The sequence below is a fragment of the Kitasatospora sp. NPDC008115 genome, assembly GCF_042957205.1.
Taxonomy (GTDB): domain Bacteria; phylum Actinomycetota; class Actinomycetes; order Streptomycetales; family Streptomycetaceae; genus Kitasatospora.
In genome coordinates, this window is the sequence record NZ_JBIBHU010000009.1 from 169,056 (window position 1) to 225,978 (window position 56,923).

The 56,923-nt window shown below is 74.0% G+C and carries 47 protein-coding genes and 1 tRNA gene (2 of these 48 only partly in view); 29 read left to right on the plus strand and 19 right to left on the minus strand.

What is annotated here, in order from left to right; all coding sequences use genetic code 11:
• The 3 genes from ACFZBX_RS14360 to ACFZBX_RS14370 form a co-directional block, all read left to right on the plus strand.
• A protein-coding gene (locus ACFZBX_RS14360) for a hypothetical protein (protein WP_391533964.1) crosses the window boundary here: on the plus strand, positions 1-86 show its final stretch. Its footprint begins 373 nt before the window's first position; the window shows 86 of its 459 coding nt (coding positions 374-459); its start codon lies off the left edge, out of view; it ends in the stop codon at positions 84-86.
• A gap of 491 nt (positions 87-577) precedes the next feature.
• Positions 578-3,139 carry a SpoIIE family protein phosphatase gene (locus ACFZBX_RS14365; protein ID WP_391533966.1) on the plus strand — a complete coding sequence of 854 codons (2,562 nt, stop codon included), beginning with the start codon at positions 578-580 and terminating at the stop codon, positions 3,137-3,139.
• Between the two features lie 491 nt (positions 3,140-3,630).
• The gene (locus ACFZBX_RS14370) at positions 3,631-3,867 is read left to right on the plus strand and encodes a chaplin (RefSeq protein WP_391533968.1); all 237 of its coding nucleotides are present in this window, start codon (positions 3,631-3,633) and stop codon (positions 3,865-3,867) included.
• A gap of 105 nt (positions 3,868-3,972) precedes the next feature.
• Here the strand turns inward: ACFZBX_RS14370 and ACFZBX_RS14375 are convergent, their stop codons facing one another.
• A complete protein-coding gene (locus tag ACFZBX_RS14375; RefSeq protein ID WP_391533970.1) occupies positions 3,973-5,322 on the minus strand; it encodes a glycoside hydrolase family 18 protein in 1,350 nt (449 codons plus the stop codon).
• A gap of 280 nt (positions 5,323-5,602) precedes the next feature.
• On the opposite strand from ACFZBX_RS14375, the gene ACFZBX_RS14380 reads away from it, so the two are divergent.
• On the plus strand, positions 5,603-6,076 hold the full coding sequence (locus tag ACFZBX_RS14380) for a carboxymuconolactone decarboxylase family protein (RefSeq protein ID WP_391533972.1): 474 nt from the start codon (positions 5,603-5,605) through the stop codon (positions 6,074-6,076).
• Positions 6,077-6,134: 58 nt separating this feature from the next.
• Positions 6,135-7,058, plus strand: coding sequence for an RNA polymerase sigma-70 factor (locus ACFZBX_RS14385; protein WP_391533974.1), 924 nt, complete (start codon positions 6,135-6,137; stop codon positions 7,056-7,058).
• Between the two features lie 9 nt (positions 7,059-7,067).
• On the opposite strand, the gene ACFZBX_RS14390 is transcribed toward ACFZBX_RS14385, so the two are convergent.
• Positions 7,068-7,727: a TetR/AcrR family transcriptional regulator gene (locus ACFZBX_RS14390; protein ID WP_391533976.1), complete on the minus strand. Its 660-nt coding sequence runs from the start codon at positions 7,725-7,727 to the stop codon at positions 7,068-7,070.
• Between the two features lie 131 nt (positions 7,728-7,858).
• On the opposite strand from ACFZBX_RS14390, the gene ACFZBX_RS14395 reads away from it, so the two are divergent.
• The 3 genes from ACFZBX_RS14395 to ACFZBX_RS14405 all read left to right on the plus strand — a co-directional run bounded on the left by ACFZBX_RS14395 (position 7,859) and on the right by ACFZBX_RS14405 (position 12,769).
• Positions 7,859-9,124: an MFS transporter gene (locus ACFZBX_RS14395; RefSeq protein WP_391533978.1), complete on the plus strand. Its 1,266-nt coding sequence runs from the start codon at positions 7,859-7,861 to the stop codon at positions 9,122-9,124.
• 71 nt (positions 9,125-9,195) lie between these two features.
• Positions 9,196-10,434, plus strand: coding sequence for a glycoside hydrolase family 1 protein (locus ACFZBX_RS14400; protein WP_391533980.1), 1,239 nt, complete (start codon positions 9,196-9,198; stop codon positions 10,432-10,434).
• 43 nt (positions 10,435-10,477) lie between these two features.
• The gene (locus tag ACFZBX_RS14405; protein ID WP_391533982.1) at positions 10,478-12,769 is read left to right on the plus strand and encodes a glycoside hydrolase family 3 C-terminal domain-containing protein; all 2,292 of its coding nucleotides are present in this window, start codon (positions 10,478-10,480) and stop codon (positions 12,767-12,769) included.
• Between the two features lie 6 nt (positions 12,770-12,775).
• On the opposite strand, the gene ACFZBX_RS14410 is transcribed toward ACFZBX_RS14405, so the two are convergent.
• From ACFZBX_RS14410 to ACFZBX_RS14425, 4 genes are all read right to left on the minus strand, one after another.
• Entirely contained in the window at positions 12,776-13,648 is an 873-nt protein-coding gene (locus ACFZBX_RS14410) for an ABC transporter ATP-binding protein (protein ID WP_391534085.1), read from the minus strand.
• Between the two features lie 62 nt (positions 13,649-13,710).
• Complete coding sequence (locus ACFZBX_RS14415; protein ID WP_391533984.1) at positions 13,711-16,554, minus strand: hypothetical protein; 2,844 nt, start codon at positions 16,552-16,554, stop codon at positions 13,711-13,713.
• A gap of 40 nt (positions 16,555-16,594) precedes the next feature.
• Positions 16,595-19,948: an FtsX-like permease family protein gene (locus tag ACFZBX_RS14420; RefSeq protein ID WP_391533986.1), complete on the minus strand. Its 3,354-nt coding sequence runs from the start codon at positions 19,946-19,948 to the stop codon at positions 16,595-16,597.
• Positions 19,949-20,182: 234 nt separating this feature from the next.
• Complete coding sequence (locus ACFZBX_RS14425; protein WP_391533988.1) at positions 20,183-20,500, minus strand: hypothetical protein; 318 nt, start codon at positions 20,498-20,500, stop codon at positions 20,183-20,185.
• Between the two features lie 304 nt (positions 20,501-20,804).
• Between ACFZBX_RS14425 and ACFZBX_RS14430 the strand changes: the two genes are divergently transcribed.
• The 5 genes from ACFZBX_RS14430 (at position 20,805) to ACFZBX_RS14450 (ending at position 28,769) form a co-directional block, all read left to right on the plus strand.
• Positions 20,805-21,242: a peptidase inhibitor family I36 protein gene (locus tag ACFZBX_RS14430; RefSeq protein WP_391533990.1), complete on the plus strand. Its 438-nt coding sequence runs from the start codon at positions 20,805-20,807 to the stop codon at positions 21,240-21,242.
• A 123-nt stretch (positions 21,243-21,365) separates the two neighbouring features.
• Positions 21,366-25,133, plus strand: coding sequence for an endonuclease/exonuclease/phosphatase family protein (locus ACFZBX_RS14435; protein ID WP_391533992.1), 3,768 nt, complete (start codon positions 21,366-21,368; stop codon positions 25,131-25,133).
• Positions 25,134-25,301: 168 nt separating this feature from the next.
• Positions 25,302-26,642, plus strand: coding sequence for an NAD(P)/FAD-dependent oxidoreductase (locus tag ACFZBX_RS14440; RefSeq protein ID WP_391533994.1), 1,341 nt, complete (start codon positions 25,302-25,304; stop codon positions 26,640-26,642).
• 143 nt (positions 26,643-26,785) lie between these two features.
• Positions 26,786-27,871, plus strand: coding sequence for a hypothetical protein (locus ACFZBX_RS14445; RefSeq protein ID WP_391533996.1), 1,086 nt, complete (start codon positions 26,786-26,788; stop codon positions 27,869-27,871).
• Between the two features lie 28 nt (positions 27,872-27,899).
• Positions 27,900-28,769 (plus strand): DUF3592 domain-containing protein, encoded by an 870-nt coding sequence (locus ACFZBX_RS14450; RefSeq protein WP_391533998.1) that lies wholly within the window; start codon positions 27,900-27,902, stop codon positions 28,767-28,769.
• 48 nt (positions 28,770-28,817) lie between these two features.
• Here ACFZBX_RS14450 and ACFZBX_RS14455 read toward each other — a convergent pair.
• The 3 genes from ACFZBX_RS14455 to ACFZBX_RS14465 all read right to left on the minus strand — a co-directional run bounded on the left by ACFZBX_RS14455 (position 28,818) and on the right by ACFZBX_RS14465 (position 29,986).
• Positions 28,818-28,901 (minus strand) — tRNA-Leu (locus tag ACFZBX_RS14455).
• A 43-nt stretch (positions 28,902-28,944) separates the two neighbouring features.
• On the minus strand, positions 28,945-29,085 hold the full coding sequence (locus ACFZBX_RS14460) for a DUF397 domain-containing protein (RefSeq protein ID WP_391534000.1): 141 nt from the start codon (positions 29,083-29,085) through the stop codon (positions 28,945-28,947).
• Positions 29,042-29,986 carry a Scr1 family TA system antitoxin-like transcriptional regulator gene (locus ACFZBX_RS14465; protein WP_391534002.1) on the minus strand — a complete coding sequence of 315 codons (945 nt, stop codon included), beginning with the start codon at positions 29,984-29,986 and terminating at the stop codon, positions 29,042-29,044. Before ACFZBX_RS14465 ends, ACFZBX_RS14460 begins: the two co-directional genes overlap by 44 nt.
• Before the next feature lie 169 nt (positions 29,987-30,155).
• Between ACFZBX_RS14465 and ACFZBX_RS14470 the strand changes: the two genes are divergently transcribed.
• The 3 genes from ACFZBX_RS14470 to ACFZBX_RS14480 all read left to right on the plus strand — a co-directional run bounded on the left by ACFZBX_RS14470 (position 30,156) and on the right by ACFZBX_RS14480 (position 31,788).
• A complete protein-coding gene (locus ACFZBX_RS14470) occupies positions 30,156-30,677 on the plus strand; it encodes an ATP-binding protein (protein WP_391534004.1) in 522 nt (173 codons plus the stop codon).
• A 129-nt stretch (positions 30,678-30,806) separates the two neighbouring features.
• On the plus strand, positions 30,807-31,187 hold the full coding sequence (locus tag ACFZBX_RS14475) for a hypothetical protein (RefSeq protein WP_391534006.1): 381 nt from the start codon (positions 30,807-30,809) through the stop codon (positions 31,185-31,187).
• A 307-nt stretch (positions 31,188-31,494) separates the two neighbouring features.
• The gene (locus tag ACFZBX_RS14480; RefSeq protein ID WP_391534008.1) at positions 31,495-31,788 is read left to right on the plus strand and encodes a hypothetical protein; all 294 of its coding nucleotides are present in this window, start codon (positions 31,495-31,497) and stop codon (positions 31,786-31,788) included.
• A gap of 51 nt (positions 31,789-31,839) precedes the next feature.
• Here ACFZBX_RS14480 and ACFZBX_RS14485 read toward each other — a convergent pair whose 3' ends face one another.
• From ACFZBX_RS14485 to ACFZBX_RS14495, 3 genes are all read right to left on the minus strand, one after another.
• Entirely contained in the window at positions 31,840-32,343 is a 504-nt protein-coding gene (locus tag ACFZBX_RS14485; RefSeq protein WP_391534010.1) for a cupin domain-containing protein, read from the minus strand.
• A 188-nt stretch (positions 32,344-32,531) separates the two neighbouring features.
• A complete protein-coding gene (gene gltX / locus ACFZBX_RS14490) occupies positions 32,532-33,905 on the minus strand; it encodes a glutamate--tRNA ligase (protein WP_391534087.1) in 1,374 nt (457 codons plus the stop codon).
• A gap of 125 nt (positions 33,906-34,030) precedes the next feature.
• A complete protein-coding gene (locus tag ACFZBX_RS14495; RefSeq protein ID WP_391534012.1) occupies positions 34,031-35,146 on the minus strand; it encodes an FAD-dependent monooxygenase in 1,116 nt (371 codons plus the stop codon).
• A gap of 194 nt (positions 35,147-35,340) precedes the next feature.
• On the opposite strand from ACFZBX_RS14495, the gene ACFZBX_RS14500 reads away from it, so the two are divergent.
• Positions 35,341-36,270, plus strand: a complete 930-nt coding sequence (locus ACFZBX_RS14500; RefSeq protein WP_391534014.1) for a TetR/AcrR family transcriptional regulator C-terminal domain-containing protein — start codon at positions 35,341-35,343, stop codon at positions 36,268-36,270.
• Here ACFZBX_RS14500 and ACFZBX_RS14505 read toward each other — a convergent pair.
• Complete coding sequence (locus tag ACFZBX_RS14505; protein ID WP_391534016.1) at positions 36,267-37,235, minus strand: GlxA family transcriptional regulator; 969 nt, start codon at positions 37,233-37,235, stop codon at positions 36,267-36,269. The genes ACFZBX_RS14500 and ACFZBX_RS14505 overlap by 4 nt on opposite strands.
• Before the next feature lie 71 nt (positions 37,236-37,306).
• On the opposite strand from ACFZBX_RS14505, the gene ACFZBX_RS14510 reads away from it, so the two are divergent.
• The gene (locus ACFZBX_RS14510; RefSeq protein ID WP_391534018.1) at positions 37,307-37,930 is read left to right on the plus strand and encodes a cysteine hydrolase family protein; all 624 of its coding nucleotides are present in this window, start codon (positions 37,307-37,309) and stop codon (positions 37,928-37,930) included.
• Here the strand turns inward: ACFZBX_RS14510 and ACFZBX_RS14515 are convergent.
• Positions 37,917-38,741: an SDR family oxidoreductase gene (locus tag ACFZBX_RS14515; RefSeq protein ID WP_391534020.1), complete on the minus strand. Its 825-nt coding sequence runs from the start codon at positions 38,739-38,741 to the stop codon at positions 37,917-37,919. The two genes, ACFZBX_RS14510 and ACFZBX_RS14515, sit on opposite strands and share 14 nt — an antisense overlap.
• Before the next feature lie 102 nt (positions 38,742-38,843).
• Between ACFZBX_RS14515 and ACFZBX_RS14520 the strand changes: the two genes are divergently transcribed.
• Entirely contained in the window at positions 38,844-39,788 is a 945-nt protein-coding gene (locus tag ACFZBX_RS14520) for a sigma-70 family RNA polymerase sigma factor (protein WP_391534022.1), read from the plus strand.
• Positions 39,789-39,881: 93 nt separating this feature from the next.
• Here ACFZBX_RS14520 and ACFZBX_RS14525 read toward each other — a convergent pair whose 3' ends face one another.
• Together ACFZBX_RS14525 and ACFZBX_RS14530 are read right to left on the minus strand one after the other, a co-directional pair.
• Positions 39,882-40,403, minus strand: a complete 522-nt coding sequence (locus tag ACFZBX_RS14525) for a DinB family protein (protein ID WP_391534024.1) — start codon at positions 40,401-40,403, stop codon at positions 39,882-39,884.
• Between the two features lie 50 nt (positions 40,404-40,453).
• Positions 40,454-41,029 (minus strand): nucleosidase, encoded by a 576-nt coding sequence (locus tag ACFZBX_RS14530; RefSeq protein ID WP_391534026.1) that lies wholly within the window; start codon positions 41,027-41,029, stop codon positions 40,454-40,456.
• Between the two features lie 338 nt (positions 41,030-41,367).
• On the opposite strand from ACFZBX_RS14530, the gene ACFZBX_RS14535 reads away from it, so the two are divergent.
• The 10 genes from ACFZBX_RS14535 (at position 41,368) to ACFZBX_RS14580 (ending at position 54,643) form a co-directional block, all read left to right on the plus strand.
• Positions 41,368-42,747: a hypothetical protein gene (locus ACFZBX_RS14535; protein ID WP_391534028.1), complete on the plus strand. Its 1,380-nt coding sequence runs from the start codon at positions 41,368-41,370 to the stop codon at positions 42,745-42,747.
• A 16-nt stretch (positions 42,748-42,763) separates the two neighbouring features.
• Complete coding sequence (locus ACFZBX_RS14540; RefSeq protein ID WP_391534030.1) at positions 42,764-43,750, plus strand: glutamate ABC transporter substrate-binding protein; 987 nt, start codon at positions 42,764-42,766, stop codon at positions 43,748-43,750.
• Between the two features lie 130 nt (positions 43,751-43,880).
• Complete coding sequence (locus ACFZBX_RS14545) at positions 43,881-45,323, plus strand: hypothetical protein (RefSeq protein ID WP_391534032.1); 1,443 nt, start codon at positions 43,881-43,883, stop codon at positions 45,321-45,323.
• Entirely contained in the window at positions 45,323-47,908 is a 2,586-nt protein-coding gene (locus tag ACFZBX_RS14550; protein ID WP_391534034.1) for a tetratricopeptide repeat protein, read from the plus strand. Before ACFZBX_RS14545 ends, ACFZBX_RS14550 begins: the two co-directional genes overlap by 1 nt.
• A gap of 3 nt (positions 47,909-47,911) precedes the next feature.
• Positions 47,912-49,246 (plus strand): PP2C family protein-serine/threonine phosphatase, encoded by a 1,335-nt coding sequence (locus ACFZBX_RS14555; RefSeq protein WP_391534036.1) that lies wholly within the window; start codon positions 47,912-47,914, stop codon positions 49,244-49,246.
• 143 nt (positions 49,247-49,389) lie between these two features.
• A complete protein-coding gene (locus tag ACFZBX_RS14560; RefSeq protein WP_391534038.1) occupies positions 49,390-50,748 on the plus strand; it encodes a VWA domain-containing protein in 1,359 nt (452 codons plus the stop codon).
• A 139-nt stretch (positions 50,749-50,887) separates the two neighbouring features.
• Entirely contained in the window at positions 50,888-52,000 is a 1,113-nt protein-coding gene (locus ACFZBX_RS14565) for an FHA domain-containing protein (protein WP_391534040.1), read from the plus strand.
• 93 nt (positions 52,001-52,093) lie between these two features.
• A complete protein-coding gene (locus tag ACFZBX_RS14570) occupies positions 52,094-53,011 on the plus strand; it encodes an ATP-binding cassette domain-containing protein (RefSeq protein WP_391534041.1) in 918 nt (305 codons plus the stop codon).
• A complete protein-coding gene (locus ACFZBX_RS14575; protein WP_391534042.1) occupies positions 53,008-54,153 on the plus strand; it encodes an ABC transporter permease in 1,146 nt (381 codons plus the stop codon). Before ACFZBX_RS14570 ends, ACFZBX_RS14575 begins: the two co-directional genes overlap by 4 nt.
• A gap of 85 nt (positions 54,154-54,238) precedes the next feature.
• A complete protein-coding gene (locus ACFZBX_RS14580; RefSeq protein ID WP_380762219.1) occupies positions 54,239-54,643 on the plus strand; it encodes a globin in 405 nt (134 codons plus the stop codon).
• Positions 54,644-54,677: 34 nt separating this feature from the next.
• On the opposite strand, the gene ACFZBX_RS14585 is transcribed toward ACFZBX_RS14580, so the two are convergent.
• The 3 genes from ACFZBX_RS14585 to ettA form a co-directional block, all read right to left on the minus strand.
• The gene (locus ACFZBX_RS14585; protein WP_391534043.1) at positions 54,678-55,367 is read right to left on the minus strand and encodes a hypothetical protein; all 690 of its coding nucleotides are present in this window, start codon (positions 55,365-55,367) and stop codon (positions 54,678-54,680) included.
• Between the two features lie 81 nt (positions 55,368-55,448).
• Positions 55,449-55,886, minus strand: coding sequence for an acyl-CoA thioesterase (locus tag ACFZBX_RS14590; RefSeq protein WP_391534045.1), 438 nt, complete (start codon positions 55,884-55,886; stop codon positions 55,449-55,451).
• A 113-nt stretch (positions 55,887-55,999) separates the two neighbouring features.
• Positions 56,000-56,923, minus strand: the 3' portion of a protein-coding gene (gene ettA / locus ACFZBX_RS14595) for an energy-dependent translational throttle protein EttA (RefSeq protein ID WP_350567219.1). It continues 741 nt past the right edge of the window; 924 of the gene's 1,665 nt are visible here — the last part of the coding sequence; the start codon falls outside the window, past its right edge; it ends in the stop codon at positions 56,000-56,002.

The following is a 56,923-nucleotide window of genomic DNA, read 5'->3' on the forward strand; positions in this document are numbered from 1 at the left end:
GCCGCACCGCCCTCCTCCACGCCCACGACCCCGCCACCGATACCTTCCTCATCACCTCCCTCGACCTCGGCGCCCTCTTCAGCTGAGGCCTCGTTCGGCCGAGGCCTCGTTGGGCCGAGGCCTCGTTCAGCCGACGAGCGGACCATCCGGCTTACCTGGCTGATGGCGCCGAGATCGAGGACGTGCCCCTGGGAGCGGGGCGTCCCAGTCGATCTCGACGGCCGGTCGCGGGAGAGGACGGCGGCGGAGTCGAGGAGCCGCTCGGAGACGTCGTCGTCGGCCGGGGTGGGGGCCGGGGTGGGAACGCCCTCCGTCGAGTGGGCCATGACTGCCTCCGTCGGGTGCGTGGCCTGCGCGGGAACCCGCACGAACCCGCACGCCCCGCTTGTTGACGGAGATGACAATAAGAGCCGACGCCCGAGAGGCCCCTTCGCGGCGCCGCCTCACCGGGCGCGCGGCTCGTTACCGGGGCGCGCACCGTCCGTCCACGCGCCGTCCGGAACTGGCGGGCTCGCCGGGCCGGGGGATGATGGAGGGGTCGCGGCAGCGAACCCGCCGACGGAGAGGAGCGGACCGGATGGACACGGCGGACGCCCTGTACCGCGGCCGATCCCCCTTCGTCGTCAACGCCGTCGGAGCCCTGCTCGACGCGGACGGCCGCATCGTCCGCTGGACCCCGGAGGCGGAACGGCTGCTCGAACTCGGCGCCGCACAGGTCCACGGCCGCCCCGTGCACGACCTGCTCGCCGACCCCTCCGGCTGGCCGGCGATGTCCGCCCTCAGCGCCCGGCAGCGCGCCGAGGGCTGGTCCGGCGAGGCGGTGCTGCGCTCCGGCCGGGGCGAACGGCTCCCGCTGTCGTACCAGGTGCTGCCCCTGAACGCGCCCGACGGCGACTCCCCGGAACCGGAGGCCGGCGGCGCCCCCCGGTACTTCGTGCTCGCCGCCCCCACCCCGCAGATCGCCCGCTCGCGCCAGGACCAGGCCTTCACCCGCGAGCTGTTCCTCCAGGACCGGGTCGGCCTGGCCGTCTTCGACGAGCGGCTGCGCCTGGTGCGCACCAACACCCATCTGCTCCCCTACAGCGGCCTGCCACCGGACCTGCGCGGACGGCGGCTCGGCGACTTCCTCCAGGCGCAGGACGCCGCCGCCGTCGAACGCGGGCTGCGCGACGTGCTGCGCACCGGGCGGCCGCTGATCGGCGCGGAGGAGATCGTCCGCACCATCGAGGACCCGGCGGGCGGCGCGGTGATGGCGATCTCGGCGTTCCGGCTGCAGGCCCCGGACGGGCAGGTGATCGGGGTGACCGCGCTGTTCACCGACGTCACCGAGCTGCACCGGTCCGGCGAACGGCTCGCCCTGCTGCACCGGGCCACGGCGGCCGTCGGCGGCTCGCTGTCGGTCACCGGGACGGCGGAGGAACTGGCGGCCGTACTCGCCCCGCCGTCGTCCGGGGGCGGGGCGGCCGAGGCGGACGGCGGGGCGGCGCAGGGGCTCGCCGACCTCGCGGTGGTCGACGTCGCCGAGGCCGTGTTCACCGGCGGGGAGCCGGCCGCGGGGCGGGACGGCCGGGTGCTGCTGCGCCGCACCGCCGTCGCCGCCTCGCACGTGGGCGACCTGGCGGCGGCGCCGGAGCCCCCGCCCACCGGCGTGAGCGTGCACGCCGACCCCGGCGAGCAGACCGCGCACACCGACTTCCCGCCGTCGATGACGGTCCCGCTGCGGGCCGGCGGCAGCCTGCTCGGCCGGGTCACCGTCCACCGCGCGCCGCACCGGCCGCCGTACCTGCCGGCCGACCTGGAACTGCTGCGCGAGATCGCCGACCGCGCCGCCCTCGCCCTGGACAACGCCCGCCGCTACGCGCGCGAGCACCGCGCCGCGGTCGGGCTGCAGCGCAGCCTGCTGCCGCCCTCGCAGGCCGAGACCACCGCCGTCTCCACCGCGAGCGTCTACCTGCCCACCGACACGGCGAGCGGGATCGGCGGCGACTGGTTCGACGTCATCCCGCTCTCCTCCGCCCGGGTCGCGCTGGTCGCGGGGGACGTGGTCGGGCACGGGCTCGCCGCGAGCGCGACCATGGGGCGGCTGCGCACCGCCGTGCGGACGCTGGCCGACCTCGACCTGGAGCCGGACGAGCTGCTGGTCCACCTCGACGACCTGGTCGCCCAGCTGATGGTGGAGGCCGAACGGCCGGAGGAGGAGGACGGGGACGGGTACGAGGACGGGGACGCGGGCCTCGGCGGGGAACCCGGGGCGGGCGCGGCCACCCGGCCGCCGGTGAGCCACGGCGTGTGGAGCGACTCCGGCCACGACACCCCGGACGACCAGCAGACCGTGCCCTTCGGCGCCACCTGCGTCTACGCGGTGTACGACCCGGTGTCCCGGCGCTGCGCGATGGCCTCGGCCGGCCACCCGCCGCCCGCCGTCGCGGCCCCGGACGGCCGGGTGACGTATGTGCCCCTGCGGCCGGGGCCGCCGCTCGGCGTGAGCGGGCTGCCGTTCGAGGTGACCGAGGTCGAACTGGAACCCGGCAGCCTGCTCGCGCTGTACACCGACGGGCTGCTCCTCGGGTACGCGGACGACCTGGGGGAGGGCATGGACGAGCTGTCCCACCGGCTCTCCGCCGCGGCGGCCCCGCCGGAGGGCGCCGTCCCGCCGGCCGGCGCGGCACTGCGGGAACTCGGGCGGGACCTCGTCGCCGACCTCCCGGCGCACCGGCTCACCGACGACGTCACCCTGCTGCTGGCCCGCACCCGGGAGGTTCCGCCCGAGGCCACCGCGGGCTGGACGCTGGACGCCGACCCGGCGGCGGTCGCGCGGGTCCGGGAGGCGGCCACCGAGCAGCTGACGGCCTGGGGGCTGGAGGAGTTGGCGTTCACCACCGAGCTGGTGCTGAGCGAGCTGGTCACCAACGCGATCCGCTACGCCGGCGGCCCGGTCGGCGTCCGCCTCATCCGCGCCGAACGCCTCACCTGCGAGGTCTCCGACCCCAGCGCCACCCAGCCCCGCATGCGCCGCGCCCGCCTCACCGACGAGGGCGGCCGCGGCCTCTACCTGGTGGCCCAACTCACCACCCGCTGGGGCAGCCGCTACACCCGCCACGGCAAAACCATCTGGGCCGAACAGGACCTCCCCACCTAACCGGACCCAAAAGTCGGCCCACCCGACTTCCCACTCCACTCCCCCAAATATGCAGACCGGTCTACATATCGCCGGCTGGGGCCGGGCGGGAGCGACCGGAGTGGAAAGTCGGCCAGTCCGACTTCCTACTCCACGCACACGCGAGCCGGGGCACGAATATACAGACCGGTCTACATATCGGCGGGCCAGCGGGCACCGCCGAAATGGAAAGTCGACCTGGCCGACTTTCCACTCCACACACCGGGCGAGCCCAACAGCAAATATGCAGACCGGTCTACATACTGGTGAACCGGCGGGCACCGCCGGAGTGGGAAGTCGGGTGGGCCGACTTCCCACTCCGGTGGGTGGGCGTGGAATATGAAGACCGGTCAACATAGTGGGCGCGCAAGGCGGTTTGGACACGCCCTCGATTTGAGCAATGCGGGGGGATTGCGGCTTCTCGCCGGTGTGATTGGTGCTCTGATCTGCCAACTCATCTCTTAAGGAGAGACATGCGCACTCGCACCGCCCTCGCCGCCGGTGTCCTCGCGGCCGCCGCCCTGCTGGCTGGCGGCGGGACCGCCGTCGCCGACTCCGTCGCCTCGGGCGTGGCCGCCAACTCGCCCGGCGTCCTGTCCGGCAACCAGATCCAGGTCCCGATCCACATCCCGGTCAACGTCTGCGGCAACTCGATCAACATCATCGGGCTCCTCAACCCGGCCTTCGGCAACACCTGCATCAACAAGTAGTCCCGCCGGTAGGCCGGCAGGCCGACAGGCCGGCAGGCCCCACACAGCGACGCGGGCCCGTCCAGTTGGGCGGGCCCGCGTCCGTGTGCTTCAGGGGGGTGGGCGTCAGCGGCGGTTCAGGCCGCGGTCGAGCGCCGTGATCAGCTCGCCGTCCGGGGTGTCACCGTCGAGCGACCAGATCATCGCCCCGCCGAGGCCCTCGCGGCGCACGTACTCCGCCTTGGTCCGCACCACCGTCGGGTCGTCGTACGTCCACAGGGTGTTGCCGTCGAACAGCCAGGCGCTGCCGTTGCCCGGCCCGCGGTAAAGCTTGTACGTGCCGGACGCGGCGAGCTTCTTCAACTCCTCGTAGTCCTCGGAGCCGGCCACCCAGGTCGCCGGGGCGGGGCCGGCGGCGGGCTGCCCGAGACCGTCGCCTCCGCCCGTGACACCCGTCCAGCCCTGGCCGTAGAACGGCATGCCGGTGACCAGCTTGCGCGCCGGGGCGCCGCGCCGCAGCCAGGCGTTGACGGTCTGGTCGACGCTGAAGTCCTTCTTCGCGTACAGCGCGGACTGCTGCGCGGTGGTCGACTCGCCGGAGACGTGGAAGTCGTAGCCCTGGAGGTTCACGAAGTCGAAGTCCCGCATGATCTTGGAGACCTCGAAGCCCGCGTCGATCTTCGCGGGGGCGGTGGGCACGTACGCGCTGAGCTCGAAGTGCTTGCGACCCTTGAGCGTGCGGCCGTACGCGTCGACCTGGGTGCGGAACTCGTGGACGAGCTTGGTGAAGTTCTGCTTGTCCTCGGGGCGGATCACATTGCCCTCGGCGCCGTCCGAGCCCGGCCACTCCCAGTCGATGTCGATGCCGTCGAAGATCCCGGCCGCCGCGCCCGCGCCGCCCCGGCCCTCGTTCACGGGCAGGTTGCCCTTGAGGTAGAGGTCGATGCAGGAGGAGACCAGCGCCTTGCGCCCGGCGTCGGTGAGCACGGCGTCCGAGAAGTACTTCGAGCCGCTCCAACCGCCCAGCGAGATCATCACCTTGAGGCCCGGGTGCTTGGCCTTGAGCTTGCGCAGCTGGTTGAAGTTGCCGACCAGCGCCTGCCCGGCGGTGTCGCCGACGCCGTCCACCGACCCGGCCGCGTCGACCTGGCGGGTGTAGTCGGCGTACGGGTCGGAGCCGGGGCCGCCCATCTGGCAGGTGCCGGCCGGGCCGACGTTGCCGAAGGCGTAGTTGATGTGGGTCAGCTTGCCCGCGGTGCCGCTGGTCTCCAGGTCCTTGACGTGGAAGTTGCGGCCGTAGACGCCCCACTGGATGAAGTAGCCGACCCGCTTGTACGAGACGGCGCCGTGCCGGGAGGAGTCGGACTTCCCGTCGAAGCCGGCCGCCGAGGCGGCGGGCGCGAGCGGGACGACCAGGCCGAGAACGGCCGCGGTCGCGGCGCCGAAGGTCAAGCGGGCCGGGAATCTGTGACGCATGGACGAGATCACCCCTTGTGCGGTGGGGCCGCACGGTCGTGGGAAACGGTGGACGGCACAGGGAGTCCGCAGGGTGCGCCCGAGGTGGGCGGCGACGACTCAACACGCCACAGTCCGTGCGTGTCAACGGAGTTCGGCAAAGGTTTTGCAAAGCAGAACGCATAGTTGACGATCAGTCAGCTCACGAAGCCTTCCCCCCGCACCCGGCGCGTGTCACAGGACGGCGGGCCGGTCCGTCTCAGGGGATGAGGCACCGACCACCACGACGAAGGGCAACACCATGGACGCGCGACTCGACTTCTTCGCCACCGCGACCGGCAACCGGCTCGTCAAGAGCCTGATGACGCTCGGCCGGGAGCTCAAGGAGATGCCGCTGCCCGTCGGCACCCAGGAGCTGGTGTCGCTGCGGGTCAGCCAGATCAACGGCTGCGCCGTCTGCATCGACATGCACACCAAGGAAGCCGCCGCGGCGGGCGAGAGCGCGCTGCGGCTGAACCTGGTCGCGGCCTGGCGGGAGGCCACCGTCTACACCGAGGCCGAGCGCGCCGCGCTGGCGCTCGCCGAGGCGGGCACCCGGGTCGCGGACGGCGCCGGCGGGGTCCCTGACGAGGTGTGGGCGAAGGCCGCCGAGCACTACGACGCCGAGCAGCTGACCGCCCTGGTCACGCTGATCTCGTTCATGAACCTGGCCAACCGGGCGAACATCATCACCCGCCGGCCCGCGGGCGGCTACGTGGCCGGCCGGTTCCACTGACCTGCGCCGACCGCGATGATCACCCAGTAGCCGTCCGTTCGAAGGGGAAGGAAGCCGCGTGAGCAAGGTCGAGGAGTTCGAGGAGCTGCGGCCGCTGCTGTTCTCGATCGCCTACCGCATCCTGGGCAGCGTGGGCGAGGCCGAGGACGCCGTCCAGGAGACCTGGCTGCGCTACGACGCCTCGTCGACCCGGCCGACGTCGGTCAAGGCGTTCCTGTCCACCACGGTGACCAGGATCGCGATCGACGTACTGCGCCTGGCCCGGGTCCGCCGCGAGGAGTACGTGGGACCGTGGCTGCCCGAGCCGCTGCTCGCCGACCCCTACGCGGACCCCGCCCGGGCGGCCGAGCTGGCCGACTCGGTGTCGATGGCGGCCCTCCTGCTGCTGGAGCGGCTGAGTCCGCTGGAGCGGGCGGTGTTCGTGCTGCGCGAGGTGTTCGGCTTCGGCTTCGACGAGGTCGCCGCCGCGGTGGGCCGCTCCGAGGCGGCCTGCCGTCAGCTGGTGGTGCGGGCGCGCCGGCACATGCGGGACGGCCGTCCGCGCTTCGAGGCCGAGCGCAAGGAGCGGGACGAGCTGACCGCGCGCTTCTTCGAGGCGCTGAGCGAGGGCGACATGGCCGGCCTCCAGGAACTGCTGGCCGCCGACGTCACCATGGTCGGCGACGGCGGCGGCAAGACCCCGCAGCTGGCCAGGGCGGTCGCCGGCGCCGCGAACGTGGCCCGGCTGCTGGCGGCGGTCGTCCCGCTGATGGCCCGGATCGACGTGACCTTCGAGCCGCACGAAGTCAACGGCCAGCCCGGCGCCGTCTTCCGCGACCAGGCCGGACGGGTGCTGAACACGCTGGTCCTGGACGTCTCGGACGGTCGGATCCAGACCGTCCGCTCCGTCATCAACCCCGACAAGCTCGCCCACCTCGGGCCGGTCGCCGACGCCTGGGCCGTGCACCACGCCCTCAAGCGGGCCCGCCGCGCCGGGGACTGACCCGCTCGCTCAGGACGACGCCGGGCGCGCCCCCTCGGGAGCGTCCGGCGTCGGGCCTTCCCCGGCGGAGCCGGCGGAGCCGACGGAGCCGGCGGCCCAGTGCGGACCGACCAGGAGGCCGCCGAGGCGCTCGATGTCCGCGGCCATGTCGATGTCCGGGTCGAGCAGCCACTGGAGCTGGATGCCGTCGGCGGCGGCGATGAAGATCCGGGCCAGCCAGGCCGCATCCACCTCGGCGGGGTCGGCGACGCTCCGCTCGATGCGCTCCGCGAGCCGGCCGCGGAACCGCTCGTAGCGCTGCTCGAAGAAGTCGTGCGCGGGGTGGTCCGGCTCGGCCGCCGCCGCCACGAGGTCGACGAAGAGCTTGACCAGCCCGGGCGTGGAGGCGTTGTGCCGCAGCACCGCCGAGCTCAGCAGCTCGGTGGTCCCGGGTTCGGGGCCGAAGCGTTCCTCCGCCACCGCGTCCCGGGCCTCCAGAACGGCCGTGAGCAGGGCTTCCTTGCTGCCGAAGTGGTGCATCACGCCGGCGTAGGTCATTCCGACCCGCTGGGCGATGTCGCGCAGCGAGACGTTGCGGCTGCCGGCCTCCGCGTAGGCGGCGAGGGCGGCGTCGATGATCTGCTGCCGCTTCGCCGAGGTCTTGGCGTACGGCCCCCGAGGCTTGCTCATACAACGGATCCTACCGGGCACGACACGAAAACATATCGCTGCCAGGTTTTAGCCAGCGAAAGCATTGCCCTGTCATGTTTTCGTGCCTAGGGTGAGGCACTCCCCCTGCGCGAAGCGGCTAAGGAGCCGTCATGACACAGACCCCACCCGTCGCGACCGCCCCGGCCGACGGCCCGGCGGACGCCGGGACCGGTCCCGCGAGATCCCCCCGCCGGCTCGGCCCGGTGCTCGCGACCACCCATCTGAGCTGGATCCTGCCCGCCACCGGCGTCGCGACCCTGACCCAGGCGCGACTCGGCGAGCTCGGCGACGCCGAGAAGCTCACCCGGTTCACCGTGATCGCCGTGGCCGGCTCCAGTACCGCGCTGATCGCCAACATCGCCTTCGGGCTGATCTCCGACCGCACCCGCTCCCGCCACGGCCGGCGCAACCCGTGGATCCTGGCCGGCGCCGCGGCGTCCGCCACCGCGGTCAGCGCGATGTCCTTCACCGGCAGCTTCCCCGTGCTGCTGGCACTCGCCGTGGTCTACCAGGTCGCGCTCAACGCGATGCTCTCCCCGCTGTTCGCCGTCCTGCCGGACCGGGTCGCCCCGGAGCGGATGGGCCGGGCGTCCTCCTGGGTGGGGCTCGGGCAGTTGCTCGGCCAGAGCATCGGCGGCGCCAGCGCGGGCCTGCTGGTCACCGAACCCCAGCTCGGCATGCGCTGGCTGCCCTGGATCACCGTCCTCGGCGGGCTCCTGTTCTTCACCACGGCCCGGGACACCCCCAGCACCGCGCTTCCCAAGGAGCCGTTCTCCTGGCGCGCCATCGGCCGCAGCCTGCTGCCGCCGAAGGACGCCGACTACTTCTGGGCCCTGGGCGGCCGGATGGTCGCCCTGCTGGGCTTCTACCTGGTCCTCGTCTACCAGCTCTACGTACTCACCGACCACCTCGGCCTGTCCACCGACGAGTCAGGGCCGGTGATCGCGCTGGGCGGCGTCCTGATGGCCGTCTCCTCGGCCACCTCGATCGCCGTCTGCGGTCCGCTGTCCGACCGGACCGGCCGGCGCAAGCCGTTCATCATCGCCGCCACCGCGGTCTGCGCCGCCGCCGTCGTCCCGCTCGTCCTCACCACCTCCATCTGGGCGTTCTACACCTTCATCCTCGTGGGCGGCCTCGGCTACGGCTGCCTGATCGCCGTCGACCAGGCGGTGGTCTCCGAGGTCCTGCCCGACCAGGAGCACCGCGCCAAGGACCTCGGCTTCCTCAACATCGCCAACACCATGCCCGGCCTGATCGCCCCGCTGATCGCCGGCCTGATCGTCCCGGCCTTCGGCTACCCGGCGCTGTTCTGCGTCGCCATCGTCCTCACCCTGACCGGCGGACTGCTCATCCTGCCCATCCGCCGCGTCGCCTGAGCCCCCCGTCCGCCCCGATCCCCGCCGTACCTCCCCGGGCGGCGGAACGCACTACGGAAGAGAGACCCAGCATGACCAGCTCGCCGATCACCACCCTGCCCGAGGGCTTCCTCTGGGGCGCCTCCACCTCCGCCCACCAGACCGAGGGCGGGAACACCGCCAGCGACTGGTGGCCGATGGAGCGCAGCGCGGGCGAGGGCACCCACATCAAGGAGCCCAGCGGCGACGCCTGCGACAGCTACCACCGCTGGCGCGAGGACATGGACCTGCTCGCCGGACTCGGCTTCACCGACTACCGGTTCAGCATCGAGTGGGCCCGGATCGAGCCCGCGCCGGGCGAGTTCTCCCGCGCCGCCATCGCCCACTACCGGCGGATGGTGGAGGGCGCCCACGAGCGCGGCCTGCGGCCGATGGTGACCCTGCACCACTTCACCTCGCCGCAGTGGTTCGCCGAGCGCGGCGGCTGGACCGCCCCCGACGCGGGCGAGCTGTTCGCCCGCTACATCGAGGCCGCCGCCCCCGTCTACGCCGACGGCGTGGACCACGTCTGCACCATCAACGAGCCCAACATGCTCGCCATCATGGTGCCGCTGCTCGACCTGATGCTCGGCCGGACCGACCCCTCCGAGCTGTCGTTCCCGGCCGCCGGTCTGCCGATGCCGGGCGAGCAGGCCACCGAGGCCCTGGTCCGCGCCCACCGGCTGGCCGTCGAGGCGGTCAAGTCCCGTGCGCCGCACGTGCGCACCGGCTGGTCGGTGGCCAACCAGGTGAGCCACGCGCTGCCCGGCGTCGACGGCGCCGAGGAGGCCCGCGCCGCGTACCTGCGCCCGCGCGAGGACGTCTTCCTGGAGGCGGCGCGCGGCGACGACTGGCTCGGCGTGCAGTCCTACACCCGCACCCTGATCGGCGCGGACGGCCCGCTGCCGGTCCCGCAGGACGCCGAACGGACCATCACCGGCTGGGAGTTCTACCCCGGCGCGCTCGGCGACGCGCTGCGGCACACCGCCGCCACCGCGCCCGGCGTACCGCTGATCGTCACCGAGAACGGCATCGCCACCGCCGACGACACCCGCCGCGTCGCCTACACCGCGGGCGCCCTGGAGGGCATGGCCGCCGCCATGGCCGACGGCGTCGACGTGCGCGGCTACTTCCACTGGAGCGCCCTGGACAACTACGAGTGGGGCAGCTACGCCCCCACCTTCGGCCTGATCGCGGTGGACCGCGAGACCTTCGCCCGTACCCCCAAGCCGTCCGCCTCCTGGCTGGGCGCCGCCGGCCGCAGCCGGGTCCTGCCCGTCGCCGGAGCCTGACCCGAACCGCCACTCCAACGCCCCCGACCCGAAGGAGAACGACATGACCGACCAGAGCCACCACGCCGACACCCAGCACGACTTGACGGTCTCTCAGCAGGCCGCGCTGACCTCCGGCGGCGACTTCTGGCACACCCGCGCGCTGCCCGAGGCCGGCGTCGAGAGCATCATGCTCACCGACGGCCCGCACGGCCTGCGCAAGCAGCCCGAGGACGGCGACGCCCTCGGCATCGGCACCAGCGAGCCGTCCACCTGCTACCCGCCCGCCTGTGCCCTCGGCTCCTCCTGGGACCCGGCGCTCGCCGAGCGCGTCGGGCGGGCCATCGCCCTGGAGGCCGTCGCCAAGAACGTCTCGGTCGTCCTCGGCCCCGGCGTCAACATCAAGCGCTCCCCGCTCGGCGGGCGCAACTTCGAGTACCTCTCCGAGGACCCGCTGCTCACCGCCCGGATCGGCGCCGCGCTGGTGAACGGCGTGCAGTCCCGGGGCGTCGGCACCTCGCTGAAGCACTTCGCCGTCAACAACCAGGAGACCGACCGGTTCCGGGTGAGCGCCAACGTCGACGAGCGCACCCTGCGCGAGATCTACCTGCCCGCCTTCGAGCACATCGTCACCACCGCCCGGCCCACCACCGTGATGGCCGCCTACAACACCGTCAACGGCGTCCCGGCCGCGAGCAACCACTGGCTGCTGACCGAACTGCTGCGCGGCGAGTGGGGCTTCGACGGCCTGGTCGTCAGCGACTGGGGCGCGGTCGCCGACCGGGTCGCCTCGCTCGCCGCCGGCCTCGACCTGGAGATGCCGCCCTCCGGCCGGGAGGCGCAGGTCGTGGCGGCCGTCGAGGACGGCTCGCTCGACCCGGCCGCCCTGGACACCGCCGCCCGCCGGGTCCTGGACCTGCTGGCGCGCACCGCCGCCGCCCGGGTCCCCGGCGGGAGCTACGACGAGGAGGAGCACCACGCGCTGGCCCTCGCCGCCGCCGTGCAGAGCGCCGTCCTGCTCAAGAACGACGACGGCCAACTGCCGCTCGCCCCCGACGGCGCCGGAACCGTCGCCGTCATCGGCGAGTTCGCCCGCACCCCGCGCTTCCAGGGCGGCGGCAGCTCGCACGTCGTGCCCACCCGCCTGGACACCGCCCTGGACGCGATCCGCGCGACCGTCACCGACCCGGAGCGGATCCGCTTCGCCCCCGGCTTCACCCTGGACGGCGCGGCCGACCCGGCCCTCGTCGCCGAGGCCGTCGAGGCGGTGCGCGGCGCCCGGCACGCCGTGCTCTTCCTCGGCCTGCCCGAGCCGTACGAGTCCGAGGGCTACGACCGCACCGACATCGACCTGCCCGCCGACCAGCTCGCCCTGCTCGACGCCGTCACCACCACCGCCGAGGCCGCCGGCGCCGACGTCACCGTGGTGCTCTCCAACGGCGCGCCGGTGCGGCTCACCCCGTGGCAGGACCGGGTCGGGGCGGTCCTGGAGGGCTGGCTGCTCGGCCAGGCCGGCGGCACGGCGCTGGCCCGGCTGCTGTTCGGGCTCGACAACCCCTCGGGCCGGCTCGCCGAGACCGTCCCGCTGCGCCTTGAGGACAACCCCAGCCACCTCCACTTCCCCGGTGCGGACGGCCAGGTCCACTACGGCGAGGGCCTGTTCGTCGGCTACCGGTACTACGACACGCTCGGCGTGCCGGTCGCCCACCCGTTCGGCCACGGCCTGAGCTACACCAGCTTCGGCTACGACGGCCTGGAGGTGACGGCGACCGGGGACAACCGCTACGACGTCTCGTTCACGGTCACCAACACCGGCACCCGGGCCGGCGCCGAGGTCGCCCAGCTGTACGTGCACGAGCGCGCGCCGCGGGTGCGCCGTCCCGAGCACGAGCTTAAGGGCTTCGCCAAGGTCCACCTGGAGCCCGGCGAGAGCGCCCGGGTGACCATCGCGCTGGACGAGCGTTCCTTCGCCCACTGGTCGGTGCGCGACCACCGCTGGCGGGTGGAGGGCGGCAAGTTCGAGCTGCGGATCGGCGCGTCCTCCCGCGACCTGCGGCTGCGCACCACGGTGGACTGCGCCCCCGACGGCCACCGCCCGGTGCTCACCGCGGAGTCCACCGTCGGCGACTGGATGGCCGACCCGGTCGGCGCGCAGATCATCGGCGCGGCGATGGCGGCGATGGCGGAGTCGGTCGGCATCGCCACCGACGACCCGCTCACCGCCGCGATGGGCGCGAGCCTGCCGGTCGGCCGCATCCCGGCGTTCGTCGGCAGCGTGACGCCCGAGGACATCGACCGGCTGGTCGCCGCCCACCGCGAGCTGACCGCCGCGCAGGCCCCGGCCTCCCGGGCCTGATCCCGCTCACCGCCGCGGCTGGTCCCGGTCCGGCCACACCTCGATGTGGTCGGCCTCCAGGACCAGCCGCACCCGGTGCGCCAGTCCCAGCGACTCGGTGAACTCGCGCGGCAGTTGGAGCCGGCCCACCCGGTCCAGGACGGTGTACTCCTGCTCGCCGTCGATCCCGGCGGCGACCGGGCGGCGCAGCACCTCGGTAGAGGTGCGCCCGTCGCGGATCCGCACCGTGCGGCGGACCTGGTCGGCCACCAGCGCGTCATGGGTGACGATCAGCACGGTGGTGCCCAGCTCGTTGTTGGCGGTGCGCAGCGCGTCGAAGATCTCCGCCGAGGTGGCGGTGTCCAGCTCGCCGGTGGGCTCGTCGGCGAGCAGCAGCCGGGGTTCGTTGGCCAGCGCGACGGCGATCGCCACCCGCTGCTGCTCGCCGCCGGAGAGCGCGGCGGGGGTGCGGTCGGCGGCCTGCGCGATGCCCATCAGGTCGAGCAGTTCCCCGGCCCGGTCGGCGCGCCGGCGGCGCGGCACGCCCGCGTAGCCCATCGGCAGTTGCACGTTCTCCCTGGCCGTCAGGTAGGGCAGCAGGTTGGCGGCGGTCTGCTGCTGGATCGTTCCGACGGTGCGGCGCCGGTAGGCGGTCCGGGCCCGCCCCTTGAGGGTGCCCAGGTCGGTGCCGGCCACCACGGCGGTGCCGGCGCTGGGGCTGTCCAGGCCGGCCAGGATGCCGAGCAGGGTGGACTTGCCGGAGCCGGAGGCGCCGACCAGAGCCAGCAGTTCGCCCTCCCGCACGGTCAGGTCGAGCCCTTGCAGGGCCTGCACCTCGACGCCGTCGCGGCCCCGGGTGCCGGTGCGGAAGATCCGCACCAGGCTCTCGCACAGCACCATCGGCCGCTCGGCCGCGGTGGTGCGCCCTTCGGGCTCCCCAGGCTCTTCGGTCGGTCGGACGGTCACAACGCCTCCCCCAGTCGTAGCACGGCGCCGAGGCCCCGGCGACGGCTGATCGCCGCCTCCAGGACGGCGGCCGCCGTCATCAGGACGGTCAGCGCGAGGCCGAGCCCCGCGGTGACCGTCCAGTCGATGTGTGTGGCGGGCTCGAACGGCCCGCCGGTGACGGCCCCCAGCCGCAGGCCGGAGCCGAGCACCGGGGCCAGCAGCAGGCCGAACGTACCGCCGCCGAGCGCCGCCAGCACCAGCAGCGGCAGCAGTTGGAGCACCTGGAGGGCGAACACCGCGCGTCCGCCGGTCCCCAGGGTGCGCAGATAGGACGTGGTCCGGGCGCGTTCGGTGGCGCTCAGCAGCAGGTCCAGGGCGAAGGCGCCGAGCCCGAGCAGCAGGCCGAGCAGCGTGGTGACCCGGAAGGCCAGCCCGACCGAGCGGGCCAGCCCGTCCGAGCGCAGCGCGTCCAGTTCCCCGGCCCGGTCGCGGAGTTCGGACTGCGGCCCGGCCGCGGCGCTGGGGGCGAGCTGCGTGACGGCGGCGGCCCGCACCGCGGCCGGGTCCACGGCCGGTCCGCCGGCGGCCGGGTAGAACAGGACGGCGGACCGGCTCTTCTGGGCGGGAAGGCGCTGCGCCGACGGACCGGTGAACACCAGCAGCGGCCCGGTGCGCCGCGCGTCGCCGAGCACCGGGCCGAGCACCGGGTCGCGCAGCGCCTCCTCGGGCAGGGCGCCGATCACCCGGACCCGGCTCCGGGGCAGGCCCAGCGTGGAGAGCTCGAAGTCGCCGTCGGGGAACCGGGCGGTCAGGGCGGGGGTGGCGAGCGCGGTGAGCACGGGGGCCTGGTCGCTGCCGCCGACGGGCGCGTCGGCCCCGGGGGCGGCCGCCAGGGCGCGGGCCACCGGGGAGGACGGCCGGGCGGCGGCGAGCGCGGTGGCGTCCAGGCCGACGAGCGGGATGCGCTCGAAGGCGGTGCCGTCGGACTGCGCGACGATCTCGCCGGTCGCGCCGGTGACGGCGACCTGGTGGCCCACGGTGGGGACCTTCGACAGGTCGCCGGCCAGCCGCTCCTTCGTCCCGACGAGGGCGACGGGCGCCCCGCCGGTGCGCCAGTCGGCGAGCCGCACCTGGGCGTCCTCGACGGTGCGCGGGACCAGGCCGCCGTAGACCCCGTAGCCCATCGCCAGGACCAGGACCAGCAGGGCGAGCGCGGCCGCGCCGCTCTGCTGCCCGGCCCGGGCGAGCGCCATCAGCGGGACCAGGCCGCGCGAGCGGCGCGCCCCGCGGGTCGCCAGGCGCAGCAGCGGGGGCAGCAGGCGGAGCAGCACCCCCACCACGACCAGCGCCAGGAGCACCGGAGCGAGGGCGAGTTGGGGGTCGATGCCGGAGCTCGCGTAGGCGCCGCGGGTGCGCAGCGCGGCCAGTCCGCCGACGGCGAGCAGCAGGACCAGGGCCTCCAGGACGAGCCGGCGCGAGCGCGGCACCGGCCGGCTCCGCCCGGTCGAGGTGAGCAGCACCACGGCCGGCGCGCACCAGACCAGCAGGGCGGCGATGAGCACCGGCACCGGCGAGCCGAGGGCGGCGCCCGGCGGCGCGAGCGCGCGGCCGAGCGCCCAGCCCGCCGCGACCCCGGCGCCGACCGCCACCGCGGACTCGGCCAGCAGGCGGCCCGCGATCCCGGCCGTCCCGGCGCCCCGGGAGCGCTGGAGGGCGAAGGCCCCGGCCCGGCGGCGCGCCCCGAGCCGGGCGGCGGCGAAGGCGGTGGCCACCACGACGGCGAGCAGGCCGGCCAGCGCGAAGCCCTGGAGCTGCTCGGTGCGCAGCCGCTGGGCGGAGAAGGCGTCCAGCTCCGGGGTGAGCCGGTCGGAGACGGTGAGCGCGTGCACGTCCTGGCCGGCCACCAGGCAGGGGTCGCTCCGGAGGGCTTCGCACAGCCGGTCCTCGGGGGTGGCGCGCCATCCGGCCAGGGCGTCGCGCGCCGCGGCGATCCCCGCCGGGGTGGCGCCCGGCCCGGAGCGGTCGACGGCCACCGGCAGCTCCCAGGTGACGTCGAACCCGCTCGCTTCCCGCGCGAGGAGCTCGATCCCGCCGGCGCTGGTCAGCAGTTGGCCGTCCAGCTCCCACTTGGTGCCCCCCGTGGCACCCATCACCAGCACGGGCCAGGGCGCCACCAGGAACGGCGAGCGCTGCCAGAGCCGTTGCGCACCGTGGTCGGTGCGGAAGACCCCGACCAGGACCGCCTCGGCGGTCCACTCGTACCCGCCCAGGGAGACCTGCTGCCCCAGGGTCAGCTTGAACTTCTCGCGGGTCGCCTCGGAGGCCGCGACCTCGACCGGCGCCGGCTTCTCAGGCCGGACGCTCAGGTCCAGGTCGGCGGCGGGCTGTCGCGGTGCGCGGCCCTGGAGGTACTCGACCGGCCCGTCCGGACCGTCGTGCTGGGCGTAGACCAGATTGACCTTCGGCGGGTCGCCGCCGTAGAAGGTGGCCACCCCGGGCCCGCGCACGCTCGCCAGCCCGGTGGTCACCCGGGCCCACGGTGTGCCGAGGTCGGCGGCGAGCCGGGGGCCGGCGGCGGCGCGCAGCCCGTCGCCGATCCGGTCCAGGTCCCCGTCGAGCGTGCCGGGCGGCGGGGGCGGCAGCCACGGCATCGGTATGGTGGCGGCGCCGGCGGAGAGCGCCGGCCCGGCCGTCTGGGCGCGGTCCACCCGGTCCGCGAGCGTGTCGGCCGCCAGCCGGTCGAACCTCGGCGGCCAGCTCAGCGGGACGGCCGTGAGCAGGACGGCGAGCAGCGCGAGCACGGCCGCGACCGGCCAGGCGATCCGCGCCTCGCGCCGGATCAGGCGCAGTGTCAGCATGTGGGGCTCCCCTCGAAACGTCGCGCCGCGGCCGCCGGCCTCATCCGTCCTCCCCCGCGCGCAGGGCCCGGACCAGGTCGACCCGGGCCAGCAGCCGGGTGAGGACCACCACCGCGAGGGCGAGCAGCAGACCGGCGGCCAGCGCGGTGAGCACGGCGGCGGGCCGGCCGGGCGCGGTGGCCAGGACCGGGAAGACCGGGCCGGCGGTGTCGTCCAGCACGGTGGACGCCAGCAGCAGCGCCGCGAGCAGCAGGCCCAGCAGCCCGCCGAGCAGCACCGGCGGCACGGTCACCGCCACCTGTTCGGCGCGCAGCAGCGCGGCCAGCTCGCCGCGCCGCACACCCAGCGCGCGCAGCACCGCGAACTCCCGCTGGCGGGAGCGGACGGCGCTCACCGTGTGCAGGGTCAGGGCGGTCACCGCGAACAGCGGCGCGGTGACCAGGACCAGCAGCCAGGCGCAGCGCAGCCCGCTGCGGAACGGGTCGTCCGCCAGGCCGGCGGCCACCTCCGGGACGCTCTGCGGGCGGCCGTACCCGCCGTGGCCGCCGACGGCGGCCCGGGTGGCGGCAGGGTCGTCGCTGGTCAGCCACCAGCGGGTGGCGGTCGGCGGTGGCGCACCGGTGAGCGCCCGGTTGGCGGCGACGGAGCGCAGGTCCAGCAGCAGATGGCCGTGGGTCCGGTCATAGCCGGGCAGTCCGTCGACCACCCCGGTGATCAGGACCTTCTGAACGCCCTTACCGTCGCGCTCCCACTCCAGTTCGACGGTGTCGCCGGTCTTGGCACGGACGGCGTCGAGCAGCGCGCGGTCGGCGAGGGCGGGCAGCACCGGGAGGACGGGGGCGCCGGTGCCGGGGGCGGGGCGCACCGTCAGGAGCACACTGGATTCGCTGTTTCCGAACATCACGTCGTGGGAGCGCAGGACCACGTGCAGCAGGTCGGCGCCGCCGCCCTCCCAGTCGCAGGCGTCCGCGTTCTCGCTCCGGGCCCCCGGGATCGCGGGGGCCGTGCGGGAGGGCTGGGCGCCCGGGCAGCCGAGCGACACCGGGTCCACCGGGGTGGTGGCGGCTCGGGCCCAGCTCTGGCCCGGTGGCGGGGCCAGGTCGGTGCGCTGTCCGCCGCCGACGGCGCCGATGCCCGTCAGGCGCAGGTCCAGGGTGGTGCGGGCGCGCTGGCGGTCGGTGAAGTCGACGCCGATCCGGCTGAGCGTCAGCGGGTGGACGCGCCGTTCGCCGCCGGCCAGCGGGACGGTCACGGTGTGCCGCTGCCCGTCCGCCGGCAGCGGGACCCTCAGCTGATCGGTCAGGCCCTGGGCGTCCTGGATCCACAGCACCAGGTCGGGTCCCGGCGCCGGGAGCGGACGGTCGGCGCTCGCCGTCAGGGTCACCTCCAGCGCGGTCGGCTCGCCCGGCAGCGCGATCCCGTGGGCGGGTACGGCGGTCAGCGGGGCCAGCAGTTCGGGGGCCGGGCGCTCGGCGAGGTCGTGGCGCAGGAACGGCAGGCCCGCGGCGGAGGCGGCCGCGGTGTCGACGGCGACCGTCTGCACCACGGAGGAGCCCACGAAGACGGACTGCTCGGCGATCGGGGTCAGGCCCGTCACGCCCGGCAGGGCGGCCAGCACGCCGTGCTGGCGCGTGGGTGGGCCCGACACCCCGGACAGCCGCAGATCGGCGCCGACGGTGTGGGCCGCCCGGTCGCGGTCGCTGGTCGGCAGGGCGCCCAGCACCCCGGCGGCCAGGCCGGTGCAGGCCACCGCCAGCAGCGTCACCAGCACCGGCACCGCCTGGCGGCCGGTGTCGCGGCTCAGCCGCCAGGCCCCCAGCGGCAGGACCAGGCCGCGGGCCCGGCGGGCCGCCCGTTCCAGCAGCCGCCCGGCCGCCGGCAGCACCCGCAGCAGCAGGACGGCGCCGGCCACCGCCATCGCCACCGGGGCGAGCACCAGCGTCGGGTCGGCCCAGGAGTCGAACCCGGCGTCCGCGCCGCCGGCCACCACACCGTGGTAGCGGCGGAGTTGGACGAAGCCGAGGGCCGCGACGGCGAGCAGCGCCAGGTCGGCGCCGGCCCGCTGGAGTCCGAGCCGGCGCGGACCGCGCCGGCGCAGCGCCCGCAGCGCGCCCGGGTCCAGCGCCTGCCGGGCGAGCGGCAGCAGCAGCGCCGCGCCGTGCACCAGCAGCGCGAACGCCGCGGCCCACCAGACCGTCCCGCTGTCGTTCGCGGCCAGGCCGTGCGCCCCGGCGGCGCGCAGCACCCCGGCGAGCAGCGGCTCGGCCAGCAGCAGCCCGCAGAGCGCCGCCGGCACCACCGCCACCGCCCATTCGCCGGCCGCCGAGGCGAGCAGCCGGGCCACGCCCGCTCCCCGGGAGCGCCGCAGCGCCTGCTCGGCGGCGACCGTGTCGGCCAGCCGGCGGGCCGTCAGCACCAGGACCACCGCCGCGAGCAGGGCCAGCAGGGCGCCCGGTACGGCGATCCCGGAGCGGACCGTCAGCGCCGGCAGCACCTGGCCGTCGACCGCGGCGGGCAGGGGGCTGCGCACCGCGGTCCCGGCCAGCGCCGGTTCGGCGCCCCGGTAGACCGAGCGGGCGGTGTCCGAGCGGGCGAAGGCGGCCGCCCGTCCGCGCAGCGCGGAGAGCTCGGACAGGCTGGAGCGCGCGGTGTCGGGCAGCGCCAGCCAGACGGCGAGGGTGCGGTCGCCGTACACGGGCAGCGCGGTCAGCCCGGCGCCGTCGACCAGCATCAGGGGGCGGCCCGCGCCGTCGTCGCCCTCCAGGCCGGCCCAGAGGGCGGCGGCGTCCGGGTCGGGCCGGTAGACGCCGGTCACCGCGAGGGTGAGCGGGTCGCCGGTTCCGGGGTGGCGGACGACCACGGTGCCGCCGCTGTCGACGCCGAGCCGGTCGGCGGCGTCCGCGGGGAGGGCGACGCGCAGCGCGCCGTCGGCGACGGCAGGGGTGGCGGTCTCCGGGGCGTCGGGCCAGGCGCCACCGCGCAGGTGGGCGTAGCGGGCGGCGCCGGGCAGGGCCACCGGGACGGCGGCGAGCGTGGTGTCGGTGGCCCGCTGGCGCGCCGCGGGCGGCAGCGGCAGGTTGATCGCGGCGGCGCCGCGTACCGCGGTCTCGGTGTGGAACGGGGTGCCGGCCATCGTCCGCTCCAGCGCCGCGCGCACCGCCCGGTCGGCGGCGGGCAGCCCCTGCGCCGACCAGCGTCCGGTCACCGCGATCGACCGTCCGGCGTCCGCGGCGAGCCGCTCGCGCACTCCGGCGGTGGCGGCCGACCGGGCCAGCCCGGCCACCGCGGCCAGCACCGCCGTCGCCACCAGCACGCTCACGGCCACGGCCGCCAGTACCGACCCGCGCCGTCCGGCCCGCCGTCCGATCCGGCGCCCCGCTTCCGCCAGTGCCATCCACCGCTCCCCTCGCCGCCCTCCGCACCGGAGGGGCGGACCCGCCACGGGACCGGCCACGGCGCGGAGTCGCAGCTGTCCGCGCGTGGTCTGTACCAATCCGGTCAGGGCCCGAATCCTGCCTGACGGATCGACAGATCGCTTCACCCGCGGGCTGTTTGTGTCCGCCCGGGCGAAGTGTCTGCCCGGACGGACCAGCGGCCGGCGGGGTGCGGGTCCCGGCCGCCGCGGGGATCAGCCGCCGAAGACCAGCGGGCCGCCCTCGTCAGGGACCAGGACGGGCTCCTCGTCCCTGACGAGCGTCGGAGCGTTGATGCAGGCGTACCACTGGCCGGTGGCGAAGGCCGCGCCACCCGACCAGTAGTTGGCGTTCCACATCGTCCTGCACTGCTCGTAGCGGATCGGCGAGACCTCGGACGGGACCGGCGGAGGCAGCGGCGGCCCGTAGGCGGACTGCGTCGCGGCGTTCGCCTGGGCGCCGGCGGTCAGCATCAGCAGCGGGGTCAGCACGGCCGCGGTGGCCGCCGCACCGGCCAGTCGACGGATTCGCATGGGTGGGCCTCTCCTTCGAAAACGGCCGGGGGGTGGCCCGGCGGGTGAACGCCGTTGTCGGCGCGTGTGCCGAATCCTCGCGGCAACGGCCGCCGCGGCGACATCCCAGGTTTCTGGGCCCCTTCCCGATACGAAGCGTCACTCAGTCGGGGCCGCGGCCGTCCGCAGTCATATGACTGATGCCGCCGCATCCCGCCCTGGAGCACTCTCCTAGTGCGACGGACCCGGCCCGGGGCCCGTCGCGCACGAGCACTGTCCCCGCCTGTGCCACAGCCGCAGGCAGACCCGGAAAGCGAGTTCCACCGTGGCCCTCAAGTCCTTCAAGCTGGCGACCGCCGTAGCGAGTGCGGTCGCCGGGGCGGCGCTGCTCCTCTCGGCGACGCCGGCGTCCGCGGCGAACCCCCCGTACGACGGCTGCCCGGCCTGGGCGCTCTGCCTCTACCAGCACGGCGGCGGCACGGGTTCGAAGGCGATCGTCATCCCGCCGTCGGCCGGCGGCGGCACGGAGATCGTGCGCCTCACCAAGGTCCACTTCCTGAACGGGGACCTGGCCGACAACCAGGTGTCGTCCTGGATCAACAACTCGCAGTGCCAGATCGAGTTCTGGGACGACCCGTACGGCGAGCTCCACCCGTCCCAGGTCGATGTCGCCTCGTCCTGGGCCTGGGGCGCGAAGGGCGACTACGCCTCCGGCGGCTACCCCAACGACCGGATCTCCAGCCTCCGCTTCTACTGCCCGTAGCGGCCCGGTCCGGTCCGCCGGTGCCGTCCCCGGCGGACCGGACCGTTCACCTCCCCCGCCCCCGTCTCGCCAGGAGCCGGGGGCGCCTCCATGACGCCCGATGACCCTCCGGAACGAGGTCCCGTGAAACGTCTGCGACCAACGGCCGCACTGCTGTCCGGCCTACTGCTCTCCGTCACCCTGCCCACGCTCGTCTCCACGGCCCCGGCCTCCGCCGACCCGGTGACGGCCGGCGCCGTCACCGCCGGTCCCGGCGCCGAGGGCCCGGACCTGAGCCACGCCAACCGCACCGGCCCGCCCCCGGGCATGCCCGACTGGTCCCGGGTGGGCTTCCGCGGCGGCCAGCAACTGCCCGGCAACGGCGACCTGACCGGTGACGCCGGCTGCCGCATCACCCCGGACCGGCTCGCCTCCCAGTACTCCGTCCGGCCGGACGACGGCGTCGACGACACCACCGGCCTCCAGCGGGCGATCGACGACATCAAGGCCAACTGCTCGCCGAACGCCAACTTCAACAGCCTCTCGCTGATCTCCCTGCCGGCCGGCCGGATCGACCTCTCCCGGCAGATCTACGCGGACGCCGACTACCTCGTCCTGCGCGGCCAGGGCTCCGGCACCGGCGGCACCCGCCTGGTGTTCCGACCCGACGCCAACACCCGCTACGACACCCTGGTCAACGGCCGCTGGGACCAGGACAGCATGAAGGCCGGCAGCGGCAGCGACATCGGCACCGGCGGCTGGATCTGGCCCGGCCGCGGCCTGTTCCGCGTCCAGACCCGGGACATCGCCGAGCGCTACCAGGACGACTGGGCCGCCGCCCCGGCGAACCGCAAGGACATCTTCGAGGGCAGCGTCAACCAGCACTGGGCCTCCGGCATCAAGGTCGCCGCCAAGGCCTCCGACCCCGGCTGGGCGGGCCGCCAGGGCCAGAACGTCGTGCAGTTGGACTCCAAGGCCGACATGAACAAGTTCGCCCCGGGCGGCTACGTCTGGGTCGGCGCGGCCAACAGCGTCAAGTTCTACGAGCAGCAGGGCGTCTCCGACCGCGGCCAGATGGACAACCTCCACATGCGGCAGCAGATGTTCCGGGTCAGCGCGGTCGACGGCGCGGCGAAGACGGTCACCCTGGACCGCCCGCTGGAGTGGGACGTGCCGGTCGACTCCGTCTCGGACGGCTCCCCCGCGCTCAGCGACAAGCCGTACGCGAGCAAGGTCACCCCGCTGAAGGTCGTCCAGGGCGTCGGCTTCGAGGACTTCGCCTTCACCCAGGACATGACCGGCATGCCCAAGCTCGGCGGCGGCACCTACGACCTGACCCCCGCCCAGGCCGTGCACAACTACGGCAACATGGCGCCCGAGTACGCGATGCACGGCATCGTCTTCAAGTGGGCCGCCAACGACTGGGTGCGCGGGCTCAAGGCCGAGATGACCGGCTCGCACCCGATCGTCACCGAGGACGCCCGCAACATCCAGGTCGAGCGCAACAGCTTCGACGGCGCCTGGAACAAGGGCAAGGGCGGCAACGGCTACCTGCGCGGCAGCCGGGTCTGGGACTCGCTGTACGCCTACAACCTCAGCCGCAACCTGCGCCACTTCACCTTCCAGTGGTCGGCCAGCGGCAACGTCGCCTTCCGCAACGACCTCGACTCGGACCTCAACCTGCACGGCGGGTGGGAGCACAACAACCTGTTCGAGCAGAACACCCTGCGGGTCCCCTACGAGCACCGCTCCGGCAACTGCCAGACCAACTGCGGCGGCGAGGGCGGCGAGGTCGACGAGGGGACGTGGTACCCCGTCTGGTGGGCGGCCGGCCCCAAGGCGGTCAAGTGGTCCGGCTCCTCGGGCCCGCAGAACGTCTTCTACAACAACACCATGGTCAAGCAGGCGACACCGGGCGGCCCGTTCGAGCCGTACGCCCCGTACGGCAGCCAGTCCGGCACCGCCTTCCAGTTCGGCTCCGCCAACGGCAACCCGGCGAGGTTCCAGCCGCTGAGCCAGGGCGGCCAGGCGATCCCGGACTGGACCGGCCGGGAGACCCTCGACTTCGCCGGCAAGGGCGTCGTCCCCACCGACGTCGGCAAGCGGGCGTCGCTGTTCCTGCGGGACGCCGGCGGCGACCTCGACCCCCGCGCGAACAACCGCCGCACGATCGTCACCTGGAACATGCAGGGCGCGGGCACCACCGGCTTGCCGGGGGACGACGACGCCGCATACGAGAACAAGTACACGCTGGGAGTGAGCCAGCTGGCGCTGCAGAACCGGGCCGACATCGTCGCCCTCCAGGAGGCGGGCGCCCCGCCCCGGGGCGCCGTGCACCTCCAGGACATCCCGCAGAACCCGGTCGTGTACTCCGACTGGGCCGGCCGCGTCCCCCCGATCCGCGAGTACCGGTACGGGGGAACGGCCGCCAGGCCGCAGGGATACCTGTACTGGCTGCACACGGACACCAGCACCAACACCGACACGGGCCGGGTCAACCTGGCCATCCTGAGCCGCACACGCGTCCAGCCGCAGAACGTGTACGTCACCGGGGCGGGGCTGCACCAGGGCTTCACCGGTCGGCCCGCGCTCGGCATCAACGTCGACGGCGTCGTGTACTTCACGGTGCACGGCATGTCGGGGACCGGCAACGACGACGCCGGACTGCTGCAGAACATCCGGACCCGGATGGCTACCGCCGGCCCCAACGGGACCGCACTGCCCTGGGTCGCCGTCGGCGACTACAACCGGACCCCGCTGCCCCCGGACGACCCGAACGCGACGGACAACTCGCTGGCCACCACGATCGGCGGCCAGTACGCGGTGACCGCACCGGCGCTGCCGACCCATCCGACCCTCCGGGAGCTGGGGAGCGACACCCCGGACCGCATCCTCGACTACGCGGTCACCCCCGTCGGCGCCGCAAACCCCCGGGTCCTCGGCATCAACCGGGCCAACATGCTGCTGTCCGACCACTATCCCGTCGTGATGGAGGTCGGGAACCTGCCGAACCCGCCGGGCTCCGGCCTGGGGACGACGGTGCCGGTGGCGGGCCCCTCCGTGCTGCGCAACGCCGCCACCACCAACGTGGCCGCCCCCGGCAGCAGCACCCACGTGGTCAGTGACCAGCCGATCAACCGGGCCAACGTCCAGGGACAGGTGTTCAGCCTGTCGCCCGACCCGGAGTACAGCGGCTACTACCGCATCTTCCACGCCAACGCGCCCTACGCCGGCCGCTACCTCGGCCAGGAGGGCGGGGCCCGCGACGCCCGGACGGTGCTGTGGCCGAACCCGGCACTCGACCAGCTCTGGCAGCCGGTCCGGCACGGCGACGGCACCTGGACCCTGCAGAACTACGTCACCCGCCAGTTCCTGACGGACCTCGGTCCGGGCCTCGGCATCGTGGCCCGCGACCAGAACGGCACGACCAACCAGCGCTGGTTCCTCCAGGACCCCCAGGAGGCCACCGCCCTCACCGAGATCGTCGCGACGGACTCCACCGGCTCGACCCCGGCACTCTCGGTCGACGACCTGGAGACCGCGCCCCTCCCGGTCTACCTGGCCGCGGACACGCACGGGAACTACCAGCGGTTCAACACCATCTCGGCGGGGCCGAGCGACAACTGCTTCTACCTCGTCTACGGCCGCCAGTTCGTCAACTCCACGGCGGCCCACCCCGGGACCCCGGAGAACGGCGCCTTCGTCACCATGGGCGACTACCGGCCCAACGACGACGGCTACCTGTGGTGCAAGCTCAACGACGGCCCCAACGGAACGCTGCTGTCCAACTTCTCCAGCCCCGAGGACCACCTCGACATCACCCAGAGCACGACCGTCGACACGGTCACCATCACCCGCCCCGGACTCGCCACCGCCAGGCTCCACTGGCTCTTCCGCCCGGTCACCCAGTGACCGGAGCGGCACGGTGAACGGCCCGGCCCCCCGCGTCCTCGCGGGGGGCCGGGCCGTTTGCCGCGCCAGTTCGGCCCGGCCACGAAGGGCGTGGCACACAGTGAACGTATGCACACGCACCGTAGGCTTCGGGGCAGTCGGACCGCCCGCCGTCCGCAAGGAGGAGCAATGTCGAAGTTCACGGCCACGATCACGGCGAAAAGCAAGGACAAGAGGTTCGAGCAGATCAAGCGGTACCTCGGACTCAACAACTACGAAGTCACGCCGCACATCGACCCGAAGGCCACGGGCTACGTGGTGACGGGAGTCGGCCCGGCACCCCTCACGAACCCCACAATCGCCCAGCTCGCCGAGCAACTGGGCCTGCTGCTCCCCAAGACGAGTTCGACCTACGACCTCGTCGTGATCGGGGGCGGCCCCGCCGGCCTGGCCGCGGCCATCAACGCCCGGAGCCTCTACGGCCTCAGCACGCTCATCATCGAGCAGTACGCCCCGGGCGGGACGGCCGCCACGTCGATCAACGAGATCGACAACTACTTCGGGTTCGATGACGGGATCCAGTCCGAACTGCTCTGCCACAAGGCCGTCGTCCAGGCGAAGAAGTTCGGGGCCGAGTGGCTGCCCAGCTACGGCGTGACGGGGCTCAAGCTCAGCGACAATCCGAAGGCGACGAAACACAAGATCACCGCGACCAACTCCGAGGGCTCCCCGGACGTCACGGTGGAGGCCTCGCTGATCCTGCTCGCCACCGGCCTCGAACCGCGCAAGCTGGCACAGAAGACCGCCGCCGACTTCGAGGACCAGGGCATCTACTACTACGCCCTGCCCGGGGACGCGGAGGGTGTGACGAAGAAGGACACGATCATGGTCATCGGTGGCGGCGACTCCGCCGGACGGGCCGCGCTCATGTTCTCCGCCAAGGGGGCAAACGTCATCCTGCTGATCCGCGGGACCGCAGGCGCGGACATGCTCAAGGCGGTCTACGACATGGTCAAGGACGACACGAACATCAAGGTCGTGGACAAGACCGAGGCCATCGAGTTCAAGGCCTCCGTGACCCCGAACGCGAAGCTGACGGTGAGCGTCGGCGCTACCGGAAGCGTCATCGTCACCGCGTCGTACGACGTCACCGCCGTCTACGCCCTCATCAGTGCCGACCCCAAGACCAAGTGGATCGAGGACGCGGGCATCACCGTGATCCGCAAGGACCCGAAGGCCCCGTGCGGCTTCGTCGCCACCGATCTCGACATCTACTACGACGCCATGAAGGCCGGGACGTTCGACCCCAAGAAGTACGCGGAGGAACTCAAGGTCAGGACCGCCATGGCGACCAACAAGCCCGGCGTCTTCGCGGCCGGCGACGTCCGCTTCCGCAGCGAGCGCCGCATTCCCAGCGCCGTGGGCGAGGGCACCGCCGCCGCCCTGGCCATGAGCAACTATCTGCTGGGCAAGCCCCAGTTCCTCGACGCCGTGATCGGCCGGGCGGCCCCGGCCTACTACCTGGCCTGATCCCCATCCGGCCGGCAGGAAACGGATCGCCCCGCACCAGCCGTGCGGGGCGATCGCCGTACAGCAGCCGCACCCGCCCGGCGAGCCACCGAGATCGTCCACGGGCCTGTCGGACGTCACCCGTGCCGTGCACAATCAGCCGTATGACGATCACCGCGGTCGCGCCGCCCTCGCGCACCACGCCTACCCGTCTCGCCCTGGGGTTCCTGACGGGTGGCGTGATCGGGGTGTCGCTGACCGCCTTCATCAGCGGGTGTGCCGTCGGGAAGGCGCCGCTGATCGTCCTGGGGCTGGTTCTGCCCGCGGTCTACGGCCTGGTCCACTACCTCTGCACCCTGCCGCGCCGCTCCCGTGAAAGGGCCGTCGCGCCCCGCACGGCGCTCGCGATGATCGAGGGCCTGGAGGCCGTCGGGAGCGACAGCAGTGACGTGCCGGTGCGGTTCGAGCTGACCGTCGCGCCGGACGACGCTCCCGCGTACCGCGTCGAGATCCGGCAGGGCATCAACCTCGTCGAACTTCCCGACTACCGCCCGCGCGGGATCGTGGTGGTCGAGTACCCGCCGGACCGGCCGTGGAAGGTCCGGATCGTGAAACGGCCGACGCCGGCGTGGGAGGAGCGGGCGGCCGGCGCGTACCTGGACTCGGCGCCCGGGCCGGCCATCAAGAGCGACTCCCCGGAGGGCTGTGCCGGCGGGTTCCTCACGCTGCTCGGCCTGCTGCTCGGCGCGGCCGCCGTGCTCCTGCTGTTCCGCGCCGAGCTGTTCGGCCCCGACGCGAGCGGCACCGCCCCGCAACCGTCCGTCACCTCCTCGTCGTCCACGACCACGACCACCGTGACGTCGGCAACCGGCACGGTCGCCCTCGGCCCGGGACAGTCGATGCTCGACCAGGGTGAACTGCGCAAGGCCGTCGAATCGTTGACGCAGGACGGCGACACCCGCCAGGCACTCACCGTCGTCGTGCAGGAGCGTCTGCTGACGGTCGTCTTCTCCCCCACCGGTGTGCGGACCGCCGGGTTCGACCCGCGTTCGCTGCCCTTCGACCGCGTCGCCGTGCTGGTCGAGGAGGCCAGGACCACCCTCGACGTCGGCTCCCCGCGAAGCTGGCAGCTGACCGCCGACGGCGTCACCGGTTCGCTCACGCTCAGGGTCATGGTGACCGGTGACGGGGGCACCGGAAGCCTGGAGGCGGACGGACAGGGCAACGTACTCCGGCGCAACGGCAGTTGACCGGATCGGATCAGCCGGAGGAGAGCGCATGGGGTGGCACGAGTCACTGCTGCTGTGGTGTGCGGTGTGGGGCGCGGCGGCAGTGGTCGGGGTCGGCATGTCGCTGGCCGGCGTGACCAAGGCGCAGCGGACGGTCCGGCTCACGGGACGGATTCAGCAGGTGCGAGCGCCCCGGCACGGCGGCGGCCGGGAGGGCGGGATATCGGTGGTCGTCTCCTATCGCGACCCGGCCTCCGGGCAGGACGTCGTCGTGACGAACGACGGTGAGCGCGGCGAGATGATCACAGCGGCGTGGGAGGGCCGGGAGATCGGGGTCAGCCATCCACGGGGCAGGCCGCACGCCTACCGGTTCTCCAACGTCCCGGAGAAGCCCACGCGCGGGCTGGGCCTGCCGAGTTGCGCGGCCTTCCTGGTCTACGTCGGGCTGGTGGTCCTGGCGGCGGTCGACTGGGGGTGGCCGTGGGCGTTGATCGGTTCCGGCGGGCCGTTGGCGCTGCTCGGCGCCGTCCAACTGCCGGGGGCGGTGCGCGCCAGGAACGACCGCCTCGGCAGGCTGGCCGCGATGGAGACCGTGCGGGGGCGGATCGTCGCCGTCCTGAAGGACGTCAGCGTCGACGAGGACGACGGCCACACCAGGACCACGATCACCCCGGTCGTCTCGTTCACCACCCGCGAGGGCACCGCCGTCACGGCCCACTGCACATCGAGCCTCCCGGACCCCGCCGGCGCGTACGGCCGTGACGTCACGGTCCACTACCCGGCTGCCGACCCAGCCGGGTTCACGCTCGACCCGGCCGCAGAACACCGCTCGGAGAAGTGGGACGTGCGGATCCACGCCCTGGCGATCGTCGTGCTCGCGGTGGTGACCGTGGTGGGAGTCGTATTCCTCCGGGCCTGAGAAACAGAACGGCCGGTTGATCCGAGGATCAACCGGCCGTTTTCTGTGTGCGCGAGGGGGGAGTTGAACCCCCACGCCCTTTCGGGCACTGGAACCTGAATCCAGCGCGTCTGCCTATTCCGCCACCCGCGCAACTGGGTGATGGGTAAATAGTAGCCCATCCCCAGGGGTGTCCCTAACCAACGGGGAGGGAGCCGTCCCGGAGTGAGGCGAGGAAGGACTGCCAGGAGGCGGAGGGGAAGAGGAGGACCGGCCCGGAGGGGTCCTTGGAGTCACGCACCGGAACGACGCCCGGGGTGGACGACACGAGGGCCACCTCGACGCACTCGCCCCCGTTGTTTCCGCTGTAGCTGCTCTTGTGCCACGCCACCGCACTCTTCAAATCGGTACTCCTCCATCGCATCGGCGATCAGCGCCCGAGAGTCGCTCACCGAGAGTACGTCCCCGCGCAGCAGATCATAGTCACCCCGATGCTCCGCGACGACCGACGGAGCGTCGCTGAAGTGCCCGCGATAGAGACTCTCCGAGTAGAGCCATTCACTCCCATCCGGCATCTCCAGCAGGAACATTGAGGTTCCGGGGCGCCTCGTCGGCAGACAGCCGAAGGGCGCCACCTGGATACTGATGTTCGAGCGCTCGCCAGCCTCCAGCAAGTGCTTCATCTGCCGACTCATAACCCCCGGGCCACCGACAACAGTCCGAATCGCGCTCTCGTCCAACACGGCGATGTGCAGCGGACCGTCGGGCCCGAACAACCGCTTCTGCCGACTCATGCGCGCCGTCACGCGCTCTCGCAGCAACACCGGGTTGTCCCTGTCGGTCCCGGTCCGAAACATCTCGTAGGCGTAGTCCGCGCACTGCAACAGGCCGTTGACTCGTCCGCATTGGTACACCCGGATCGCCAGCGCCTCGTCCTCCAGGTCCACGTACTTCTGGAACCAGTCCGGGTGCTCCACATCCGCCTGCCAGTCCACCCTCTGCCAGAGCAGTTGGAGCATGCCGCCTGTCTCCAGGATCCTGTCGCAGGCCACCACCGAGTCCAGGGGCATCGCCCGATGGCCGCCCTCGTACCGCGTCACCACGGTCCGGTCACAGTGCAGGAGCTTCCCCAACGCCTCCTGGGTGAGACCCGCCCGCTCCCGGGCGAACCGCAACGCCTCGCCGAACAGCTTCGCCGGGCTCGCCGTCGGTCCCGCGTCCGCCTTCCGATGTGACACGTCCGTCACCCCTCTTGTGCGTTGGGCTGCTGCACCACGAATTCGGTCGTCACCGTACCCGGGATCCCCGATCATTGATGGCGGAACGGAGTTATTCGGCTGCGCAGCGTGAATTCCGCGCCCCATTCGCGTGCCTGTTCCACTCCCCCCTCTCCCCCGGAGGCTCCCCATGCCCTTCCACTGCACTGCCCGCCGGCCCCGCGAGTTCGCCACCCGGCTCGCCCCCAAGGTCGAGTCCACCCCGCTCGCCCGCACCATCCTCCGTGCCTATCTCGCCGGAATGCCGCAGGGCGAACGCTATTCCGACATCGGGGAGTTGCTGCTCGGCGAGCTGTTCGCCAACGCCGTCCAGCACGGCGACGCGCCGCCGGACCGCCTCATCGAGATCCGGTTCGCGATCACCATCGACCGCCTCCGCCTCGAAGTCCACGACGCCGGCACCGGCCGTCCCGCCCTCCGACCCGCCGCCACCCCGGACGACGAGCACGGCCGAGGCCTCTTCCTCGTCGACGAACTCGCCGAACGCTGGGGCTGCTGCCCCCGCGCCAGCGGCATCGGCAAGTTCGTCTGGGCCCTGATCGCCCCCGCCCCCGGCTCCACCGACCTCGCCTTCGGCCGTGCGGCGGGACAGACCGTCGTGGCGCCGGACATGCCCGTCGACCGGCCCCGGCCCTATGTTCGGCAACACTGACAAGCCGATTGTGGTCTGAATTCCCTACAACGGGGGGTTTGGCTCAACTCCCCACAGCCCCAAGGCCGATGACCCATCCGGAGCGGGACCGAACTCACGGATCCGCCGAATCCCCCGGAGAGGGAACACATGAAGCTGCGGAGCAAGCACGCGCTCGGGGCGGGTCTGCTGACGGTCGCCCTGGCCGCCGGAGCGGGCTGGGCCGTGCAGGCCAACGCGAACGACGTCACCTCGGACAATTCCCCGGCGCGCAGTACCGCCGTCCGGAGCATCGACGGCTACCAGATCGTCAAGCTGCCGAACGCCAACGTCGGCAACTTCCAGCGCCGCACGGTCTCCTGCCCGTCCGGCAAGCGGGCCATCGGCGGCGGCGGCGAGGCACAGGGCATCGACTCCATCCTGAACGGCACCTTCCCGACCGACGACGGCACCGGCTGGATCGCCCTCGGCCACCAGCCCGGCTACAACAGCGTGGGCATCAGCGTCTACGTCGTCTGTGCCAACGCCTGACCTCGGCGAGGCACTTGGACGGGCCCGGCCGCACGGCCGGGCCCGTCTCCCCCGACTCCCCCTACGAGACCGGCTGCATCGTTGTGACCGGGCCCTCGGCACGTCGGCCCACGCTCTCCGCCCTCGTCCGCCCTGCGCGAGCCCGCCGACTTCCCTGACACCCACTTCCGCAACCGGTAGCCGCCCGCACCCATTCGAACGTATACGCATCGCCCGCTCGGCGCGCGCGGATTGCGTCCGCTCCCATCGGCGGAGAGGTTGTGTTCGGGGCGACCACGCCCCGACATCCCACTCCCCAGGAGTCAGCATGCGACGTCTCGCGACCGTCCTCGGCACTCTCGCCGCCGCCGGAACCATGGCCCTCGCCCTGCCCGGCACGGCCTCCGCCGCCAACGGAGAGCTCCTCATCTCCCCCAACGTGGTCATCGACAACCCGAGCGGTTGTTACAACGCGCCGATCTTCCCGCTCATCGTGCGGAACAACACGGACGAGTACGCCCTCGTGTACAACGGCCCGAACTGCACCGGCCACGTGATCGCGGTGGTTCCCCCCGGCGGCCAGACGACCCAGGAGTTCGGCTCCTCCGTCTTCGTCGACTGACCCCCGCTGCGCAGGAAGTCGGCCCGCCCGACTTCCTGCGCGACCGCGTTCTCACGCGCCGACTGCGGCGGCCTCCAGGGTGGCGCGCCACAGGGGGCTGTCGACGTAGTGGTTGTCGTACAGCTCGGAGGAGTCCTTGATCTCCTGCGGGCTCGCCTCGCCGCGCATCACGCGGCCGAGGAGGCGCAGGTAGTCGAAGCGGGGCATGCCCGGGGTGAAGACGAATAGGACGTCGGCCTCGGAGCCGGGGGCGGCGGCGAAGGCGTGCGGGGTGTGCGGGGGGACGAGCAGGAGGTCGCCGGCGGTGAGGAGTTCGACCTTGTCGTCCAGGAGGACCCGGAGCGAGCCGCCGATCACGAAGAACAGTTCGGAGGCGCGGGTGTGGAAGTGGGCCGGAGCGCCGACCGCGCCCTCGGCGAAGGTGGAGCGGTAGCTGGTGACCGGGCTGCCGTCGGTGCCGCAGTCGGCGAGCAGGGTCATCACGCTGCTCGGGTCGCTGGTGGTCTCGGCAGTGGCGGCGCGGGTCAGCAGCGGCTTCAGCGGGCCGGCGTTCATGGTGGTTCTCCCCGTCTCGGGCGATCCCGGCTCCCCTGCCGTGACCTTGTGATGATCACTTTAGGGAGGAAAGAGACCCGGAGTGAGGGGCATTTCAGGAGCAGAATCATGGGTCAATTCCGACCCCGGAAACGCCCGAGGGCCGTACCCCGCAGCAGCGGGGTACGGCCCTCGGAACAGCGTTGCCGTCAGGCGGCGAGGCGCTCCGCCGCCGCGTCCAGGCGGGCCAGGGTCCGCTCGCGGCCCAGCACCTCCAGGGACTCGAACAGCGGCAGGCCCACCGTGCGGCCGGTGACCGCGACCCGGATCGGCGCCTGCGCCTTGCCCAGCTTCAGCCCGTGCTCGGCGGCCACGGCCTCCAGTTCGGCCTTCAGCTCGGCGGCCTCGAAGGCCTCCACCGCGGCGAGCTTCTCGCGGGCGGTGCGCAGCAGGGCCAGCGCGACGTCGGCGTTCTTCATCGCCTTCGACCACGACTGCTCGTCCCGGACCGGCTCGGCCAGGAACAGGAAGTCGACCTGCTCGACGATCTCGCCCAGCACCGCGATCCGGGACTGCGCGAGCGGGGCCAGCTCGGCGAAGGCCGCGGCGTCGAAGGCCTCGGCCGCCCACGGCGCCCGGTCGGCGGCCAGGTACGGGGCGCAGGCGGCGATGAACGCGTCCACCGACAGGGCGCGGATGTACTCGCCGTTGAACGAGCGCAGCTTCTGCACGTCGAAGAAGGCGGAGGCGGCGTTCACCTCCGAGATCCGGAACAGCTGCTCCAGCTCGGCGTACGGGCGGATCTCGACGTCGTCCTTCGGGCCCCAGCCCAGCAGCATCAGGTAGTTGACCATCGCCTCGGGCAGGTAGCCCTCGGCCAGGTAGTCCTCCAGCGCCACCTTGTCGCGGCGCTTGGACAGCTTCTGCCGCTTCTCGTTGACGATCACCGGCAGGTGCGCCCAGACCGGCGGGGTGGCGCCGAGCGCCTCCCACAGGAGCTGCTGCTTGGGGGTGTTCGACAGGTGCTCCTCGCCGCGGATGACCTCCGTGACGCCCTGCTCCAGGTCGTCGACCACGTTGGCCAGCAGGAACACCGGGCTGCCGTCGCCGCGGGCGATCACGAAGTCCTCGATCGCGGAGTTCGGGAAGGCCGGCTCGCCGCGGATGAGGTCGACCACGACGGTGGTGCCCTCGTCCGGGGTGCGGAAGCGCAGCGCGCGGCCCTCGGCGTACTCCAGGCCGCGGTCGCGGCAGAAGCCGTCGTAGCCGGTCTGGGCGGAGCCGGAGCGCTCGGCGGCCTGCTCGCGGGTGCAGTCGCAGTAGTAGGCCCGGCCGGCCGCGTACAGCTTCTCGGCGGCGGCGCGGTGGCTGTCGGCGTTGGCGGACTGGAAGTACGGGCCCTCGAAGCCCGGGTCCCCCTCGTGGATGCCGATCGCGGCGAGGGCGCTGATGATGCCGTCGGTCCACTCGGGCTTGTTGCGGGCTGCGTCGGTGTCCTCGATCCGCAGGACGAAGACACCGCCCTGCTGTCGTGCCGTCGCCCAGTTGTACAGCGCCGAGCGGGCACCGCCGACGTGGAACATGCCGGTGGGGCTCGGAGCGAAACGGACGCGGACGGGACGGGAAACCTCGGTCATGAAACCCAAGGGTATCGGCCCGGGGCGGGGTGCCCGGCACGCGCACCCCGCCCCGCCCCCGGTCCGGGGGCCTACGCGGCGTCCAGGGAGATCGCGTTCTTCGCCCGCTCGACGGACTCCTCGGCGGCCGGGCCGCCGGGGTTCTCGGTGGCGAGGGCCTGGTTGAGGGCAACGAACGGGCGCATCCGGTCCTCGTACCGCTCGAAGGCGGCGCGGTGGCCGTCGCCGCGACCGGCCGCACGGGCCAGCTCGTCGGCGAGGACGTGGGCGCCGACCAGGGCGAGGCTGGTGCCCTGGCCGGAGAGCGGGGAGGCGCAGTAGCCGGCGTCGCCGAGCAGGACGGTGCGGCCGGCCGACCAGGTGTCCAGGTGGACCTGGGCCATCACGTCGGCGTAGAAGTCGGTCGAGCGGTGCAGCGCGTCCAGCAGGCGGGGCGTCTCCCAGCGCAGCGCGCCCATCCGCTCGGCGACCAGCTCGCGCGCCGCCCGCGGGTCGCGCTCGGCGGGCGCGTCGTCCGCCCAGCCGAAGCAGACCCGCAGCTCGCGGTTGCCGCGCACCGGGTAGATGCCGTAGCCGGCGTCGCCGTCGCGCTGCCAGACCTGCCAGTCCTCCAGGCCGAGGAAGTTGTCGGCGGAGAAGATCGCGACATGGGTGCCGAGCGGGCGCAGGAACTCCTCCTCGGGGCCGAACACCAGCCTGCGGACCCGGGAGTGCAGACCGTCGGCGCCGACCACCAGGTCGAAGGTGCGGGGCTGCCCGTGGGCGAAGGAGGCGTGCACGCCGCGCTCGTCCTCGTGCAGGGCGGTGACGCTGTCGCCGTGGATGAACTCCACTCCCTCCAGGGCGTGTTGGTGCAGGATGCCGATCAGGTCGCTGCGCAGCAGCTCGACGTCCCCGCTGTCCAGCCGGCCGCCGCTGTACGTCGCCTCGGTCGAGCGGTGCACCTCGGTGCCGTCGGCGTCGAGCACGGTCATGCCGCGCATCCGGGTGCGGACGGCGCGGACCTGCCCGGTGAGGCCCATCCGGGCGATCACGTCGAGGGCGGTGCCCCGGATGTCGATCGCCTGGCCGCCGGAGCGCGGGGCGGGGGCGAGTTCGACGACCGTCGGGGCGAAGCCGCGGCGGGCGAGCCAGTGGGCGAGGACGGTGCCGGCGATGCCGCCGCCGGAGACGAGGACGTTCTGCATGAGGGCTCCCCCTGGGTCTGTTCGGCGTTCCCGTACGCCGTAAGCGCTCTGAATGTACGGCGTACATGCAGTGCCGCGCAAGCTATGAATCCGCAGGTCAGAGGCGATGTGAACTAGTACAGCAGCCTGATCGCGGCCCTTCGCGCTGGTAGGGTCTGCGCTAGTACAGCCGCCGAGGGCAGGAAGAAGGACGGATGGCACCCGGGACCGACCCGCCGTTCCAGCGCATCGCCGCCGACCTCCGGCGCCGGATCGCCGCCGGTGAACTCGCCCCGGGCGAGCGCGTCCCCTCCACCCGGCGGCTCGCCCAGGACTGGGGCGTCGCCCTCGCCACCGCCACCAAGGCGCTCACCGTGCTCCGCCTGGAGGGGCTGGTCGAGGCCCGGCCCCGGGTCGGCACCGTGGTCGCCGCTGCCCCGGCCACCGGACCCCGGCCCGTCGAGCCGCCGGGCGACCTGAGCCGTGAGCGGCTGATCCGGGCGGCCCTCGAACTCGCCGACGCCGAAGGGCTGGCCGCCCTGTCGATGCGCGCCGTCGCGAGCCGGCTCGGGGTCTCCGCGATGTCCGCGTACCGGCACGTCACCAGCAAGGACGAACTCGTCCTGCTGACCGCCGACGCCGCCTTCGGCGAGGCCCGCTACCCGGCCGAGCCGCCCGCCGGCTGGCGCCCCCGCCTGGAACTCGGCGCCCGCACCCTCTGGGCCCTCTTCCGCCGCCACCCCTGGCTCGCCCATCTCAGCCCGGTCACCCGCCCACTGCTGCTGCCCAACCTGCTCACCCACGCCGAGTGGGCCCTCGCCGCCCTCGACGGCCACGGCCTCTCCCCCACGGCCGCCCTCGACATCCACGTCCTGCTGTACAGCTACATCGAGGGCATCGCCGTCAACCTCGAACGCGAGACCCAGGCCCAGGCCACCACCGGCCTCACCGGCGACGAGTGGACCGACACCCGCCTGGCCGCCTTCGACCCCCGGACCGCCGCCTCCCGCCTCCCGGTCTTCACCCGCATGATGTCCGACCTCGCCGACGGCTACGACCTCGACCTCGACGCCCTCTTCGAACTCGGTCTCGCCACCCTCCTCGACGGCCTCACCCCCCGCATCGAGGCCGCCTCGCCCCGCTAGGAAGCTCCCGGTTCGCGGCCCCGGAAGGTGCGGCGGTACTCGCGGGGCGGGACGCCGAGGCGGGTGGTGAAGGGCGGGCGGAGGGAGACGGCGGAGGAGAAGCCGCAGCGGGTGGCGACGGTGTCGACGGGCAGGTCGGTCTCCTCCAGGAGGCGCTGGGCGGTAAGGACGCGCTGGTCGAGGAGCCAGCGCAGCGGGGTGGTGCCGGTGGTGGCGGCGAAGCGGCGGGCGAAGGTGCGTTCGGACATCACGGCCAGGGCGGCCATCCGGCGGACGGTCCAGGGGGTGTCGAGGGCGGCGAGGACCTCGGTGCGGACGCGGGCCAACGGGTCGTCGGAGGCGGTGGGCTCGGGGACCGGGGAGGGGATGAACTGGGCCTGGCCGCCGGAGCGGAACGGGGCGGTGACCATGGCGCGGGCGATCGACGCGGCCGCGCGTTCGCCGTGGGCGGCACGGACCAGGTGCAGGCAGAGGTCGATGCCCGCCGCCACGCCCGCCGAGGTCCACAGGCCGCCCTCGCCGGTGAACAGCACCTCGGGCCGGACGTCCACCGCCGGGAAGCGTCGGGCGAGTTGCTCTGTGAAGGCCCAGTGGGTGGTGGCGGAGCGGCCGTCGAGCAGGCCGGCCTCGGCGAGCAGGAAGGCGCCCGCGCAGAGCGAGGCGAGGGTGACGCCCCGCTCGTGGGCGGCGCGCAGGGCGGCGAGGACGGCGGGGTCGGCCGGCTCGTCGGGCCGCTGCATGCCGGGCACCACGACCAGGTCGCAGTCGGCGAGCGCGTCCAGCCCGTGGTCCGGGACGCGTTCGAGTCCGCCGTCGAAGCGCACCCGGGCGCCCGCCGGCCCGCAGATCCGCAGGTCGAACCCGGGCAGGCCGGGGCGGCTCGCCCGGTTCGCCCAGACCTCCCCGATCACCGCGTAGTCGAAAGGACGGACGCCGTCGAAGATCACACACCCCACCACCCGCATGGCAGGATCGTATCGATGGGTGGCTCCACCGCCGCTCACGGCGCCGCCCCGGCCCGCCGCAGGATGGACGCATGACGAACACCAGCGCCTTCGACGCCCCGCTCACCATCGACTCCGACGCCGTCCTGGTCGTCATCGACGTCCAGAAGGGCTTCGAGGACTCCGCGTTCTGGGGCGAGCGCGACAACCCCGAGGCCGAGCGGCGGATCGGCGAACTGATCGACGTGTGGCAGGCCACCGGACGGCCGGTGGTGACCGTCCAGCACGAGTCCGCGGCCGGCCCGCTCGCGAAGGGCACGCCCGGCTACGGGCTGAAGGACTTCGTGGCGGCGGTCACCCCTGATCTGCACGTCACCAAGACGGTGAACAGCGCCTTCTACGGCACCCCGGACCTGCACGCCTGGCTCCAGGAGCGGGGCGCCCGGCAGGTGGTGATCACCGGGATCATCACCAATGTGTGCGCCGAGACCACCGCCCGGATGGCGGGCAACCTCGGCTACGACACGGTCTTCCCGGCCGACGCCATGCACGCCTTCGACCAGACCGGCCCGGACGGCGTGACCGTCCCCGCCGCCGAACTCGCCCGCGCCACCCGCACGGTGCTGCATGCGATGCGGTTCGCCAAGGTGGTGACCACCGAGGCCGTGGTGACGGCGGCGAAGACCGGCGAGCCGACCGCCGTCAGCTGGTCCTGACCCGGCCGGTTGCGGCCGCCTGCGCGCCCGCCGGAAAGGTCTCGGCGAGGAACGCCTCCCAGCTGCGGGCGCCCCGGTCGGCCCCCGGCCCGGCCAGGTTGACGCCCTCCCGGTAGCAGCGGCCCACCTTGCCGGGGGCGCGCAGCGGCAGCATCGGGCGGCGCTTTCCGGCCGCCGCCAGGTAGTCGCGGGTCAGGTCGCCGAGGGTGCGCACGGCCGGGCCGGCCAGGTCCGTCACCGGCCCGGCGGGCGCGTCCAGGGCCAGCTCGACCAGGCGCTCGGCGACGTCCCGCGAGTCCACCGGCTCCCAGCGGATGCCGTTGACCGCCGGGACGACGGGCAGCTTGGCCATCGCGGCCGCCGTCTTCAGCGTCAGGTCGTGGAACTGGGCGGCGCGCAGCGTGGTGAACGGGACGCCCGATCCGGCGACGATCCGCTCGGCGGCGTGCTTGGCCCGGAAGTAGCCGAGCGGGACCCGGTCGGCGGCGACCACCGAGATGTAGACCAGGTGCCGCACCCCGGCCCGGCGGGCGGCGTCGACCAGGGTGCGGGTGGTGGCCTCGTCGTGCTTGGCGTCGCCGGCCAGGTGCAGCACCACCTCGGCGCCGGCCACGGCCGCGTCCACCCCGGCCCCGGTCAGCAGGTCGCCGGCCACGTGGCCGACGCCGTCGGCGGCCGGGCGGGGGTTGCGGGTGAGCACCCGGACCTCCCGGCCCGCCGCGCGCAGCAGCGGCACCACGTGCCGGCCGAGGGTGCCGGTGCCGCCGGTCACCAGGACGGGAGCGCTGCTCGGGCTGGTCGGGTTCGTCATGATCGTCTCTCCTTCGCCGGCCGGAGGCCGGGCCTCCGGTGGAGCCGTTAGGTTTCGTGGTTCCGGAGCTTTGACTGACGGCGACGAAGGAATGTGACACGGGTGGACGAAAAGATTCTGGCCGCCGGATCCGCCGGATCCTCCCAGGCCGCGGAGCTGTTCGAGGCGCACCGCCCGCACCTGCGGGCCGTCGCCTACCGGATGCTCGGCTCGCTCGCCGAGGCGGAGGACGCCGTCCAGGACACCTGGCTGCGCTACGACCGCTCCGACACCTCGCAGGTGGAGAACCTCGGGGGCTGGCTGACCACGGTGATCGGGCGGCTCTGCCTCACCCAGCTGCGCGCGCGGGCGCAGCGCCGCGAGGAGTCCCTGGAGCCGGGGCCCGAGGGGGTCGGCCACGAGGTGCCGCGGATTCCGGACCCGCTGATCGGGCGGGCGGACGCGCCGGACCCGGAGCAGGAGGTGCTGCTCGCCGACTCGGTCGGGCTGGCGCTGATGGTGGTGCTGGAGTCGCTCTCCCCCGCCGAGCGGGTCTCCTTCGTGCTGCACGACATGTTCGCCGTGCCGTTCGAGGAGATCGCCCCGCTGATCGAGCGGACGGCGGCCACCACCCGCCAGCTGGCCAGCCGGGCCCGCCGCAAGGTGCAGGGCCGGGCGCCCGCACCGGACCGGGACCTCGCCCGGCAGCGGGTGGCCGTCGACGCCTTCTTCGCCGCCACCCGGGACGGGGGCCTGGACGCGCTGCTGGCCGTCCTCGATCCGGAGGTGGTGCTGCGGGCGGACGGCAACGTCGGCCGGGACCGGCGTCCGGTGGTGCTCCGGGGGGCCCGGACGGTCGCGGGACAGGCGGTCATGTTCCACAGCCTGTCCCCGTACGCCCGCCCGGCGCTGGTCAACGGCGCGGCGGGCGTGGTGGTGATCGGCGCCAACGGCCGGGCGGTGTCGGTCATGGCGTTCACCGTGGTGGACGGCGTGATCGTGGCGATCGACGTGCTCAGCGCCCCGGAGCGGCTGGCCGCGCTCGACCTGGCGGCGTTCGCGGACTGAGCCGTGGGGGCCGCGGGGCCGCGGGCGCCGGACGGCCCGCCGCCCCCGCGCACCGGAAGGGTGTGCGGGGGCGGCGGAGCGCTCCGCGGTCCGTCAGCGGCCGGTCGAACCGTCCAGCCGCTCGCGGAGGATGTCGGCGTGGCCGGCGTGCCGGGCGGTCTCCTCGATCATGTGCACCAGCAGCCAGCGCATCGACGGCGCTTCGGCGTTGGGGCGCAGCGAGCGCACGCCGGGGCGGTCGAGGACCTCGGCCGCCCCGGCGATCACCTCGTTGGCGCGGGCGACCGCCGCCCGGTACCCGGCGACCGCCCCCGCCACCGTCTCGTCGCCCGCCGAGGGCGCGTCGTCGTCCCACCGCTCGACGCCGTCGCCCCGGTAGGCCCAGAGGAACCAGTTGAGTTCGACGGCGGTGAGGTGGCGCACCAGCCAGAGCAGGCTGGTCCCGGAGTCGACGCCGGGGCGGCGGGCGTCCTCGTCGGAGAGCCCCTCGGTCTTGGCGATCACGCAGTCGCGCAGGTAGTCGAGGAAGGCGAGCAGCGTGGTGTGCTCGTCGGCGTTGATCCCCGGCGGGCGCAGGTCGGTCCGCTTGCGGGCGGTCGTGGCGTCATCGGTCATGCCGCCACCCTAGCCAGCCGCCCCGACCGGCGCCCCGGCCCGACGGGCCGTCACCAGCCCTGGGCGTGCAGCCAGTCCGCGAGGTGGCGGGCGCAGTCGTCGACGGTCTCCCGCCAGGTGTGGCCGGCGCCGTCGCCCGCCTCGTCGCTGACGTGCTTGACCAGGCGGACCGGCAGTCCGGCCCGGTGGGCGACGGTGGCGACGGCGTAGCCCTCCATGTCGACCAGGTCGGCGTGCTCGGCGAGCCGGTCGCGGGCGGCCGGGTCGGAGACGAAGAGGTCGCCGGTGGCCAGCACGGGGCCCTCGCCCTTGCCGACGACCAGCGGGGCGCCGTAGGTGCGGCCGGTCAGGGCGTAGAGGGTCGGGGTGTCGAGGTCGTGCTGGATCACCTGGGTGACGGTGTGGGTGCCCTCCCAGCCGGGGCGCAGGGCCCCGGCGGTCCCGAGGTTGACCACCTCGGAGGGGTGCGGGCCCTCGGCGAGGAGGGTGGCCAGCGCGGCGGCGGCGTTGACCTTGCCGATGCCGGTGAGCAGCACCGGCAGGTGGTCGCCGAGGTGGGCGGCCTCCTCCCGGACGGCGACGACGAGCAGCGGTCGGTCGGCGGAGATCGTTCCCAGAAGACGCATGCCGCCATCGTACGGAGGGCCCGGCCGTCGCACCGGCGCACGAACCGCCGGGCCGGGGAGCGCCGGGGACCGCACCCGCACAACCGGACCCCGGCCCTCCGCAACGCCCGGGAACCGCGTAGGGTGCGTGCCGCGTCGACCCGTTCGCCGCCCGCCCCGCGACCCGGGGCGGCCCGGGCAGGGGGAGCCCGGGAGCCGCGGAGCACGGTGGGCGCACGGCTCAAGATCCGCGCAACTCGGGTGTGGCCGCCGGGAGTGACGGCCATACTGCTGGCAACGGCCGGGCCCCGGAGACGGAGGGCGGGCCACTGGGGAGGGGGAGGCTGGTGGCGACACCGGTGCGTATCGAGAGGCCGGGACCGCCCGCGACGCGGTCCGGCGGCACGGAGGCGGCGGTCGTACGGCGCGGGCCGGTGGCCCGGCTGGGGCGGGCCGCCCGGACGGCACCGGGACGGCTGCGGCTCGCCGGGGCGCTGCTCGCGGCGCTGACCCTCGTGTTCGGCGCGCTGACCGCCGTCCAGCTGGATTCCCGCGCCGCGGCGGCCGGCCGGGTGGTCGACTCCAGCCAGCCGCTCAGCCAGGCCGCCGCCGAGATCAACCGCTCGCTGGCCGACGCCGACGCCACCGCGGCGAGCGGCTTCCTGCTGGCGGGCGCCGAACCCCGGGCCGTCCGGGAGCGCTACGAGCAGGACCTCAGGACGGCCTCCCAGCTGATCTCCGAGGCGGCCGCCCGCACCACCTCCTCCTCGGACCTCCAGGAACTGCTCTCCACCCTCAACCAGAAGGTCCCGGTGTACGCGGGGCTGGTGGAGACCGCCCGGGCCAACAACCGGCAGGGCTTCCCGCTCGGCGGCGCCTACCAGCGGTACGCCTCCGAGCAGATGCGCAGCGAACTGCTGCCGGCCGCCGCCCGGCTGTCGGCCGCCCAGGACGAGGTGCTGGCCGACGACCTGGCGCAGGCCCGGGCCACCCCGTGGGCGGGGTACGCGCTGGGGCTGGTGGCCCTGCTGGCGCTGGCCTGGGTGCAGCTGGCGCTGTTCCGGCGGACCAACCGGGTCTTCAACATCGGCCTGCTGGCCGCAAGCGCGTCCGTCCTGGCGGCGGTGCTCTGGCTGACCGTCAGCGCGACCGGCGCCGGCGCGGCGCTCGGGCGGGGCGAGCGCGAGGGCGCCGCGCCGCTGCGGGCGCTCAACGCGGCCCGGGTGGACGTGCTGACCGCCCGGCTGGCGGAGAACCTGCACTACGTCTCGCGCGGCTCCAGCTCCACCTACTCGAACCTCTGGACGACGACCACCGGCCGGCTGTACGCCCGCGCCCCCGAACGCGGCGAGCCCGCGGGCACCCTGGCGCAGGCCCGGGCGCTGGCGCCGGCCGACGCCCGGGCCACCGTCGACCAGGCGCTGCGCGACTACGAGCAGTGGAACGAGCGGCACACCGCGGCCACCGCGCTGGAGAACCAGGGCGACTACCAGGCCGCGCTGGACGCCACCGTGACGGCCAGGGAGGCCGACGCGCCGAGGACGGCCGACGCCGCGTTCGCCGCCGCCGACCGGCAGTTGGCGCACGCCGCCCTGCTGGAGGAGGGCCGGTTCCGGGACGAGGCCCTGGGCGTCGACGAGGACCTGCGCACCGCCGCCGTGGGGATCGCGGCACTCGGCCTGGTGGCCGCCGCCGCGGCGCTGGGCGGCCTCGGCCGCCGACTGGCCGAGTACCGGTAGAGGGGGTACGGACGAGATGGGCACGATCACGGACCGGGGACGGGGCCGGGCCACCGCGCTGCGGGCGGCCCGCACGGCGGCGGCGCTGGCGCTGCTGGCCACCGGCGCGCTGACGCTCGGCGCGGGCGGGCCGCGCGGCGGCCAGGAGGCCGGCGCACCGGCGCAGGTGCCGCTGGCCGCCGAGCAGGACCAGGCGGAGCAGAGCGGCCAGGCGGAGCCCTGCGACCTGTACCGGAGCGTTCCGCCGAGCACGGTGGACGGCGCGGCGGTGCAGGCCATCAAGGCCCGCCGCAGCCTGGTCGTCGGCATCGACCTGAACAGCTACCGGTGGGGCTCGCGCAACCCCAACACCGGTCAGCTGGAGGGCTTCGACATCGACCTCGCCCGGGCGATCGGCACCGCCGTCATGGGCGACCCGGAGAAGGTGGTGTTCAAGGCGGTGCCGACCGCCGACCGGATCAAGTACATCAAGGAGGGCCGGGTCGACATCATCGTCCGCACCATGTCGATCACCTGCGAACGGCTGGAGGAGATCGCCTTCTCCCGGCCCTACTTCACCACCAGCCAGCGGGTCCTGGTGCCCAGGACCTCGCCGGCCAGGAGCCTCGACGAGGCGCTGAACGGCACCACCGCGTGCGCGGCGACCGGCTCCACCGCCCTGGTGGAGCTGAAGACCCGTCCGCTCAAGCAGGTCGTCCCGGTGGAGAACAACCTGGACTGCCTGGTGCTGATGCAGCTGGGCAAGGTCGACGCGACGATGACCGACGACGGCCTGGCGGCCGGGCAGGCGGCGCAGGACCAGACCGTCAAGGTGCTGGACGGCGAGGTGCGGCCGGGTGTGATGGGCGTCGCGATGCTGAAGAACAGCACCGACCTGACCGCCCGGGTGAACCAGGTGCTCAACGACTACTACGCCAACGGCGGCTGGCGCCGGGCGTACGACAGCTGGCTCAAGCCGTACCTGCTGGACGACGCCGACCGGCACTGGCCGACACCGCGGTGACGGGCGGACAGACAGGCCCCGGGCCACGCGTTAGGGTCTGTCCGGCGGCTCCCGGCGCCGGTGGCGGCCCCCGGGGAGACGGAACGGAGCAGGTGGCACGAGCGGAACAGCCGGAGGAGGGGAGAGGACGATGGCGGCTTCGGCCGGCCCGGTGCTGAGCCGGGAGGAGGTGGACCGCGCGCTGGCGCGCCTCGGCGCGGAACGCGACGCGGTCGAGTCGGCGCTGCTCTCCCTCCAGGACCACCCGGGCCTTCGGCTGCTCGACGGCGCCGGGCTGACCGGGCGCACCCAGGAGCGCTGGGCCGTCGTCGGACAGGGCCTGCCGCTGCTCTGGGCGCTGTTCGACCGCTACTCCGAGGCGCTCGCCTCGGCCCGCGCGGTGCGGGCCCGCAAGGCCCGGCCGGGCGGGCCCGAACTCACCGAGCTGAGCGAGCTGCTGACGGGCGACGCGGTCACCGTGCCCGGCGGCGCGCCGGACGGCCCGCAGCGCCTCGGCGCCCCGGCCCGGCTGGTCGAGCGGATCAGCCTGGACGGGCTGATGGACCGGATGAACGCCTGGTACGCCACCGTCCTGGAGGTGGTCTCGGCGGCCGACGCGGTCTGGACGGCGCTGCCCGCCCGGATCGACCTGCTGATCGCCGAACTGCGCCGGGTGCAGACCCTGGCGGCCTCGCTCGGCGTGCGCGCCGGCGGCCATCCGCTGGGCGACGACCTGGAGGCGCTGGAGGCCGACCTGGACGGGCTGCGGACCGAGGTGCGCGGCGACCCGCTGGCGCTCTGGCGGCCCGCGCGCGTCCCCGCGCAGCGCGGCACGGTGCCCGACGGCGGCGCGCTCGCCACGCCCGCCGGGGTGGTGGACACCGAGCGCTTCGACCTGGCCGGGCGGGCGCTGGACGGCGTCCGGCTGGAGCTGGAGAACCTGCTGCGGCTGCGCGACGACGCCGAGGAGCGTCTGCAGGGCGTCGGCGACCTGCTGCAACGGGCCGACGCCACGCTGGCCGAGGCCCGCCGGGCGCGCGGCGAGGTGCTGGCGAAGATCGCCGCCACCGAGGTGCCGGCCGTCCCGGGACCGGCCTCGGCGCTGCGCGAACGGATCGTGGTGGCCCTGGAGTTGCGCCAGAGCGGGCAGTGGTACCGGCTGGCGCCACTGCTGGACGCGCTGGAGGACGCGGCGGCCAAGGAGCTGGCCAGGGCCCGGCAGTCGCTGACCGAGGTGACCCAGCCGCTGGCCGTCCGGGCCGAGCTGCGCGGACGCCTGGACGCGTACAAGGCGATGGCGGCCCGGCTGCGGATGGCCGAGGACCCGGAAGTGGTGGAGCGGTACGAGAAGGCGCGCTGGCTGCTGTGGAGCGCGCCGTGCGACCTGCGGGCGGCGGCCGGCGCGGTGGCCCGGTTCCAGCAGGCGCTGCGCCCGGCACCGGAGGGCCCGGAGGCGGACGCTCAGGACGCGCACGGGGACGGGGGCGAGGACGCGGACGGACGGGACGGATCGGGGCTGGGCGGGGTGTGGGCCGGCGGGGAGCCGGCCGACGGACAGGCTGTCGACGGACGGGTACAGGGGGGCCGAGGGTGATGGGCGAGACGTGCGTGCGGCCCGAGTGCGGGGGCACCGGGACGATCGACGCGGACGGCTACTGCGACACGTGCGGGCTCGCCCCGGAGGGCGCCGCCTCGGTGAGGACCGCCACCGGAGCGGCGGCGCCCGCCCCGGCCGGGGCGGGCGGCCCCTGCCCGCGCGACTGCGCCGGGACCGTCGACACCGACGGCTACTGCGACGAGTGCGGCCTCACCCCGCCCGGGGTGCCGGCCCCGCGCTCCGGGACGTCCGGCTCCGCGGCGTACACCTCCACCGTGGAGATCGTGTTCGACCCCGACACCGGCTCCGCCCGCACCTCGGCCCGCAGCGGCTCGGCCCGCTCGCTGTCCGGCCGCTCCCGCTCGCACCGCTCGACCCGCACCGGCAGCGGCCGCTCGGTCTCGGTGCGCAGCAGCCGAGGCAGCGCCACCGCCAACCGGCACCGCCTGGGCGCCGGCCTGGTGACGGTCCCCACCGTCCCGGCCGCCGACCCGGCGCAGGCGGTGCTGGAGAACCCCGAGGTGCCGGAGCGCAAGCGGTACTGCTCCAAGTGCGACGCCCCGGTGGGCCGGGAGCGGGGCGGCACGCCGGGCCGCCCGGAGGGCTTCTGCACCAAGTGCGGCACCCCGTACTCGTTCACCCCCAAGCTGCGCCGGGGCGACCTCGTCGGCGGGCAGTACGAGGTGGTGGGCTGCCTGGCGCACGGCGGCCTCGGCTGGATCTACCTGGCGGTGGACCGGCGGGTCAACGACAAGTGGGTGGTGCTCAAGGGCCTGCTGGACACCGGGGACGAGGACGCGCTGGCGGTGGCCGTCGCCGAGCGCCGGTTCCTGGCCGAGGTGGACCACCCGGGCATCGTGCGCATCATCAACTTCGCCGAGCACCCGGACCTGCGGACCGGCGCCACCGACGGCTACATCGTGATGGAGTACGTCGGCGGCAAGTCGCTCAAGGACATCGCCAACGGGCGCCGCACTCCGGACGGACGGCGCGACCCGCTGCCGGTCGAGCAGGCGATCGCGTACGCGCTGGAGGCGCTGCCCGCGCTGGGCTACCTGCACCAGCGCGGCCTGGTCTACTGCGACTTCAAGATCGACAACGTCATCCAGAGCGGCGACACCCTCAAGATCATCGACATGGGCGCCGTCCGCCGCTTCGACGACGACGGCCCGATCTACGGCACCATCGGCTACCAGGCGCCGGAGATCGCCACCGACGGCCCCTCCCCCGCCTCCGACCTCTACACGGTGGCCCGCACCCTCGCCGTCCTCAGCTTCGACTTCCAGGGCTACTCCACCACCTACCGGGACACCCTGCCCGGCCCGGAGTCCGTCCCGGCCTTCGCCGCCTACGAGTCCTACTACCGGCTGCTGGTGCGCGCCACCGACCCCGACCCGGCCCGCCGGTTCGCCTCCGCCGAGGAGATGGCCGACCAGCTCACCGGCGTGCTGCGCGAGGTCCTCGCCCTCCAGGACGGCCGCGCCCGGCCCGCGCTCTCCACCCTGTTCGGCCCCGAACTGCGGGTCGTCGACAACGAGTTGGTCGCGCCCACGGTACGGGCGGGCGAGCTGCGGCTGACCGCCCTCGACCCGGCCGCCGCCGCGCTCGCGCTGCCCGTCCCGCGGATCGACCCGGCCGACCCGAACGCCGGCTTCCTCGCCACCCTGCTGGCCACCGACCCGCAGGAGGCGCTGGCCGCGCTGGACGGCGCCCCCGCCGACTCGGTCGAGCGCCGGCTGCGGGTGCTGCGCGCGCTGCTCGAACTCGGCCGCGGACGGCAGGCCGCCGAGGCGCTCGCCGCGCTGGAGCAGGACCACCCGGACGACTGGCGGGTGGTCTGGTACCGGGGCCTGGCCTCGCTGGTCTCCGCCGCCGACCCGGACAGCGGCCCCACCGCGGCCGAGGGCGAGGGCGGGTCCGCCGAGCCGCGCGAGCGGGCGCTGCGCGCCGCCACCGAGGCCTTCGACGCCGTCTACGACGCCTTCCCCGGCGAGGCCGCCCCCAAGCTGGCCCTCGCCGTCTGCGCCGAACTCCTCGGCGACGGCGGCGACGCGGCCGAGTTCTACCGTCTGGTGTGGAGCACCGACCAGAGCTACCTGAGCGCCGCCTTCGGGCTGGCCCGGGTCCGGCTCGCCGGGGACGACCGGGCCGGCGCGGTCGCCGTCCTGGAGTCCGTCCCGGCCACCTCCAGCCAGTACACCTCCGCCCGGATCGCCGCCGTCCGGGCCCGGCTGCGCGAGCGGCCCGCCACCGACCCGCTCGGCGCCGACCTCGGCGCGAGCTCCGAGCAGCTGACCGCGCTGCGCCTGGACGACCGCCGCCGCGAGGAACTCGCCGTCGAGGTGCTCGGCGCGGCGCTCGGCTGGGTGACCGCCGGGTCCCCCGACGGGACCGGGAACGGGACCGGCCCGGGCCGGACGACCGGCGAGGTCAGCGTGCTGGGACGGCCCGCGGTGGAAAGGGAACTGCGGTTCGCCCTGGAGCAGTCCTACCGGGTACTCGCCCGGTTGGCCGACCGGGCCGAAACAAGGATCGAGATGGTGGAACGGGCCAACCGGGCCCGTCCCAGGACGTGGGTGTAACAGATGCCGCAGCAGACCGTGTGCCACAGCTGTGCCGAGCCGATGGACCCGGAGGACGTCTTCTGCGGCTCCTGCGGGGCGGGCCGGGACGGCCGGCCCGCCCCCGGCGCGATGCCGGCCGGCTGGTCGGCCGCCCGGGCGGCCGACGGCGAGGACCACCCGCCGACCCTGCCCAACACGCCCGCCGTGCCCGCCCAGGGCGGCCCGGGCACCCCGAGCGCGGCCGCGTGCGCGCACTGCGGACTCCACCAGGTGACCGCCGACGGCTACTGCGAGGCCTGCGGCGGCGCCCAGCCGCGCCCCCGCGACCACATGGAGAAGGCGCTGGCCGGCGTCGCCGGGGTCAGCGACCGCGGTGTGCGCCACCACCGCAACGAGGACTCCTTCACCGTCGCCGCCACCTCGCTGCCCGGCGGCGAGCCGGTCGTGGTGGCGGTGGTCTGCGACGGCGTCTCCTCCTCCGACCGGCCCGACCAGGCCTCCGAGACCGCGGTCGACGCCGCCTCCGAGTCGCTGCTCAGCTCGCTGGAGGCGGGCACCGACCCGAGCGCCGCGATGCGCCGGGCGATCGCCGACGCGGCCGACGCGGTGGCCGCGCTCGCCACCGACGGCACCCGGCCGAGCCGGCCCGATGTCAACGCGCCCGCCTGCACCTACGTCAGCGCCATCGCCGCCGGCGGCCGGATCACCATCGGCTGGGTCGGCGACACCCGGGCCTACTGGATCCCCGACGACCGGGCCGCCGCCGTGCCGTTCCGGCTCACCCAGGACGACTCCTGGGCCGCCCGGATGGTCGAGGCCGGGCTGATGGGCGAGGCCGAGGCGTACGCGGACCCGCGCGCCCACGCCATCACCGGCTGGCTCGGCGCCGACGCCGAGGAGGTCGTGCCGCACGTCATCGGCTTCACCCCGCACTACCCCGGGGTGCTGCTGGTCTGCACCGACGGGCTGTGGAACTACGCCGAGGCCGCCACCGACCTGGCGTACCAGGTCCGGCCGGACGCCCGCACCGAGCCGCTGGCCGCCGCGCAGGACCTGGTGAGGTTCGCCGTCGCGGCCGGCGGCCACGACAACATCACCGTCGCCGTGCTGCCGATCGACCCGCCGCCGGCGGCCGCGGAGGAGGAGGACGGCCGCACCGCCACCGCGCTCGACCTGCCGCTGGTCACCGCGGGCGGTCCGGCCGCCGCCGGCGCGGCGGACGACGACGAGGAGTACGACCCGACCCTGCCGGACATCCCGGTGATCGGCTCCCCCGCCGCCCCGCTGCCGCCGCTGCCCGCGGTCCCGCCGCCGCCCGCCGTCCCGCCGCGCCCGACCGTGCCCCCGGCCCGCTGACCCGGCCGCTCCGCCAGGGCCCGCGCCCGCCGGGCGCGGGCCCCACCACGCTCCGCCGCGCGCCGCCCCCTGGAGGCGGCCACCCGACCTCCGAGCACAGCCGCCCCCGCACCAACCGACCGACCGACGGGAGCCACCGGCCCATGGCAACACTGGCGAAGCCGAACCTGCCCAGGTTCGACGTGGAGATCTTCCAGAACGAGTACCTCGCGGACGGCGCCCGCGAGGTGAACGCCATCGTCACCGTGACCGCGACCGGCGGCGGCACCTCCGGCGGCCGGCCGCTCGGCGTCGCCGACGCCGCGCCGGGCGGCGATGCCGGGCAGTCCGCCGCCGTGGTGATCCTGGTGGACTGCTCCGGCTCGATGGACTACCCGTCGAGCAAGCTGCGCGGCGCCCGCGAGGCCACCGCCGCCGCCGTCGACACCATCCGCGACGGCGTCGCCTTCGCCGTGGTCGCCGGCACCCACGAGGCCCGCGAGGTCTTCCCCGGCGACGGCACCCTCGCCGTCGCCTCGCCGGACACCCGCGCCCTGGCCAAGGAGTCGCTGCGCCGGCTCACCGCGGCCGGCGGCACCGCCATGGGCACCTGGCTCACCAAGGCCGACCAGCTCTTCCTCACCCGCCCCGACATCCCGATCCGGCACGCCATCCTGCTGACCGACGGCAACAACGAACACGAGAACGCCGCCGAACTGGAGCGCGCGATCGGCCGGGCCACCGGCCGGTTCACCGCCGACTGCCGGGGCGTGGGCACCGACTGGCGGGTGGACGAGCTGCGCAGGATCTCCTCCGCGCTGCTCGGCACCGTGGACATCGTCCCCGAGCCGTCCGGCCTGGCCGAGGACTTCCGCTCGATGATGGCCGGTGCGATGGGCAAGCAGGTCGCCGATGTCGCGCTGCGGATCTGGACGCCCGCCAACGCGGTGGCCAGGTTCGTCAAGCAGGTCGCCCCCTCGCTGGAGGACCTCACCGCGCGCCGGTCGGAGTCCGGGCCGCGGGCCGGCGACTACCCGACCGGCTCGTGGGGCGACGAGAGCCGCGACTACCACGTCTGCGTGGAGGTGCCGGCCGCGGCCGTCGGCAACGAGATGCTGGCCGCCCGGGTGAGCCTGGTCCTGCCGCCGTCGGTCGCCGGGGGGACGCCCGAGGTGCTGTCGCAGGGCCTGGTCAAGGCGGTCTGGACGGACGACCTCGCCTCGTCCACCCGGATCAGCCCGCAGGTCGCCCACTACACCGGCCAGGCGGAGCTCGCCGCGGCCGTCCGCGAGGGCATGGAGGCGCACCGCGCGGGGGACGTCCACCGGGCCACCGCCAGGCTCGGCGCCGCCGTGCGGATCGCGCACGCGACCGGGAACGAGGGCACCTACCGACTGCTGCAGAAGGTGGTGGACGTGGTGGACCCGAAGGAGGGTACCGTTCGGTTCCGTAAGAACGTGAGCGAGGCCGACTCGATGATCGTCGAGACCCGGTCGACCAAGACCGTCCGTGTGAAGAAGTGACCACCGAAGCACCGACCGGGCCGCGAAACGGCCGGGCTCAGCCCCGGCCGGGCTGGAATTGAGGGGGGACCTGATGCCGATCTGCCCTAGGGGCCATGAGTCGCAGGCCGAGGACTGGTGCGACTTCTGCGGATTTCCGATGACACCGCCGCAGCCGCTGCCGCAGCCGCCCGGCGGGCACCCCGGCGTGCCCGGACACCCGGGGGCGCACGGCGCACCCGGCACGCCCGGCGCTCCGTACGGCGCCACGCTCCCCCCGGGCGCGATTCCGCCGCCGGGGGCCGTCCCCCCGCAGCCGCCGGCCCCGCAGGGCTTCCCCGACCTCACCGAGGGCCTGTCGGTCTGCCCGATCTGCCGCAGCCCGCAGACCGGACGGTTCTGCGAGGAGTGCGGCTACGACTACGACCTCTCGGCACCGCAGCGCGCCCCGCAGCCGTTCCCGTCCGCCCCCGCCCCGCCGCCCGCGCCCGCCCCGCTGAACATCCCGGCGGCGTACGGCGGCGCCCCGGAGGCCCCGGCCCCGCAGCAGCACCAACACCCAGGCCAGCACCAGCACCCGGGCCACTACCACGGCGAGGCGGCCCCGGGCCCGTACCCGGGCGAGGCCCCGCCGTTGCCGCAGCAGCCCGGCGCGCCCGCCGGCTACGGCTACCCGCCGCCGGCCCCCGCGCCGGCCCCGGTCGAGCAGCCCGCCCCCGGCCCGTACGGCGCACCGCACCCGCGCGAGGACTCCGGCCCGGTCTACGCCCAGCCCGGCCCGGCCCGGCGCGGCGACGAGTTCGGCACCTCGTTCCACCTGGCCCCGCCCGCGCCCCCGCAGGGCCCGCCCGCCGAGCCGGTGCGGACCACCTGGTTCGCGGTGATCGCGGCCGACCGCGAGTACTTCACCGCGATGATGACCCGCAGCGGTCCGGAGGCGGCCGGTCTGTTCTTCCCGCCGTACTGCCCCGAGCGGCGGATCCCGCTGACCGGGCGCGGCCAGTTGCGGATCGGCCGGCGCAGCCAGCACCGCGGCACGGTGCCGGAGATCGACCTCTCGGTCGCGCCGGAGGACCCGGGCGCCTCGCACCAGCACGCCCTGCTGGCGGAGCAGCCGGACGGCGGCTGGGTGCTGGTCGACCAGGACTCCACCAACGGCACCACGGTGAACGGCGGTGCGGAGCCGATCGCCGCGCACACGGCGATCCCGCTGAACGACGGCGACCGGATCCACATCGGCGCCTGGACCACGATCACCGTGCACCGCGCCTGACCCGTCGGGCCTTCGACACCGTTGTAAAACTGATCATCAAATGATGCTCGGACAACTCCCCGCGACGGCCTGCCGCCCCTAGGCTCGGTCCTTATGACTGCTGCAATATCCGCCGACGGCATCCGTCAGCGGTACGGGGACGTGCAGGCCGTCGACGGGGTGTCACTGACCGTCGAGACCGGCGAATTCTATGGAATCCTCGGGCCGAACGGCGCCGGGAAGACCACCACACTGGAGATCCTGGAGGGCATCCGCAAACCGGACGAGGGCCGGGTCGAGCTGCTGGGCCTGGCGCCCTGGCCGCGCAATCCCAAGCTGCTGCCGCGCATCGGCGTGCAGTTCCAGGCCTCCGCCTTCTTCAACAAGCTCACCGCGCGGGAGACCATCCGCACCTTCGGCTCCTTCTACGGCATCGGCCCCAAGCGCGCCGACGCGATGCTGGAGCGGGTCGGCCTGACCGAGTCGGCCGGCGTGATGACCGACAAGATGTCCGGCGGCCAGGCCCAGCGCCTCTCGATCGCCTGCGCCCTGGTCCACGGCCCGGAACTGGTCTTCCTGGACGAGCCCACCACCGGCCTCGACCCGCAGGCCCGCCGCAACCTCTGGGACCTGCTGCGCGACATCAACGCCGAGGGCCGCACCGTCGTGCTCACCACCCACTACCTGGACGAGGCCGAGGTGCTCTGCGACCGCGTCTCGGTGATGGACCACGGACGGGTCCTGCGCACCGGGGCGCCCGCCGCACTGGTCCGCGAGATCGACGACACCGTCCGGATCAGCGTGGAGTCCGGCCTGCTGGCCCTGGACACCGCGCGCGGGCTGTTCGCCGCCGCCGGGGCGGAGATCGCCTCGCTGGAGGACGACGGCGTCTCGCTGTCGCTGTCCACCCGCCTGCCCGCACCGGTGCTCTCCGTGCTCGCCGAGCAGGGCGCGCTGCGCGGCCTGGAGGTCCGCGGCGCCACCCTGGAGGACGTCTTCCTCCAGCTCACCGGACGGGAGTACCGCGCATGACCGCCGAGCCCACCACGGCCGCGCCCGCGGCCGCCCCCGCGCCGGGCGGCACCCCGCCGGCGGTCGGGCGCGAGCGGGTCTCCGCCTTCGCCAGCCTCTCCCGGGTGATGCTGGTCGCCTTCGTCCGCGACCGCACCGCGCTGTTCTTCGTGCTGCTGTTCCCGGTGATGTTCCTGCTGCTCTTCGGCACCCTGCTCAAGGGGGCCACCACCCAGCACGCCAAGGTCGAGCAGATCGGCGCCGTGCGGCTGCTGGACTCGGTCCAGGGCGAGGCCCGGACCGGTCTGGAGCAGGTGCTGAGCATCACCAGGAGCGACGACGAGGCCGCCGCACTGGAGAAGGTCCGCAAGGGAGACCTGGACGCCATGATCAAGGAGGGCCCGGACGGCAGGGTCGTGGTGCGCTACAGCGCCGCCGACCAGGTCCGCGCCGGAACCGTCCAGGGCATCGTCAACTCCGTGGTCCAGCAGGCCAACCAGGCCGACAGCGGCAAGGCGCCCACCTACACCCTGGAGAGCAGCCAGGTCGAGGACGGCTCGCTCAAGGCGATCCAGTTCCTCACCCCCGGCCTGCTGGGCTTCGCGGTGGCCACCGGCGCGGTGTTCAGCGCCTCGCTGACCCTGGTCGGCTGGCGGAAGAACAAGGTGCTGCTCCGGCTGCGGCTCGCCCCGGTGAGCGTCGGATCGATCGTCGCCTCCCGGGTCGCCGTCTCGGTCCTGACCGCGCTCGCCCAGACCACGATCTTCCTGGTCCTCGCCACCCTGCCGTTCTTCGGGCTGAAACTGACCGGCGACTGGTGGCTGGTGATCCCGCTGGTGATCTGCGGGACCGTCGCCTTCATGTCGATCGGCCTGCTGGTCGGCTCGATCGCCAGGACCGAGGAGGCCGCCAACGGCCTCGCGCAGGTCGTCGTGCTGCCGATGTCGTTCCTGTCCGGCTCGTTCTTCCCGACCGAGGACATGCCGGGCTGGCTCAAGGCGATCTCCGAGGCGCTGCCGCTGAAGCACCTGGTCACCTCGACGCAGTCGGTGCTCTCCCGGGGCGGCGGCGTGATGGACGCGCTGCCGACCATGGGCGGGCTGCTGCTCTTCGCGGCCGTGCTGACCGGCATCTCCTGGAAGCTGTTCCGCTGGGAGAACTGAGCGACGCCGCACGGGGTCGTACGCCCGTGGACCTGGTCCCCAGGTCCCGGTGTACGGCCCCGCCGCCGTCTGCGACCATGGTCGGGTGAACGAGATCCGGCGTGGCACGCTCAGCGAGGAGACCTTCTTCGAGCAGGTCGGCGGCGAACCGACCTTCCGGCGGCTGGTCCACCGGTTCTACCAGGGCGTCGCGGAGGACGAGTTGCTCCGGCCGATGTACCCGGAGGAGGACCTCGGGCCGGCCGAGGAGCGGTTCGCGCTCTTCCTGATCCAGTACTGGGGCGGCCCGCGCACCTACAGCGAGCAGCGCGGCCACCCGCGGCTGCGGATGCGGCACGTGCCGTTCAAGGTGGACCGCGCGGCGCACGACGCCTGGCTGAAGCACATGCGGGTGGCGCTCGACGAACTGGGCCTGCCCGAGGACGCCGAGCGGCAGCTCTGGGACTACCTCACCTACGCCGCCGCCTCGATGATCAACACCGAGGGCTGAGCCCGGAGCCGGCCGGCGCCCCAGCGGGCCGGCGCTAGAGCGGGCTGAGCCCGAGCCCCGCGCCGGGGGCGGCCGCTGTGCGGACCGCCACCGAGCCCGCCGGGGCGGACAGCCGCAGCCAGCCGCCGGCCCGGTGCACCGTCAGCGGGGCCTGCGGGGCCAGGAAGCCGATCACCTGGGCCGCGTGGGCGGCGCGCAGCGGCAGTTCGGGCAGCGCGGACAGCGGGCGGGACCAGATCTCGTCGGCCAGCGCGTCCAGCACCGCGCGGGTCCGGTGGTGCGCCGGGACGGCCTCGCTGCGCTCGCGGAACTCCCGCACGGCGGCCGCCACTTCGAGGCGCACCTGGGCGTTGGGCGGGGTACCGGCGGGCCGCCAGCCGGTGCGCGGCGGCAGCATCCCGGTCCAGGCCGGGCCGGTGACCGGGGCCGGCAGCGCGACGGCGTCCGCCGCGGTGTCCACGCCGTCCAGCAGTTGTCCGGCCGAGACGGTCAGGTCGACCGGCCCGTCCAGCCGGGCCAGCCGTGCGGTGCGCACCGCCAGTGCGCCCGAGCCGCCCAGCGGCAGCCGCCCGAAGACGGCCAGCACTCCGCCGCCGTCCGGCCGCGGCACGCCCTGCAGCCGGACCGCCGCCGCCTTGTCGAAGCGCAGCAGGCGGACCAGGAAGGCGGCCAGGTCGGCGGCCTCCCCGGTGTCGGCGAGGGCGAGGGCGGCGGTGCTGTTCAACGCTTCGGCTCACATCCGGGCGGCGGGCGTACGGGGACGGGACGGCGGGCGGTCACGGGACGGCGGGCGGGGCGGCCGCGGTCAGACCGCGACGGGCTCCTCGTCCAGGAAGCGCTCCAGGAACTCCCGCTCCACCGCGCTGATCCGGCGCGGCCGGCCCTCGGCGAGGTCGTAGGGCACGACCACGGTGGAGGCCCGGACGTAGACGGTCTCGGTGCCGTCCACGGCGGTGTCCTTGATCTCGTACGAGACGGTCAGCGAGGCGCCGCCGATCCTGGTCACCCAGGTCTCGATGGTGACCGGCTCGGGCCGGTGCACCAGCGGGCGCTTGTAGTCGATCTCGTGGCGCGCCACCACCGAACCGCCCGCGAACTCGCCGGCGCCGGCCTCGGCGGCCTGGGTGAACATGAAGTCGATCCGGGCCTCCTCCAGGTAGCGCAGGAAGACCACGTTGTTGACGTGCCCGAACGCGTCCATGTCGGACCAGCGCAGCGGGCAGGCGTAGATGTGGCGTGCCACGGTTTCTCCTCGACGTCCGGTGCCCGCCGGCGGTCGGTGCCGGTCGGGCGTCGGCCCGGCAGGCCGGCCCCCACGGGGCGGGCGGCCTGCCGGGCCGTCGTCACGACTGGGTGTCAGCCGCGGGTCAGCTTCTTGTAGGTGGCGCGGTGCGGACGGGCCGCGTCCGCACCCAGCCGCTCGATCTTGTTCTTCTCGTACGACTCGAAGTTGCCCTCGAACCAGAACCACTTGCTCTCGCCCTCGTAGGCGAGGATGTGGGTGGCGACCCGGTCCAGGAACCAGCGGTCGTGGGAGATGACCACGGCGCAGCCGGGGAACTCCAGCAGCGCGTTCTCCAGCGAGGAGAGGGTCTCGACGTCGAGGTCGTTGGTGGGCTCGTCGAGGAGCAGCAGGTTGCCGCCCTGCTTCAGGGTGAGCGCCAGGTTGAGGCGGTTGCGCTCACCGCCGGAGAGCACGCCGGCCGGCTTCTGCTGGTCCGGGCCCTTGAAGCCGAACGCGGAGACGTAGGCGCGGGACGGCATCTCGACCTGGCCGACGTTGATCCAGTCCAGACCGTCGGAGACGACCTCCCAGAGGGTCTTCTTCGGGTCGATGTTGGAGCGGGTCTGGTCGACGTAGCTGATCTTGACGGTGTCGCCGACCTTGACCGAGCCGCTGTCCGGGGTCTCCAGGTCCTGGAGCATCTTGAACAGGGTGGTCTTGCCGGCGCCGTTCGGGCCGATGATGCCGACGATGCCGTTGCGCGGCAGGGTGAAGCTGAGGTCGTCGATCAGGACCTTCTCGCCGAAGGCCTTGTTGAGGTTCTCCACCTCGATGACGACGTTGCCCAGGCGCGGGCCCGGCGGGATCTGGATCTCCTCGAAGTCCAGCTTCCGCATCTTGTCGGCCTCGGCGGCCATCTCCTCGTAGCGGGCCAGACGCGCCTTGGACTTGGCCTGGCGGCCCTTGGCGTTGGAGCGGACCCACTCCAGCTCTTCCTTGAGCCGCTTGGCGCGCTTGGCGTCCTTCTGGCCCTCGACCTTGAGACGGGACTGCTT

What these genes read in the sequence shown, in the direction of transcription:
- ACFZBX_RS14420 (WP_391533986.1), bottom strand. Translation starts at nt 19,948, where the DNA reads ATGGCACTGGCGGAAGCGGGGCGCCGGATCGGACGGCGGGCCGGACGG.
- ACFZBX_RS14530 (WP_391534026.1), bottom strand. Translation starts at nt 41,029, where the DNA reads ATGCGTCTTCTGGGAACGATCTCCGCCGACCGACCGCTGCTCGTCGTC.
- ACFZBX_RS14450 (WP_391533998.1), top strand. Translation starts at nt 27,900, where the DNA reads ATGGGGTGGCACGAGTCACTGCTGCTGTGGTGTGCGGTGTGGGGCGCG.
- ACFZBX_RS14525 (WP_391534024.1), bottom strand. Translation starts at nt 40,403, where the DNA reads ATGACCGATGACGCCACGACCGCCCGCAAGCGGACCGACCTGCGCCCG.
- ACFZBX_RS14480 (WP_391534008.1), top strand. Translation starts at nt 31,495, where the DNA reads ATGCGACGTCTCGCGACCGTCCTCGGCACTCTCGCCGCCGCCGGAACC.
- ACFZBX_RS14565 (WP_391534040.1), top strand. Translation starts at nt 50,888, where the DNA reads ATGACACCGCCGCAGCCGCTGCCGCAGCCGCCCGGCGGGCACCCCGGC.
- ACFZBX_RS14425 (WP_391533988.1), bottom strand. Translation starts at nt 20,500, where the DNA reads ATGCGAATCCGTCGACTGGCCGGTGCGGCGGCCACCGCGGCCGTGCTG.
- ACFZBX_RS14475 (WP_391534006.1), top strand. Translation starts at nt 30,807, where the DNA reads ATGAAGCTGCGGAGCAAGCACGCGCTCGGGGCGGGTCTGCTGACGGTC.
- ACFZBX_RS14415 (WP_391533984.1), bottom strand. Translation starts at nt 16,554, where the DNA reads ATGCTGACACTGCGCCTGATCCGGCGCGAGGCGCGGATCGCCTGGCCG.
- ACFZBX_RS14495 (WP_391534012.1), bottom strand. Translation starts at nt 35,146, where the DNA reads ATGCAGAACGTCCTCGTCTCCGGCGGCGGCATCGCCGGCACCGTCCTC.
- ACFZBX_RS14410 (WP_391534085.1), bottom strand. Translation starts at nt 13,648, where the DNA reads ATGGTGCTGTGCGAGAGCCTGGTGCGGATCTTCCGCACCGGCACCCGG.
- ACFZBX_RS14390 (WP_391533976.1), bottom strand. Translation starts at nt 7,727, where the DNA reads ATGAGCAAGCCTCGGGGGCCGTACGCCAAGACCTCGGCGAAGCGGCAG.
- ACFZBX_RS14405 (WP_391533982.1), top strand. Translation starts at nt 10,478, where the DNA reads ATGACCGACCAGAGCCACCACGCCGACACCCAGCACGACTTGACGGTC.
- ACFZBX_RS14375 (WP_391533970.1), bottom strand. Translation starts at nt 5,322, where the DNA reads ATGCGTCACAGATTCCCGGCCCGCTTGACCTTCGGCGCCGCGACCGCG.
- ACFZBX_RS14395 (WP_391533978.1), top strand. Translation starts at nt 7,859, where the DNA reads ATGACACAGACCCCACCCGTCGCGACCGCCCCGGCCGACGGCCCGGCG.
- ACFZBX_RS14550 (WP_391534034.1), top strand. Translation starts at nt 45,323, where the DNA reads ATGGGCGAGACGTGCGTGCGGCCCGAGTGCGGGGGCACCGGGACGATC.
- ACFZBX_RS14540 (WP_391534030.1), top strand. Translation starts at nt 42,764, where the DNA reads ATGGGCACGATCACGGACCGGGGACGGGGCCGGGCCACCGCGCTGCGG.
- ACFZBX_RS14560 (WP_391534038.1), top strand. Translation starts at nt 49,390, where the DNA reads ATGGCAACACTGGCGAAGCCGAACCTGCCCAGGTTCGACGTGGAGATC.
- ACFZBX_RS14545 (WP_391534032.1), top strand. Translation starts at nt 43,881, where the DNA reads ATGGCGGCTTCGGCCGGCCCGGTGCTGAGCCGGGAGGAGGTGGACCGC.
- ACFZBX_RS14470 (WP_391534004.1), top strand. Translation starts at nt 30,156, where the DNA reads ATGCCCTTCCACTGCACTGCCCGCCGGCCCCGCGAGTTCGCCACCCGG.
- ACFZBX_RS14555 (WP_391534036.1), top strand. Translation starts at nt 47,912, where the DNA reads ATGCCGCAGCAGACCGTGTGCCACAGCTGTGCCGAGCCGATGGACCCG.
- ACFZBX_RS14570 (WP_391534041.1), top strand. Translation starts at nt 52,094, where the DNA reads ATGACTGCTGCAATATCCGCCGACGGCATCCGTCAGCGGTACGGGGAC.
- ACFZBX_RS14400 (WP_391533980.1), top strand. Translation starts at nt 9,196, where the DNA reads ATGACCAGCTCGCCGATCACCACCCTGCCCGAGGGCTTCCTCTGGGGC.
- ACFZBX_RS14575 (WP_391534042.1), top strand. Translation starts at nt 53,008, where the DNA reads ATGACCGCCGAGCCCACCACGGCCGCGCCCGCGGCCGCCCCCGCGCCG.
- ACFZBX_RS14485 (WP_391534010.1), bottom strand. Translation starts at nt 32,343, where the DNA reads ATGAACGCCGGCCCGCTGAAGCCGCTGCTGACCCGCGCCGCCACTGCC.
- ACFZBX_RS14500 (WP_391534014.1), top strand. Translation starts at nt 35,341, where the DNA reads ATGGCACCCGGGACCGACCCGCCGTTCCAGCGCATCGCCGCCGACCTC.
- ACFZBX_RS14370 (WP_391533968.1), top strand. Translation starts at nt 3,631, where the DNA reads ATGCGCACTCGCACCGCCCTCGCCGCCGGTGTCCTCGCGGCCGCCGCC.
- ACFZBX_RS14365 (WP_391533966.1), top strand. Translation starts at nt 578, where the DNA reads ATGGACACGGCGGACGCCCTGTACCGCGGCCGATCCCCCTTCGTCGTC.
- gltX (WP_391534087.1), bottom strand. Translation starts at nt 33,905, where the DNA reads ATGTTCCACGTCGGCGGTGCCCGCTCGGCGCTGTACAACTGGGCGACG.
- ACFZBX_RS14510 (WP_391534018.1), top strand. Translation starts at nt 37,307, where the DNA reads ATGACGAACACCAGCGCCTTCGACGCCCCGCTCACCATCGACTCCGAC.
- ACFZBX_RS14380 (WP_391533972.1), top strand. Translation starts at nt 5,603, where the DNA reads ATGGACGCGCGACTCGACTTCTTCGCCACCGCGACCGGCAACCGGCTC.
- ACFZBX_RS14515 (WP_391534020.1), bottom strand. Translation starts at nt 38,741, where the DNA reads ATGACGAACCCGACCAGCCCGAGCAGCGCTCCCGTCCTGGTGACCGGC.
- ACFZBX_RS14505 (WP_391534016.1), bottom strand. Translation starts at nt 37,235, where the DNA reads ATGCGGGTGGTGGGGTGTGTGATCTTCGACGGCGTCCGTCCTTTCGAC.
- ACFZBX_RS14445 (WP_391533996.1), top strand. Translation starts at nt 26,786, where the DNA reads ATGACGATCACCGCGGTCGCGCCGCCCTCGCGCACCACGCCTACCCGT.
- ACFZBX_RS14440 (WP_391533994.1), top strand. Translation starts at nt 25,302, where the DNA reads ATGTCGAAGTTCACGGCCACGATCACGGCGAAAAGCAAGGACAAGAGG.